Below are 43,244 nucleotides of genomic sequence, written 5' to 3'. Positions count from 1 at the left end.
ATCAGCGAGCGCAACCTGCTCGGCAACGGCCAGTTCCTGCGCCTCAAGCTGGCCGGCTCCATGGAGCGCATGCAGGTGGACCTGTCGTTCACCGAGCCGCGCTTCCTCGATCAGAACATCGCGGCTGGCTTCGATCTCTTCCACAAGGAGATCGATATGACGGACGAGGCGGGCTACGAGACCACGCGCACGGGCGGCACGGTCCGCATGGGCTTCCCGCTCTCGGAAGATCTCTGGATGCAGACGGGCTATACGCTTGAGCATGCGACGTTGGACGTCTCGAACAAGTATAAAGACTCGGTCTCGAACCTCGTCCTCGCGGAAATCGAGAACGGTGGCGATGAGACGCTGACCTCGTCGATCGGCACGTCACTCACCTACGATCGCCGCAATATTCCGAAGAACCCGACCAGCGGCTATTACCTGCAGGTGGCGACCGACATGGCCGGCCTGGGCGGTGACGTGCAGTACGTCCGCGTCAATGCCGAGGGTCGCTATTACTATCCGGTCACCGAGAAGATCACCTTCGTCGGCCGCCTGACTGGCGGGCATATTGAGGGCTGGGGCGGCGACGATATCCGACTGACCGACCTCTATTACCGTGGCGGCGAAACGATCCGTGGCTTCGACCGTGGTGGATTCGGCCCGCGTGATCTTTACACGGATGACGCCGTGGGCGGCACGACCTACTGGGCCGGAACGGCCGAGGTTCGCTTCCCGCTGCCGTTCGTGCCGGACGATCTTGGACTTTCAGGCGCCTTTTTCGCCGACGCCGGCTCGTTGTGGAACGCCAACGATCTTGCGAAGAGCCTCAACGGCATACCGAAAGCGGATGGCGGTATCAATCTCGCCGACGATTCCTCCATCCGGTCGTCAGTCGGCGCCAGCATCATGTGGCAGTCGCCGGTGGGACCGATCCGCATGGACTTCGCGAAGGCGATCTCGAAAGAGTCCTACGACGAGGAGCAGTTCTTCCGCTTCGGCGCTTCGACGAAGTTCTGAGCCGAACGCGCACGCATAAAAAAGCCCGACCGGCGCTCCGGCGGGCTTTTTCTTTCCGGGCCCCATATTTTTCAGGTCCATGTTCCGGCCATTGGGGAAACGGGTCCGACCGTCTGGACCCACGCCCGTTATGGCCTTATGAGAGGGACGCGGCTCAGGCTCGCACGGCGGTTTCCGCCGGAGCCACCGCATTTTGCCCCCCGTGCCACGCTTCGCGCAGCCCGCAGGATCCCGAAAGCCTCATCCCATGAATCATCCCGGGTTCTTCGACATTGCCGGGCCGTTCACGCTGGCGGAAATCGCCGTGGCGACGCAGTCCGAGCTCAAGGAGACCGCTGCGGGCGCGCGCGCGCTCGTCGGCGTGCAGCCGCTGTCCGCGGCCTCGGCGGAGCATCTTTCGTTTTTCGACAACCGCAAGTATCTGCCGCAGTTGCTCGCGACCAAGGCCGGGGGCTGCCTCGTCGCGCCGCAGTTCGCTGACCGCGTTCCGAACGGTACTGTGGCGCTCGTGACCAAGACCCCTTACCGAGCGTTCGCACAGGCGCTGGCGCTGTTCTACCCCGAGGCCATGCGCAGCAAGGCCGCGGCGGGCGGGGCGGAGGAGCGCATCTCGCCTAGCGCCATAATCGAGGACGGTGTCGAGATCGAGCCTGGCGCCGTCGTCGGCCCGGAGGCGCGGATCGGGCGGGGGAGCCGTATCTCGGCGGGCGCCGTCGTCGGCTACCGCGTCGCCATCGGGCGGGACTGCTACATCGGCCCGCTCACTTCCGTCATGCACGCACTCATCGGCGACCGGGTGATCCTGCACGCCGGCGTGCGGATCGGGCAGGACGGGTTCGGCTTCGCGATGGGCCGGCAGGGTCATCTCAAGGTCCCGCAGGTCGGGCGGGTCATCATCCAGGACGACGTGGAAATCGGCGCCAACTCGACCGTCGACCGGGGTGCTCTTAAGGATACGATCATCGGAGAGGGCACCAAAATTGATAATCTCGTCCAGATCGGGCACAACGTGATCATCGGACGGCATTGCGTCATCGTCGGACAGGTGGGCATCTCGGGCTCGACCGAGCTCGGCGATTACGTGGTCATGGGCGGCCAGTCCGGCCTGATCGGCCATATCAAGGTCGGGCACGGCGCGCAGATCGCCGGCGGATCTCACCCGAAGGACGATGTTCCAGCGGGGGCTGTCATGGCCGGCACGCCCGCGCGCCCCTTCAAGGAATGGGCGCGCGAGGTGGCTGCCATCCGGCGGCTGGCAAGCCGCACGAGCCGCGACGACGACAAGGCGAGCGACGCCTGAGATCTCAGATATTGGGCCTGAGGACACGTGCCGTCGGCCAGAATGGAGTGTGATGGGGATGGACGACGCAAAGAATTCGCAGACGACGGCCGACATTGCCAAGATCCTCAAGCTGCTGCCGCACCGTTACCCCTTCCTGCTGATCGACCGCATCTACGACATCAACGGCGACGAGACCTGCGTTGGCATCAAGAACGTGACGATCAACGAGCCGTTCTTCCAGGGCCATTTCCCGCAGTACCCCGTCATGCCCGGCGTGCTGATCATCGAGGGCCTCGCGCAGACGGCGGGCGCGCTCTGCGTGCACAGCCTCGGCGAGGACTACAAGACCGAGCTCGTCTATTTCATGGGCATCGACAAGGCCAAGTTCAGAAAGCCGGTGCTGCCCGGCGATCAGCTCCACTACCACGTGCGCAAGATCCGCAACCGCGGCCGCGTCTGGCGCTTCTACGGGGAAGCCAAGGTGGACGGGCAGACGGTGGCCGAGGCCGAGATCAGCGCCATGCTCGCCAACACCGCAGAGGCTCGGGCATTTGCGGCGACCAAGAATGGCTGAGAACAAGATCCATCCCACCGCCATCGTCGAGGACGGGGCGCAGCTTGGAGACGGCGTCGTCGTGGGGCCGTTCTCGATCGTGGGCGCCGACGTGTCGCTGGGCGACGGCGTCGAGCTCGCGAGCCACGTGGTCGTGACGGGCCGGACGACGGTCGGCGCGCGCACGCGCATCTTCCCGTTCGCCTCCATCGGCCATCAGCCGCAGGACCTCAAGTACAAGGGCGAACCTTCGACGCTCGCGATCGGCACCGACTGCCTCATCCGCGAAGGGGTGACGATCAACCCCGGCACCGAGGGCGGCGGCATGACGACGACGGTCGGCAACGCGTGCGCGTTCCTCGCCAACTCGCACGTCGGGCACGACTGCCGCGTCGGCAACAACGTCATCTTCTCGAACAACGTCATGCTCGCGGGCCATTGCGAGGTCGGCGACTTCGCCATCCTCGGCGGCGGGGCGGCGGTGATCCAGTACGCCCGCGTCGGCGCGCATTCGTTCCTCGGCGGCATGAGCGGACTCGAGCAGGACCTCATCCCCTACGGCATGGCGCTCGGCAACCGCGCCCACCTTTCGGGGCTCAACATCATCGGCCTGCAGCGGCGGAATTTCTCGCGCACCGAGATCCACGACCTTCGGCGCGCCTACCGGCTCTTGTTCGCGCAAGAGGGCACGCTGCTCGAGCGCGTCGCCGACGCCGCCGAGGAGTTCAAGGATCACCCGACGGTGATGGAGATCGTGGCCTTCATCAAGGCCGGCGGCAAGCGCTCCATGTGCACGCCGAAGAACGAGACGGACGCGTAGCCGGCCTGGGCCGGGATCGTCTCGCATCCGATCCGTCCGAAGCATTCATCGGTCTCACGAGAGACCTGGCGTGCGGCTTCGCTTCAAATGGAAACGGACGCGCGCCAGGCGCGCGGGCCTGCCGCGGTCACTGCTGATCGGTGCCGGTGGCGGCGCCTGACGAGAACCGCGTCTTGGTCTGCGCGTGCCCGGAGATACGCGCGAAATAATCCTTGTCGTCACCGATGGTCAGCGTCGGCGAGCAGTTGGGCGTGCAGCTATAGGACTCACGCTCGGAGCCCTTCGATAGGTTCACGGTGCGGACCTCGTCGCGCGTCACGACCACGCGCTGGTCCTGGATGATGTTGCGCTGATCGTCGAGCGCAATGATGTTGGTGACGCCAAACGTCTTGCCCGTCACGACGAGAAGGTTGCCGCCCTGGATCTCCACGTCGGCGATCGACGGGTTGCCGATGATCACGCTCGAGACGGCGCGCGGGAGCCGCAGGAGCTGCGACTGATCGTAGACGACGACGAGATCGGCGGCCTTCGCGCGCCCCGGAACGATCAGCGCCGCGAGCAGAAGCATCGCGCCCGTGACGAGCAGGACGTGGGGGCGAAGATCAAATCGGCGCACGGAAACGGCTTCAGTCGGCACGATCGCCACTCCAATCTTACGATCGCACCATTTGGAGCCGATTGGGTAAACGAACCGCTAACGGGCGCCAGCGCTCATCGCGCGGAGCGGAGAAAACCCAGGCAGCGGCTCGCGGCCTCGAACTCGGCGCGCTTCAGGGCCGCCTCGGCCTCCGCTTCCGCATCGCGGCCCCATTGCTCGCGCTGCCATGTCTCGTCGACGGTGGCGGCCTGCCACGCCTCGTCCGCCGACAGCGCGCCATGCCAGTGGGAGAGGGCGAGCAGCGCCGAGCCGCTGACGGTCGTCAGGACATGCAGCGCGGAGAGGCTCAAGGCGTCGAGGCCGGCGAGCGCGCGCCGCACGGCTTCGATCGCTTCCGGCGGCTGCGCGATCGGCATCAGCCCCGCGCGCAGCACGAACTCAGCGCCCAGCGCGCGCTTGGCCCAGGCGAGAACCGGATTCCACGCTTCCGCCTGGCGGCGGACGAGCGCGTCGGGGCCCTCGGCGCGGTAGCAGAGGAGATCGCTCCCCGCGAAGGCGACGATGTCGTCGGCCACCTCGCCGCGGCGCGCTTCGACGGCGTCGACCGACACATTGGCGAGGCGCGTCAGCGGCATGGTAGCGGGATCGATGCGCTCGCCCTGCGCCTCCCACTCCGCGGCGATGGCGGCGGCGAGGCCGGCGGCCGGGACGATCAGCTCCTGCTTGCCCGGCGTGCGGATGGGGCGGCCATCGAGCACGACCGCAAAGCCGCCGTCCCGCGGCTCGACGGCCGCCGAGGCGTAGAACCGCTTCGGGAGGACGCGCAAAGCGTCCCTCCCCGGCACTTTCGGAGCCGCATCCCTCGCCGCGGGATCGTCCCGGTCGTCGTCGCGGCCGGTCATGACGCGAGCTCTCCAAACATCATCGCCTCGAGCGCGCGCTCGAGCTCGGCGCAATCGGCCGAAACGTGGCGGGCACCGGCCGCCCGCAGCGCATCGGCCGGGTGATAGCCCCAGCTCACGCCGATGGCGCCAGCGCCGGCGCCGCACGCCATCTCGATATCGTAGGTCGTGTCGCCGATCATCACGGTGTCGGCGGGCAAGGCGCCCGTCTCGTCCATGGCCGCGACGACCATCGAGGGGTGCGGCTTCGAGGGATGCGTGTCGGCGGTCTGGACGGTGGCGAAGAAGCGGGCCAGCCCTTCGCGCTCGAGCACGGCCGCGACGCCGCGGCGGGAATTGCCGGTCGCGATGCCGAGCCGCACGTCATCCCGGGCCGCCAACCGCTCGAGCGTCGCGCGCACGCCGTCGTAGAGGGGCTCCGAATGATCCGCACGGCGCCGGCGGGCCGCGAACGCGGCCTTGTACGCTTCCGTCATCCGGGCGACGCGTGCGAGATCGCCGCCGTCCGGCACGAGGCGCTGGACCGCGATCTCCAGCGACAGTCCGACCACGCCAACGACCCGATCGCGTGTCGGCGGCGCCAGCCCTTCGGCACCGAAGGCGTCAGCCATGGCGGCGACGATGCCGTGCTGGCTGTCGACCAGCGTGCCGTCGCAATCGAAGATAATGAGCTTCACCGGCGCGGGCCTCATCCGTCGTCCTTCTCGAAACGGCGCGGATCGAGGCCGAGCAGATCCCACGTCTCCCGCATGTGCGGTGGGAGCGGCGCGGAGACGTCGATTTTCCTGTTGCCCGCGGGATGGGGAATGACGAGGCGGCGCGCATGCAGATGCAGTTTCGGCTCGATGTTCTCGGCCGGCAGGTTCATGCCGCCCTCGTATTTGTTGTCGCCGACGATCGGGTGGCCGATGATTTCCATGTGGGCGCGGAGCTGATGCTGGCGGCCGGTGACCGGCTTCAGCGAGACCCAGGCGGCCTTGTGCGCCACGCGATCCACGACCGCGTAGTGGGTGGTCGCATGCATGGCCTCCTTCTGCTCGCCGGGGCGCGCCTTGCGGACGCGGTCGCCGTCCGGCCCGCTGCCTTTGACGAGCGGCACCTCGACCTTCCCCTGCGGCGGCTTCGGCACGCCCTTGACGAGCGCCCAATAGGTCTTCGCGGCCGAGCGCGTCTGGAAGATGCGCCCAAGCTTCGCCGCCGCGGCCCGATGTTTGGCGACGAGCAGAACGCCGGTGGTGTCCCGGTCGAGGCGATGCACGAGGCGGGGCCGGTCGCCGAAGCGGTCGGCCATGCCGGCCAGCACGCCGTCAATGTGGCGGCGCGTTCCGGTTCCGCCCTGCACGGCGATGCCGAACGGCTTGTTGAGCACGAGCACGTCGTCGTCCTCATAGAGGATCATGCTCTCGATCAGCTCGCGGTCGGCCTTCGCGGCGGAGGGAGCGGCTGCCGCTTTGGCGGCGGGGCTTCCCTCACGCGGCGTGCGGGCTGCTTTCGGCACGCGGATCTGGGCGCCGGGCTCGAGGCGCGCATTGGCCTCGACGCGCTTCGCGTCCACGCGCACCTGGCCCGAGCGCAGAAGCTTCTGCAGGTAGCCGTGCGCGATCTCGGGGAAGTGCACGCGGAACCAGCGGTCGAGGCGCATGCCGGCCTCGCGCTCGGCCACCTCGATCGTCTCGACGCGCTCGCTCACGCGATCACTCATTCGTCTGCCCTTGGAGCCATTCGACGGCTGTACTTGAGGCCCAGCGCCGGCGGGGTCAAGAGCGACGCGGTACCCGGCGTCCCCGATCCCTGGCCGGCGGCGCGGTCGGGACGGGTCCGTTGGAGCGGTCCTTCCTGGAGCGACTAGCTGGAGCCCTGACCCCGCAGGGGACGGCCGACCGCCCATCCGATGGTCCAGCCCACGATCAGGCCGGCCAGATTGACCAGCATGAACGCCAGCTGGTTGACGTTCTCCGCCTGGTCGGAGCTCTCGAACTTGAATTGCAGCGCCGCCCAGTTGGCCACCGGACCGCTCAGGAAATGCATCGCCAGCGCAGCGCCGACGATGGCGAAAATGATGGCAACGAGATAGCGCATCCAGTCCCTCCGGCAGCTCTCCGGCCCTCAATCCCCGCGACCGGCGCGGGCGCGAGGGCGGCGTCTCACCTGACTTCCCAAAACCAGATCTCGCCGGCCCCGGCGTAGTTCGAGTAGTAGCCGAGCCACGAGAACCACTCCATCAGCCACTTCGCCGAGGAGCGGTATCCGTTCCACACGTCGATGTGGTCCCCCGTCGGGCGGCCCGCGTCCGACGTGCGGCGCCAATAGTCCTGGATGTAGATGATGCCGGTTCGCCCGAAGATCTTCGGATAGAACTCGGCGGCGTCGGGGCCGATGAATTTCTCGGTCGGGCCGATGCCGGCGATATGCGCACGCGCGATGCCGTTGGCGAGCTGGCTGGCGTTGATGAAATGCATCTCGTCGCGCGGATGCACCGCGCAATGCGAGATGCCCGAAAGCTGCGACGGCTGAACGCCGGCCCGGCGCAGCGCCACGCCCATGCGGATGGCGCACTGGTTGGAAAAGACGGGGAAGCCGAGGAGGACCTCTTTGCCTTCCAGGTTGGTCAGATTATGGGGCGCGATGCAGGGCGTCGTGACGCTCTCGTTGATCGGATGCCCGCGCCACAGATCTTTGAATTCAATCATGAAACGCTTCCCTACATCGATCTGCCCGTTTGCGCGGCCGATGCTCCGGTCCCCTGCCGGTCAGCGCGCCACGGACTATAGGGGGCGGCATCGAGGTTGGCCAGATAGGGGCCGTCCGGGAGGCGCCTGAGGGACCGGGCCCGACGCGATCATGGCCTACTCCTTGCGCTTTTTGCGCAGGCCGTCCCAGTAGGCGAGGCGCTTGGCCAGCTCGCGCTCGAAGCCGCGCTCAGGCGGGTCGTAGAACTTCGGGCGCCGTTTCATCTCGTCGGGGAAATAGTTCTGGCCCGAGAAGGCGTCCGGCTGGTCATGGTCGTAAAGATAGCCCTCGCCGTAGCCCTCCTCCTCCATGAGCTTCGTCGGCGCGTTCAGGATGACCTTGGGCGGCGACAGCGAGCCGTGCTCCTTGGCGGCGCGCATGGCGGCCTTGTAGGCGACGTAGTTGGCGTTCGATTTCGGCGCCGTGGCGACGTAGATCACGGCCTCGGCCAGCGCCAGCTCGCCCTCGGGGCTGCCGAGGAAGTCGAACGCATCCTTGGCCGCGTTGGCAACGACGAGCGCCTGCGGGTCTGCCAGCCCGATGTCCTCCACGGCCATGCGAACGATCCGGCGCGCCAGGAACAGCCGGTCCTCACCGCCGTCGAGCATGCGGCAGAAATAGTAGAGGGCGGCGTCAGGGTCCGAGCCGCGGACCGCCTTGTGCAGGGCCGAGATCAGGTTGTAGTGCCCTTCGCGGCTCTTGTCGTAGAGCGGTGCGCGGCGCTGGACGAGCTTCACGAGCGCGGCGCGGTCGAGCGACGCGGCGCCGGGCTTCACCGCCGCGAAGACTTCCTCGGCGAGGTTTAGGATCGAGCGGCCGTCCCCGTCGGCCATCCCCTTCAGCGCCTCGCGCGCATCCGCATCGAGCGGCAGTGGCCGCCCCTGCTCCGCCTCGGCGCGCTCCGCGAGATCCTCGAGCGCCGCGTCGTCGAGGCGGTTCAGCGTCAGGACGGAGGCCCGCGACAGCACGGCGGCGTTGATCTCGAACGATGGGTTCTCGGTCGTGGCGCCGACGAGCGTGATCGTGCCGTCCTCCATGTAGGGCAGGAAGCTGTCCTGCTGGGACCGGTTGAAGCGGTGGATCTCGTCGATGAAGAGCAGCGTGCCACGCCCCTGCTCGCGGCGCGCTTTGGCGCGGTCGAACGCCTTCCTCAACTCGGCGACGCCGGAGAAGATGGCCGAGAGCTGCTCGAACTCGAGCTTCGTCTCGCGGGCGAGCAGACGGGCGATCGTGGTCTTGCCGCACCCTGGCGGCCCCCACAGGATCAGGCTCGGCAGGCGACCGCTTTCGAGGAAGCGCGTCAGCGTGCCCTCGGGCCCGACGAGATGCGGCTGGCCTGCGACCTCCGACAGCTTCGTTGGGCGCAAGCGGTCGGCCAGCGGGCGCGGAGCGCCTTTCTCCAGACCGGCGGCTTCAAAAAGGTTGCTCATGGAGCGGATGTTACCCTGGGAGAGAGGGACAGCCTAGGGAACGGTCGAGATCATGACCTAACCGGGCACCTGAAGGTTGAAGACTTTGTCGCCGCGGCGCACGGCCACGAGCCAGGCGCGCTGACGCGCGCCGAGCAGCATGTCGAGATCGTTCACGCTGCCGACCTTCTTCCGGTTGATCTCGACGATGACGTCTCCCGGCTGGAAGCCCAGGCGCGCCGCAGCGGAGGCCCGGCGCACCGACACCACGACGACGCCATCCGCCTCGTCGAGGCCGAACTCGTCGGCAATTCCGGGCAGGATGTTCGAGACACGCGCCCCGTCGAGCGGATGCTGTCCCGCCAGATTGCGGACGTCGTCGCGACCCGGCTCGGGGGCCGCCACCAGCGTCAGCTCCACCGTCTGCGGCTCGCCCTTGCGGATGACGCCGACCTTCACCGTGCTGCCGATGCCGCGCGTGGTGAGGCGATACTGAACGGCGCGCGCATCGCCGACCTCGAACCCATCGACGTTGACGACGACGTCGCCGGCGCGCAATCCCGCGCGCGCCGCCGGTCCCGCGTCGGAGACGCGGGCGACGACGGCGCCGGCGATGCGGTCGAGGCCCAAGGCCTCCGCCGTGTCGCGGGTCACGGATTCGAGGCGCGCGCCGAGCCATGGCCGCTCCACCTTGCGGCCATCGGCGGCGCCCTGGACATAGAGCCTCACGAGGTTCGAGGGAATGGCGAAGCCGATGCCCTGCGAGCCGCCGGACTGGGAGAAGATCATCGTATTGATGCCGACGAGCTTGCCCGACATGTCGACCAGGGCGCCGCCCGAGTTGCCGGGGTTGATGGCGGCGTCGGTCTGGATGAAGACCTGGGAATCCGAGCTGCCGATCTCGCTTCTGGCAAGCGCGGAGACGATGCCGCTCGTCACCGTCTGGCCGACGCCGAACGGGTTGCCGATGGCGAGCACCATGTCGCCGACCTCGAGCGTGTCGGAATCCTCGAGATCGAGCGTCGGGAAGCGTTGATCGCCGTTCTCGATCTTGAGCAGCGCGATGTCGGTCTTGTCGTCCTGGCTCAGCACCTTGGCGTCGAACTCGCGCTTGTCAGAGAGCGCGACGCGGATCTCCGTCTCGCCGCGTCCGCGAATGACGTGCGTGTTGGTCACGACGATGCCGTCCGGGCTCACGATGACGCCCGAGCCAAGCGAGCTTTGAACGCGCTCGGAGGGCTGGCCGAAGGCGTCGCCGAAGAACTGGCGGAAGAACGGATCGTTGGCGAAGGGCGAGGAGAACGTCTGCACGCGGCGCTGCACGTAGACGTTGACGACAGCGGGTGCTGCCTTGCGGACGATCGGGGCGTAGGAATATTGCGCGATCTCGCGCGAGGGCGGCACCTCGCGGCGCACGGGCGGCGGGGCCTCCTGCGGAAAGAGGTTGTCGAGGAACTGCGCACCGGCCTCACGACCGCCGAAGCCGGACATGGCCAGCACGCCGAGCAGGCCCGCCCCGGCGAGAGCGGCTAGTTCCTTGAGCTTGCGCGACATTCTCCGGTTCCTGTCCGAACATCCCAATTCCTCGCGGGGAGGATATAGGATAGGGACAAGGCCGGCGGAAGGCGTCACGAATGCCTATCGCGGCGCGCTCAACCGCCTTTCGCGCTCGTATGCTCAGCGCGCCGACGAGATCGCGGCACGGTACCGCTCGGGAGACCACGGCTCGCCGCGGTCCGCCGACGGCCCTCCGGTGTCGGCATAGCTCCGGCCATAACCTGGGAGCTGCGACCGGTCCGCCAGGGCCATGCGCGGCTGCACGGGCGGGAAGCCCTGAACCTCAGGCGCGCCGTTGCGATAGGGCATCTGTTCGCGCACCGGCGGCTCGCGCATGGCGACAGCGGTGCCGCCGTTCCACGGCTGGCCGGCAGCGAACTGGCGCTCGCGCGCATCGTTGCCGTCGAGCGGCGCGCGGCCCGCGTAACGCACGCGCACTTGCCCCGTCCCGCGCCCGCGCAGCCCCAGCGCGTCGGCGCACGCCTTCGAGAGATCGATCATGCGGTTGCCGACGTAGGGACCGCGGTCGTTGATGCGCACGAGGATGGTGCGGTTGTTGGAGAGGTTGGTGACGTAGGCATAGCTCGGCAGCGGCAGCGTCGGATGAGCCGCCGTCAGCGCGTGCATGTCGAAGACCTCGCCGTTGGCGGTGTGGCGGCCGTGGAAGTCGCTGCCGTACCAGGAGGCGGTGCCGATGCGGTCGTAGCCGGGCTCATCGCGCGGCTCGTACCAGCGCCCGCCGACTTGATACGGTGCGCCGACCTTGTAGACGCCGCCGCCTTTGGGGATGCGCTCGTTCGGGCCGGCGACGCGGCGGCTCGCGGAGACGCCCCATTTCGATTCCGGGAACATGGGCGACGCGACGCCGCGGGAGACGCCGCTCCCCGAACTCGCGCATCCGCCGAGGCTCGCCACAGCGAGGCCGGCGGCCAGGGCTGCCAAGGGGGCTTTGGCGCCCGTGAAACGGACACAGAGGATCGAAAGCCGAGGCGCGCGTGCGCCTTCGCTGCCGGTACGCGACATGAACGCCATCCCATGGGCTCCCTTGGGGAAGCCTCATTCTGCCTAGCTGCTCCGGGTGCCGCTTGTGGCGCGGTCTTTCCCAATGAGCCGGGGCAGCATGGCAGACGGCGATTGCGATCCGGTTAAGTGCTGGAACTGGGGACGTTTTTTTACGTTGCGGTAACCGGTTCTTGAGGCTCCGGCGCGGACTGTGTAGGGTCCAGCGCCTTCGTGCCGGGCCCGCCATCGGGCCGGTGCGTCGGCTCTCGGGAGGGATGGCCGAGTGGTTTAAGGCACCGGTCTTGAAAACCGGCGTGGGCGCGAGTCCACCGTGGGTTCGAATCCCACTCCCTCCGCCATTATATCGCTCACGCGCCGAAGGCGCTCCGCGGGGGCGCGGCTCGCCTTGCTCCTGAGCCCTGCGGGCTTTGACTAGAGCTCTTGTCCGTCTGTCCACATCGATCCCGATGACCTCGCGGAGCCCGCCTCGTTCAATCGACGGGCTCGAAGGCGAAGGGCTTGGCCGCAACGAACGAACCCGAGACCTCGCCGCTGAAGATATTGCGCTGATCCTCGCCCAGATCGAGCCTGCGCACCTCAGCTCCGCTCGAGAAGTCGATCTGCTTGAGATCGACCCAGAACACGTTCGGGGCATAGACCGATTCAAAATAGTAGAGCCGCTCCTTGTGATCCGCCACGATGCGCCAGCGGGTGGTCGAGAGATTCGGCTGGTCGTCGATCGAAATTCCCCAGGGGGCCGAGACGTTGCGGATGACGCTGAAGACGCCTGCGGCCGCCTCGCGCGCATCGTCGGTCTTGGGAATGGCGTTGATCAGAAAGCTCGCCCGGGCGAAGCGGTCCTCGGCCCGGCTGGTGCCGGGCAGAAACACGGTCCCCGGCACCCGGCTCCAGTAGCGCGTGATCGCGAGCTGGTCCTCGAAGCGGGGCTCGTTGGTCATCACCTGATAGTCGCGGCTGTGGTGGATCATCAGCCGTCCCTCGATCCATTCGAGGATCGCGCTGTCGCCGGTCGCGTCCGACAGAGACAGGTGCACGGTGGTCATCCGGCCGGGTTGTCCCGGCACTTCGCCGGTGGCCGCCTGGAGCGGCGTACTTCTGACATGCTCGACCGCTTCCGCCACGGTCGCGAACTGATCGAGGAAATACTGCGCCCAGATCGACAGCGAGATACGCGGCGTTTTCCCGTCGTCCTCGGGATACTGTGCGTTCACCTGCCAGAGTAGATTGGCGACGAGACCCGCCTCGTTCATCCCGTCCACGGTCGAGATATCGTATCCCGAGACGACGAGGCTGCCATGGCGCGCGGTCCATTCCACCGAGCGCGGGCCGGCCGCGCCATGCCGCTTTATACCGCGCGGAAAGACCCACAGATTGCTGGTGATCCGATCCTTCCAGTCGAAGGTCCGGCCCGTCAGATAGCGGCCGTCAAGGCCGAGATAGACCGCACGCGTACAGGCTTCCGCAACATTTCCCGCAAGAAGCATTGTGGTGCAGAACAGACTCGTAAGAAGCCGAGGCTTCATGGCTCATTATCCCCTCAACTCATTACACCAAGATCCGACGCCTCGTTTTGTTCTACGGGGAGAAAAAGCTTACAGCAAGATCAGCATGTGCGAATGGCGCGCCGGCCCGGAAGTGAACACGCTTCGACATTGCGCCGGAGTGAGCCGGAGGGCCGCGAGTGCCAAAGCCCGGCGCTTTGCGCCGGGATCGCTTTTCGTCAGTTATTTTAGGAGGCGTAAAGCGTAGTGTCGTTCTTCGTCTTCGGCCCGCCATTCGCCGCTGATTGCCGCACAAATCGAGCGTCAATCTCCTTGTGCCGAAGTTGACCGGGGAAGCTTCTTCGCCATACAGCCAAACTCGGACCGACACTTAACAAACGGCTTTGTTAATTGGACGCCAGCTATTCAACAATGTCCAAGGTTTTCACCCATAGATACCGGCCGGTAAAACTATTATCCACCTCACCCAAAATCCGCACCTTCGTCGTCGGTGTTACTTCGCGGTTCCGCCAGACGTTCGGTTCGATCTCAACGCGCATTTCTCCAGTACCATCAGCGAAGATAAAGTAGTCGCTTCGAAGGTGGGACAGTATATTGCCGGTTAGCGTCACGTAGCTCCCCAAACGGGCGTTCTCAGTTGCAGCAACAGTGGAGGCTGATCCCTGCGCTGTCGGCCCTCGGAATTGAGCGTTGGCCGGTGTCCAAAGGCAAAATGCCGCTACCAACGACATCACTCCAGCGCTGAAAATCCTCATCGGCAAATCCCTCCGGGAGCAGATATGACAATACCCGTTTAGCTATTCAACTTGCTTGGCGCTGTTGGGACGAGGAGTCAAGACGATCCTTTTTGCATTCAATTGAACGCCTTGGCTTAGGAGACGAGCATGGGCTCTTTGCGATTGCGCTTAGGGAAGAACTTTTCGAGAGCGCGCACCTTCGGCAGATCGTTGATCAAGATGCAGGTGTCGTGGGAATTCTGGGCCAGACAATCCTGGTGATAGTCCTCAGCCGAATAAAAGCTCTTGCCTCGCTCGACCTTCGTTACGATGGCTGTATCGAAGATCAGCGCCTGGGCGGACGCCGGTCAGCGGCGGTTCGCCAACCATGCTTCGATGGCTTCGATGCGGGGCGGCAGGACAACGGCTTCAGGAGCGAAGGCGCGCCAGGCGGCGCGGTGCTTTTCCGAAACGGACGTCAGGACGGGTTTCTGCGCCGTGATCGCGGCTTCGAAGGCGCCGATCAGGCCGCGGTTGCCGGCTTCCAGCTTTCCGAACTTGCTCAAGACCACGAGGTCGCACGCGGCGATCTCGTCCAGCACGGACGTGCCCGCCGTCTCGGCACCATTGGCATCGACGTGGCACGTCTTTCCGGCCGGCGGGATCTCGAGGTAGATCGAATAGGGACGCCCCGAGCCGATGCCCCGCAGAATGCCGGCGCTGCAGACGCGGCCCGGCAATCCATGCGTCTCCTCGACGAGGCCCGCCACGCGGAGGCCGGCCTCCTGCCAACGGGCGATGGCTTCCTCGAACAGGCGCTGCACGTTCGCAGTGCCGGCTCCCTCGACGGACGCAATGGGCGCGTTGCCAGTGGCCATGTCGCTTCTCTTGCGCGCTCAACCCTCATGGCTGCTGCGGCGCTCTCCGGCGCGGATCATCGCATTCCGGCAGGATTGCGCGCAAGGCGCCAGATCGCCCGAAGCAGCGGGGGTGGGGCTCCGCTTCGGGCCATCTCCGAAGCCCGAAGCGGAGCGATCCGGTCACGCAACCTTCTCGCCCATGGGCATGTTGCGGATGCGCTTCCCCGTTGCGGCGAAGATCGCATTCGCAAGCGCAGGCGCGAACGGCGGAACACCGGGCTCGCCGATGCCACCCGTATGCCAGGAGGCATCCTTGGGCTCGACGATGATCGTGTTCACCTTCTTCGGATAGTTGTGCTGCGTCGCGACGCTGAAGTCCGAATAGTTGGACTGCTCCACCGCGCCCTCCTTGAAGGTGATGCCGCTGTAGACGGCGTTCGACATGCCCATCACGGCCGCGCCCTCGATCTGCGAGCGGATGCGCTCGGGGTTGACGTAGAAGCCGCAATCGACGGCCGTCGTCACTTCCGGGACGCGGATCGTGCCGTCCGCGTCGACGGCGACATGCACCACGCTCGCCACATAGCTCGCGAACGCACGGTGCGCGGCGATGCCGAGGCCCTGGCGCTCCGGCAGCTTCTTGCCCCAGCCCGCTTTCTCCGCCGCGACGCGGATGACGTTCTTGAGCCGCTCCGTGTCGATCGGGAACGACTCGTAGGGCTCGCCGTAGTTCCAGAAGTCCTCGGGGATGCCCGACGCCTTGAGGTCGATCTTGCGGTCCGGCCCGATCATCTCGAGCAGAAAATCCTTGGGATCGCGCCCGAGCTTGTGGGCGACCTCGCACACCGCCGACTGCACCGCGAACGCGCGCTGGATGTTGGACACCGAGCGATACCAGCCGATGCGCGTGTGCGCCTTGGCGGGCCCGTTCTCGCAGCGGAAATTGGGCACGTCGAAGGGAACGTCGACGAAGCCCATGCCGTACTCGATCGGGAACTGATAGCCGCTGTCGGGGGCGAACGTCGAAAGGATGGAGGGCGAAACCGTGCGGTGCCGCCAGCCGCTCACCTTGCCCTTGTCGTCGATCGCCATCTCGATCCGCTCGACCGAGGTCGTATGGTAGAACGAGTGGCGGATGTCGTCCTCGCGGCTCCACTGCAGCAGCACCGGATCGCCGCCGAGCTTCTGCGACAGGAGCGCGGCCTCGATCATGAAGTCCCACTTCGACTTTCGGCCGAAACCGCCGCCGAGAAGCGTGACGTGCACCGTTACGTTCTCGAGCGGAAGCTTGAGGGCTTCGGCAATGTCCTTGCGCGCGCCGTAGGGGCTTTGCACGGGGGCCCACACCTCGGCCTTGCCGTCGGCGACGCGCGCCACCGCGACCAGAGGCTCCATCGGCGCCTGCACGAGGTGCTGGCCGCGATAGTCGGCGGAGAACACCTCACGCGCGTTGGCGAAGGCGGCATCCACATCGCCTTCGTTGCGGATCACCTTGCCCGGCCTGGCTGCCGTCTCCGACATCTCCTTGAAGAAGGCTTCGGTGTCGTAGCCGGCGTTCTCGCCGTTGTCCCACTCGATCTCGAGCGCGTCCCGGCCGAGGAAGGCGGCGTAGGTCGTGTCCGCGACGACGGCGATGCCGCCGAGCTGATGGAACTTGCGCGGCACGTCGTAGACGCCCTCGATCTCGACGACGTTGCGGACGCCGGGCGTCTTCAACGCCTTGGACGCATCGTATTTGACGATTCTCGCGCCCAGCACATCGGGGCGCGCCATCGCCGCGTACTTCATGCCCGGCAGCCGCACGTCCGCGCCGTAGATCGCCTTGCCCGTCGTGATGTCGCGCAGATCGGCGATCCTGGTCTCGCCCTTGCGCATCAATGTGAACTGATCGGGTGTCTTGAACAGCAGATCCTCGGCCTTGGGCGTCGGCAACGCCATGGCTGCCTCCGCGAGATCGCCGAAGCCGATCGCCTCACCCGTCTCGTTACCGGAGGCGTCGAGGCGGATCACCTTGTGCGCCTTGGCCCGGCAGAGCCTGGCCTCGATGCCCCACCTGGCTGCCGCCGCCGCTTCCAGCATCTGACGCATGGCTGCACCGCACTGGCGCATCGGCTGGATGAAGTGGCGCATGCTGCGCGAGCCGTCGGTATCCTGGTTGCCGTACCTCGGCTCGTCGCCGGGCGCTTGCACCAAGCTCACGCGCGACCAGTCCGCCTCCATCTCGTCCGCCACCACCATCGGCAGGCTGGTGCGGATGCCCGTGCCCATCTCGGAGCGATGGGTGACGATTCTCACGTCACCGCTCCTGTCGATGGCGATGAAGACATGCGGATCGTTGACCGTCTTGTCCGGCATGGCCTCGGCGCCGGTCGGATAAGGCGTCATGGGCTCGCGTGCGTAGGCCGGGAGCGCCCTGACCGCCAGCACGAGGCCGGAGGCTGCGAGCGCGCCGCCGAGGATTGTGCGCCGGCTCACGTTCTCGATGACAAAGCTCGCGGGCACTGGCTCGCGCGAGGCGCGCGTATGCTCTTCGATGTAATGCAGCATGGCTCAGACTCCTCCCGCCGCAAGGCGCACAGCCGCGTGAATGCGCTGATAGCATCCGCAGCGGCAGATGTTGCCGTCGAGCTCCTCGACGATCTCTTCGTCCGTCGGCGCATTGTTCTTCGCCAGCAGCGAGGCCGCCTGCATGATCTGCCCGGCCTGGCAGAAGCCGCACTGGGGAACGCTGAGCTCGCGCCACGCCTTCTGCACGGCGTGCTCGCCGTCGGGGCTCAGACCCTCGATCGTCGTGACGGACTTGCCCTCCGCCATCTGGACCGTCGTCATGCAGGAGCGGACGGCAACACCGTCCAAATGGATCGTACAGGCGCCGCACACGCCCTGGCCGCATCCGTATTTGGTCCCGGTAAGACCTGCGACGTCACGCAGATACCAGAGCAGCGGCGTGCCTGGATCGCCGTCGAAAGTGCGGCTTTCGCCGTTCACGGTGATGGTTGCCATAAGTCACTCTCCCGATTTTACGGCGGCACCGGACCGCCAACTGCGTCGTGATGTGATGGGGTTTTTCCCTTTCCTTTACGAGACCCTTCCGAAGTCCCGGCTCAGGGCACGAGGCGCGTCAGGGGCCAGACATACGCCTGCCCCATGACGAGAAGACCGACGAGCACCGCAAGCGCAACGGAATGGAAGAACACGAAGCGGAGGATCGAGCCTTCGTGGCCGTACCATCGCGTGGCGGTCGAGGCGACGACGATCGACTGCGCGTCGATCATCTTGCCCATGACGCCGCCGGAGCTGTTCGCTGCTGCCATCAGCACCGGATTTACGCCCAGTTGCTCCGAGGTCACCCGTTGCAAACCTCCGAATAACACATTCGAGGCCGTATCGGATCCCGTCAGGGCGACACCGAGCCAGCCGATCAGCGTGCCAAAGAACGGATAGAGCCAGCCCGTGTTGGCCAATGCGAGGCCGAGCGTGGCGTCCGTGCCAGAATAGCGGGTGACGAAGCCGATCGCCAGCATGCAGGCGATGGTGATCAGCGAATAGCGCACCAGCCAGATCGTGCGTCCGTACATACGCAGGAGGCCCGACGGGCCGTAGCCGAGAAAAAAGCCGGAGACGATGGCTGCGAACAGGATCCCGGTGCCGGTCGCCGAAAGCGGGTTGAAGGTGTAGACGGCCGCCTCGACATGCGGGCTCGCGACGACGGGTGGCATCTTCTGCACCAGCCCGTTCAAGCCCGTAACGGGGATTTTCGCCGCCCAGATGCCGTCGAGGCCCGCGCGCACCTGCGGCGTACCCCACAAGAATACGAAGGCACTAAGCACCAGCCAGGGGGTCCACGCCCGGCGAATGGCCGGGTTTCCTGGCGAGGCCGGTTCGGGCGCCGCAAGCCCGGGGCTTTCGGGCGGGGCACCCGGCATGGCCGTCATCGGCGTGGCGGGGCGCCAGAGGCGCAGGAACACCGCGAGACACGCCATCGACACGATGGCCGCAACGATATCGACGAGCCACGGCCCGTGGAAATTCGAGACGAGGTATTGCGGGACCGCGAACGAGACGCCGGCCACCAGGACCGGCGGCCAGACCTCCAGCATCCTGCGGAAGCCGACAAAGGCCCAGACGAGCCAGAAGGGCACGATCAGGGAGAAGAACGGAAGCTGCCGGCCGATCATGCCGGACAGGTCGTGGAGGTCGAGGCCGGTCACGGCGGCGAGCGCGATCACGGGCGTGCCGAGGGCGCCGAAGGCCACCGGCGCCGTGTTGGCGATCAACGACAGCCCCGAGGCCGCAAGCGGCGAAAAGCCAAGTCCGATCAGCATGGCCGCGGTGACCGCGACGGGCGTGCCAAAGCCGGCGGCGCCCTCGAAAAAGGCGCCGAGACAGAAGGCGATGAACAGGAGCTGCAGGCGGCGGTCGTCGCTGATGGCGCCGATCGAGCGCTGCAGGACCGCAAACTCGCCCGTCTCGCTCGTCAACCGATAGAGAAAAATGACGTTGAGGATGATCCAGCCGATCGGCAGCAGGCCGAACGCGGCGCCGTAAGCCGCCGCCAACCCCACCATGTGCGCCGGCATGCCGTAGGCCAAGACAGCGACGGCCACCGCCGCGACGAGCCCCAGCAACGCCGCGACGTGCGCGCGCACCTCGAAGAGGCCGATGGCGCCGAGCAGGACGACGACGGGGATCGCGGCGACGGCGGTCGAGAGCGCCATATCGCTGAACGGGTCGTAGACTTGCGACCACATGCGTGCCCTGCCCCCGCAACCAACGCCTCGTCCTCGTCACATCAATATACCAGCGGGCGGCGCGTTCTCCGATCCTTTGCGCAACACGCCATGCGCTTCCATCGCGAGCGCGGGCGACCGGGTCGATATGGGCGGCGGGGGGAGCGGAGCGGGCGCCTTGTGTTGGGGCCGAGCACGGTCGAGGACATCGCGCTCGACAGCCAACGCCTCAAATGCTTGATCTCTCACACCGAACGCTGCGATTTTCTTATCGGGTGGTCGGCGGCGCGGGGCCTTGGGCGCGGCGCTTTTCGTCTTGAGATACGCAAGGCCATCTCATAATTTTACGTTTATCGTCAAGATTCCAGCCAAGGGCTCGCCGGCGCGCTTTGCCGGTCGAGCGGAGACAGGATCGCTTGCCAAAGCTGGCCTACATCGCGATCGGCAGCATTGCGACAGCGCTCGCCGTCGTCGGCGCCATTCTGCCCGGCCTGCCGACCACGCCGTTCCTGCTCGTCGCGCTCTGGGCGTTCGCCCGCTCGAGCACGCGGCTGCTCGCGCGGCTCGAGCGGATCCCGCTGCTCAAGGGGGCGCTCGTCGAGGCGCACCGCTTCGAGCAACGGCGCGCGATCCGGCGCGAGGTCAAGGTGTTCGCGCTCGCGATGGCGTGGGGGTCCGTTCTGCTCACGGGCATTGCCTCGAGCTTCTCGAGCCCCGTGCTGCTCAGTGTCGTCGGTGCGGCGGCGCTCGGCGGGACGATCGCAATGTGGTGGTTCCCGACGGACGGCTGATCGGCGGCCGCGATCGCTTCTACTCTGCCGCCGTGCTCAGGGCGGCCGTGATGTCCTCGTCCGGCCGGCCGATGCTGACATAGCGGAAGCCGTGCCGCGCGATCAGCTCGCGCCGGTAGACGTTGCGCAGATCGATGAAGAGGGAATCGTTCATTATGAGACGCAGGCGCGGAAAGTCCAGTGCCCGGAACGCATCCCACTCGGTGACGAGGACCAGCGCGTCGACGCCCTCGGCGATCGAATAGGGGTCGGGGCCGAACGCCACGTCGGAAACGACGGCCTTCGCCGCTTCCATCCCTTCGGGATCGTAGGCCCTGACGCGGGCGCCCGCATCCTGAAGCCCTTGCACGATGGAGATCGCAGGGCTCTCGCGCATATCGTCGGTGTTCGGCTTGAAGGTGAGGCCCAGCAGCGCGACCGTCCGGCCGCGGACGTCGCCTCCCATCGCGCGCACGATCTTGCGGGCCATCGCGCGCTTGCGCTGATCGTTGATGGCGACCGTGGTCTCGATCAGGCGCAACGGGCTTCCGTGGTCCTGCGCGGTCTTGACCAGGGCCAGCGTGTCCTTGGGGAAGCACGAGCCGCCGTAGCCGGGTCCGGCGTGCAGGAACTTGCCGCCGATCCGGTTGTCGAGACCGATGCCATGCGCGACATCCTGCACATTGCTTCCCACGGCCTCGCACAGATCGGCGATCTCGTTGATGAAGGTGATCTTCATGGCGAGGAAGGCGTTGGAGGCATACTTGATCAGCTCGGATGTCCGCCGTGCCGTGAACACGAGCGGCGCCTTGTTGAGATAGAGCGGCCGGTAGACCTCCGTCATGACGGCGCGCGCGCGCTCGTCCTCGATGCCGACGACGATGCGGTCCGGACGCTTGAAGTCCTCGATCGCGGCGCCCTCGCGCAGGAACTCCGGATTGGAGACCACCGCCACGTCCGCCTCGGGATTCGTCTCGCGGATGATGCGCTCGACCTCGTCGCCGGTGCCGACCGGAACGGTCGACTTCGTGACCACGACGGTGAAGCCCTTGACGTTCCGCGCGACGTCGCGCGCCACGGCGTAGACGTAGGAAAGGTCGGCGTGTCCGTCGCCGCGGCGCGACGGGGTGCCCACGGCGATGAAGACCGCCTCCGCCTGGCTCACGGCCGCCGCGAGGTCGGTGGTGAAAAGAAGGCGGCCGGCAGCGGTGTTGTTGGCGACCAGATGGTCGAGGCCCGGCTCGTAGATCGGCATGACACCTTTGTTCAGCGCCTCGATCTTGGCCTCGTCGCTATCGATGCACGTCACCACGTGACCAAAATCGGCGAAGCAGGTTCCCGAGACGAGACCGACGTAGCCGGAGCCCACAACAGCAATGCGCATTTCCGTGCCCTTCCCTCATGCTGCGCGATGCGCAGCCTCCTCGAGGCCGCCGAGGCCCGGGAGCCAGCTATCCGCGACGCGCGCGGCCGACGACAGACCCGAGCAATAGGCAAGGAGAATGATGGCGTCCACAGGACGCTCGGGCGCGTCCCCAGTTTGCCCAAAACAAAAAGGAGCGCTCACGCGCTCCTCGATCGAGGACAAGACGCCCCGCCCCGCGGGCGAGGCCCGGCCTCGGGTTAGAAATTGTGCTTGATCGTGCCGCGGACGGTGAGATCCTCGGTCGGAGGCTCGTTCGCCTCCGGCTGCTTGCTGTCGTTCGCGCCGTAAAGAAGCTCGAGGCCGAAATCCATCTTCGGCAGCACGCCCAGCTTGCCAAGGCCCGGGATACGGACCTCCGTCCCGGCGCTGCGGTCCTCGACCGACGGGGTGGAGAATTCCATGCTCTTGCCAACAGGCATCGCCGGCTGCGCCTCCGCAGGCACGGACGGGGTGGGTGCTACCGGCGCGGCTCCCCCCTGCTCCTGAAAGGCAAGGGCCGACTGGCCGGCAAACGCCAGCACCACCCCTAACCCCACGTACCCCAGCACCTTCATCGCAAACCCCGCAGCGGTCTTCATCTCACTCCTGAAGATGAGACCTAGTCCCTTGCATGACAAGAATCTTCGAGCGTTGTCAGGCATTGAAAAACGTTTCTCATCCGGGGTGTGATCGCGCTGCAATGTGGCCGGCCGGATACAGGGTCCCAACGACCTTCGGGAGAGGCCGACATTCCCCGCCAACGGCTCGATGCTGCCTCATTTCCGCCAAGGGGAGGCGTCCGCACCATCGGCGGGCAGACGTTTTCCGGATCTCTTCCCCCACCGTGCCCCTTTCGGGCCGGGGGCGACCCCGAAGAGACCTCGCCCGCCCTGCCCTTCCGGCGACACCTGAGGCCAACGAAGGAGACGCCTTGCGGGCGGCTCCTTCGGAGGATCCCGGACCAGGGGTCATCAGAATTTGATCATCGCGCCGCCCAGGACGATGTCGAGCGATTCGAAGCTGTAGCTGGCCGTGTCGGAAAGATCGGCGGCCGCCCCGAGCGTTACGTCGCCCTCATGGTGGCGATAGGCGAGGTAGAGATCCATGGCCGCGGCCTCCAGGTGCTGATTGATGCCGAGGCCCCAATAGGAAATATCGGAGCCGACCTGGCGCGTGCGCGTGGCATCGATGCCGGAGAATGTCGCCACGGTGCCCGCGCCCGTGATGCCCGCACCGGTGTTGAACTCCGCGTACTCGCCGTAAACCGTCGTCTTCCCGAGCGAAATCCACTTGCGTTCGATGCCGGCCTGGACCGACCAGAAGTCATCGGTGTCATCGACCGACTGGCCGAAAATGGCGCTGCGGTTCTTGTCGTCGCGCAGGCCATAGGCGCCCGTCACGAACAAGCCCGTGCCGGAATGCATGATCGAGGCCGAAAGCCCAAGGTCGCTACAGTCGACGTCGACGCCGCCGATGCTCGAGCAACCGCGGAGGTTGCTGGCGCTACCCGCTGGAACGCTGCCCAGCGCGGGACTGGGGCGGAGATTGGCGTCGGAGTATTCGGCATACCCGATCGCCGCGGCCAGCTTGAACCCGGCGAACTCGCCCTTGTAACGGAGCGACAGGTCCCAGAAATCGTCCTCGCCCCAGGCTGCCGAAGCGATAAAGCCCGCAATTTCCGCAGTGTCGTAGCGCACGAGATTGCGGCGGTCGCCTTCGCCCGGCACGTTATCGCCGGAGGCGCCGCTTTGGGCCATGAAATCCCGCCATTCGTTGGCTTTGCGGTCGCCGTCGATCACAACGTCAAAGTTACCGTTCCACTTGCTGAGCGACGGACGGGCAAAGTGGTTCGTATTCGCCGTCGTGACTTCTGTGACGCCGTCGCTCGCTTGCGACGTCTGGCCCATGGAGACCTTGCCGTAACGCTCGCTCTCGATGAACCACATGCTGTGACGCAGATCCGGCGTTCCGGGAGACGCCGAAGGAAGGTCGGCGTCGGTCCGGGGCAGCCGGTTGGTGCGGATGCCGAACTCCAGGAGGTAGCCAGCCTTCCAGCCATCCGCGATCTTGGCCGATCCCTTGAAACGGACGCGGGAGCGCGCCGTATCGTTGGTGCCCTGGTAGACGTTCGATTCGAGGCCGTCGTCCCACCACATCACCGCTTCGTTGATGTGGCCCGAGACCTCGAGGCTCACCTTACGGTTGCCCTTGCGGGCGGTCGTCGCCTCGAGCTCGGCGATGCGCTCCTCGAGATCGGCGCAGCAGTCGCCGCCGAGATCGGCCGCCCCAGCCGGGGCGCCCCCCGCCAGCAGGCATCCTGCCGCCGCGAGCCATGACAGCCGTCCCATCATCCTGACACTCCCAGCCATGTCCGACATCCCCTCTGGCTCCGCCCACAGCGGCGCAAGCATCTATCGATTCCCCACTCAGCGGAGCCGGGCAGACGCGGCGTGAAACATGAAAAAGCCGCCTGCCCACCGCCGTGGACGCCAGGAATAAGCCTAAGAAAATTTCCGGGGTAAATATCAAAACCTAATATGACAGATTTGATACGTTTCGGCGTGATTACTGGGCCACGAACGCCGCATTGAACTTGTCCGTCACCGGCGCAATTGCCGGGCGCGTGACGTTTCCGACGCCTCTTCTTGTGAATGTTTTATGACATCATGAAACATCGGCATGAAAGGGCGCCGAGCGGGACGAACGACTGCAAAGTCTCCCGCACCGCTCGTTGCGGAGGGGCCCTCATGTGTGCGAGCTTCGGGGCGCGAGGAGCGGCATGGGCAGAACGAGACATACGGCGGCGGTGGTTGGCGGCGGGCCCGCGGGGCTTGCGGCGGCCCTCGCGCTCGGCCGCGCCGGCGCCGACGTCGTCCTCGCGGCCCCCCCGCATCGGGTCGGCGGAAAGGCCCCCGACACCCGGACGGCCGCCCTGTTCGCCGGCTCGATCGAGCTTCTGAAAAACGTCGGCGCGTGGGATGCGATCGCGCCTCACAGCGCGCCGATCGCGGCGATCCGGATCATCGACGACACCGGCGCGCTCTTGCGGGCGCCCGAGGTCGTTTTCACGGCCTCGGAGGTGGGGCGCGACGCGTTCGGCTGGAACGTGCCGAACGGCGCGCTCGTCTCGGGCCTCACGGCCGCTGCGGCCCAGGCGGAGAGCCGGGTCAGGTTGCACGAGACGGCGGGCATTTCCCGGATCGACATCGGGCGCGACGCTGCGACCCTCACGAGCGCGGAAGGCCAGACGTTCGATGCGCGGCTCGTGGCCGGTGCCGACGGCCGCAACTCGATCTGCCGCGCCGCGGCCGGCATTGCCACACGGACCTGGCGCTACGAGCAGGCGGCCATCGTCGCCTCCTTCCGCCACACGAGGCCGCACCGCAGCGTCTCGACCGAGTTCCATCGCCCGTCCGGCCCGCTCACGACCGTCCCGCTGCCCGGCCTGGCCTCGAGCATAGTGTGGGTCGAGCGGCCGGACGCGGCCCAGCGCCTCGCCGGCCTCGACGACGCCGCGTTCCGCGCCGCGCTCGAAGAGCGGCTGCAGGGACTGCTCGGCACGATCGAGGACGTGGGACCGCGGGCGATCTTTCCGCTGTCCGGGCTCACCGCGGAAGCGTTCGGAGCCAACCGCGTGGCGCTCGTCGGCGAAGCGGGCCATGTCATTCCGCCGATCGGGGCGCAGGGGCTCAATCTCGGATTGCGCGACGCGGCCACGCTTGCCGATTGCGTCGCCAGCGCGCTCGCGGAGGGGGGCGATCCGGGCGGAGCGACAACGCTCGAAACCTACAGCCGGCGGCGGCGCGGCGACGTGACGTCGCGCATCGGCACCGTGGACCTGCTCAACCGCTCGCTCATCTCGGGCCTCTTTCCGGTCCATCTCGCGCGCGGTCTCGGGATCGTGGCCCTGCATGCGCTCGGACCGTTGCGCCGCTTTGCCATTCGCGAGGGCTTGCAGCCCTCGGGCGAGTTGGCGGACCTGCTCCAGCCGGATGGGGCGCAGCGGATGCGCGAGCGCATGCAGGCGGGCGCCTCCCCGCCGCCCGCCGCCTCTTGACGCCTCGGCCGGCAGTTGGCATCCCGGACGCAGACGTGCTTCCATCCGCCAGGAACCCGATGTCCCCTCCCCGCGTCAGCTTCGCCCGCGACCTGCAGTTTCGCCTGGAGTACGCCCTGCTGCGCGCCATCGTCGGACTCGTGCGGCTTTTGCCGCTCGAGACGGCCGCAGCCATCTCTGCCAAGGCGTGGCGCTTACTCGCTCCGCGCATCGACCCGAAGCGGCATGCCCGCGCGCTCGCCAATCTCGCCATCGCCTTCCCGGAGAAGCCGGAGGCCGAGCGGCTCAAGATCTGCATGGCGCACTGGGAGAACCTCGGCCGTGTGATGGCCGAGACGATGCAGATCGACCGGCTGATCGAGGATCCGACACGCATCCGCATCGTGTCCGACAGGCTTTTCAGCCGCTACAAGGACAAGCTCGGGCCGGCGATCGGCGTGTCGCTGCACATGGGCAACTGGGAGCTTTCGATCTGGCCGTTCATCGAGGCGCACGCCAATCCGGCGGCGGTCTACCGCACGGTCAACAACCCCTATATCGATCGGTACCTCCGCTGGCAGCGGCGCAATCTCTATCCGGGCGGATTGTTCGGGCGCGGCAAGGTCGAGGGCGAGCACGGCGACGACCAGAAGACGGCGCGCATCCTCACCGACTTCGTGCGGCGCGGCGGACGGCTCGGCCTCGTCTGCGATCTCTACGACCGCAAGGGGCTTGCGGTGCCGTTCTTCGGTGAGGACGCCAAGACGCAAGCCATCGGCGCCATGATCGCGAGGCGCGTCGGCAGCCGCATCTGGATGTCGTGCTGCAAGCGGGTCGGCACGTCGTCGCGCTTCGAAATCGAGATCAAGGAGCTGCGCGTGCCGCGGACTCACAACATCGGCGAAGACGTGCGCTGGATCATGGTCGAGATGCAGAAGCAGTTCGAAGCCTGGGTGCGGGAAGCGCCCGAGCAATGGATGTGGGGCAACCGTCGCTGGAGCTAGGATCGCTCTCGACGCACGATTGTTCCGCGCATGCCATGGGACTATTGGCGCACCGGGCGCGGAGACTTGGCAGTCTCCATCACAACCCCGTGTCAGCGGCGCGAACCCGGTTGCCGCTTCTACCCGGCCACTTTCTAATGCGCGCCGTGAGATACCGTTCGCGCTCAAAAATCATGCGGCAGGCTTTTGGGGCGCTCTTGGCGGCCGGGATGTTTCTCTATTCCGGCTCCGCGCTTCGTGCCGCGGAGCCCTCCTGCATCGACGACGCCATGCTCGTGTTCGATGCCTCGGGCTCGATGGCGGCAACCGACTTCCCGGACGGGGCTACCTCCCGCATGGACCGCGTGCGTCAGGCGCTGGCCAAAGTGCTGCCGGCCGCCGCCCGCGGACGCCGGCTGGGGCTTCTCGTCTACGGACCCGGGCGCCACTTCGACACCTGCCGCAACATCGACCTGCGTCTCGCACCGACCCCCAATGCCGGCGCGCGCATCATGGAGGAGGTCGACGGCATCCAGCCGCAGGGGCGTACGGCGCTGACTTCCTCCGTGCAACTGGCCGTGGCGCTCCTCAGCCAAGGGCAGAAGCCCGCCGTCGTGGTTGCGCTCACTGACGGGCAGGACACGTGCGGCGGCGATGCGTGCGCGTTCGCGCGCACGCTCAAGGCGGAGAACCCGTCGATCACCGTGCACGTCATCGGCTACCGGTTGCGCCCGATGACGGCGGCCGTGGATCCGCCCTTCGTCGAGCGCTGCCTCGCAGACGAGACCGGCGGCATTTTCGCGACCGCGGAGACGACCGAGCAGCTCTCCGACGCGCTTGCCGAGACGCTGGGTTGTCCTGCGGTGACGCTGCTCGCGCCACGGCCCCGGGCGTTAACCGTTCGGTAACCGTTTCCGGCAAGAGTTCGTTAACGCCTGCCGAGCCGATGCCGATGCCGATCACCGATCTCGACGCCTTCCCGCCGACGATGACCTCGTCGCTCAATGACGCGAACAACGACACCGGTCGTGTCGCGTTCTGCGGCCCCTACGTGCTCTCGGCCATCACCGGCTATCCCATCAGCAAGGTCGAGGCGGCCGTGAACGCCTACCGGAACCTGCCGGCGGACCTGCGCTTCCGCGTCAAGGGCACCTATGCCGACGAGGTCGAAGGGGCGCTTGCCGTCTACGGCTTCGACATGGCGCTCAAGGAGACTTTCATGCACCTCGAGCGCAAGAAGCGCCCGACCGTGTGGTCCTGGATGCAGAAGCCGCGCAACGCCTGGACGCACTACATCCTCGCCATCCACAAGGGCAAGGAAGGGCATTGGATCCTGATCAAGGGCGTCAAGATGTGCGACACGTTCACCGAAGGCAAATGGACGTTCGTCGTCGACGGCCCGCATCGCGGCGCGCGCATCATGGAGGTGTTCGAGGTGCGCCGCGCGCTCGACGTGTGATGCGGAAGCGTCCCGCGGACCCACCGAAGAAGCCCTCAGAAAATGAAAAGGCCCCGAAGCAACGCTCCGGGGCCTTTCGAATCCAACGTTCGGCGCGCGCTTACGCGTTCGCCTCGGCTTCCTTCTGGGCCTCGTGGCGGGCCTTGTCCTCGGCACCCTTGACGGAGGTGTCGCGGTCGACCAGCTCGATGACGGCGCGCGGCGCGCTGTCGCCGTAGCGGAAGCCCGCCTTGAGCACGCGCGAATAGCCGCCGGCGCGGTCCTTGTAGCGGGGGCCGAGCACGTCGAAGAGCTTCTTGACCTGGTCCTCGTCGCGCAGGCGGGCTGCGGCGAGACGGCGGGAATTCAGGTCCCCGCGCTTGGCCAGCGTGATGTACTTGTCGATGACGCGCTTCAGGTCTTTCGCCTTCGGCAACGTGGTGACGATCTGCTCGTGCTTGATAAGCGCGGCCGCCATGTTCGAGAACATGGCCTGGCGGTGCGCGCTCTGGCGGCCGAAACGGCGGCCCAGCTTCTTATGGCGCATAGCTTTCTCTTTCTCTCAGGTTGTTACGGGGAGGTTCTTCGGCCTCACCTCGTTGGTTGGGCAGTGAGGCAGTAGGCAGTGAGTGATGGGATCGTTGTCCCTACTGCCTTACTGCCAACTGCCTCACTGCCTAGTACTGGTCCTCGAAGCGCTTGGCCAGCTCCTCGATGTTGTCCGGCGGCCAGTTCGGCACTTCCATGCCGAGGTGCAGGCCCATGCCGGCCAGGACTTCCTTGATCTCGTTCAGCGACTTGCGCCCGAAGTTCGGCGTGCGCAGCATCTCGGCTTCCGTCTTCTGGATGAGGTCGCCGATGTAGACGATGTTGTCGTTCTTCAGGCAGTTCGCAGAGCGCACCGAAAGCTCGAGCTCGTCCACCTTCTTGAGGAGGGCGGCGTTGAAGGCGAGCTCCGGATGGCGGCTCTCCTCGACGGCCTTCTTCGGCTCCTCGAAGTTGATGAAGACGGCGAGCTGGTCCTGCAGGATGCGTGCGGCGAGCGCCACCGCGTCCTCGGCTTTCACCGAGCCGTCGGTCTCGACCGTCATGGTCAGCTTATCGTAGTCGAGGATCTGGCCCTCGCGGGTGTTCTCGACCTTGTAGGAGACCTTGGTCACCGGCGTGTAGAGGCTGTCGACGGCGATCAGGCCGATCGGCGCGTCCTCGGGGCGGTTGCGCTCGGCGGCGACGTAGCCCTTGCCCATGTCGGCCGTGAACTCCATGCGGATCTGCGCGCCCTGGTCGAGGTGGCAGATCACGTGCTCGGGGTTCAGGATGTCGACCTCGGAGCCGGTCTCGATGTCGCCGGCCTTCACGGGACCGGGGCCTTCCTTCTTCAACACCATGCGCTTCACGCCGTCCGAATGGATGCGGAGCGCGATCTCCTTGATGTTGAGCACGATGTTCGTCACGTCCTCGCGCACGCCCGGGATCGACGAGAACTCGTGCAGCACGCCGTCGATCTGCACCGTCTTGATGGCGGCGCCCTGGAGCGAGGACAGGAGCACGCGGCGGATCGCGTTGCCGAGCGTCATGCCGAAGCCGCGCTCGAGCGGCTCGGCGACGATGGTCGCGACGCGCGAGCGATCACGGCCCGGGGTGATCTCGAGCTTCGACGGCTTGATTAGGTCTTGCCAGTTCTTCTGCAATACGTTCGACACGGGGGGTCCTCGTAGCGGTTAGGGGTGCCGCCTCGCCCAAGCGCGGCACGCTTCCAACAGAGGATGAGCCCGGGACCGGAGACGGGAGCGTGGCGCCGCTTGATCCCGCTCAGGAAAGCCCGGAGCTCGCTTCACTCAGACGCGGCGGCGCTTGCGCGGCCGGCATCCGTTGTGCGGAATGGGGGTCACGTCGCGGATCGAGGTGATCTGGAAGCCGACCGACTGCAGCGCGCGAAGCGCCGACTCGCGGCCCGAGCCGGGGCCGCAGACCTCGACCTCGAGCACCTTCATGCCGTGCTCCATGGCCTTCTTGCCGGCATCCTCGGCCGCCATCTGGGCGGCGAAGGGCGTCGACTTGCGCGAGCCCTTGAAGCCCATGGTGCCCGACGACGACCAGGCGAGCGTGTTGCCCTGGGCATCGGTGATCGTGATCATCGTGTTGTTGAACGAGGCGTTGACGTGCGCAATGCCGGAGGTGATGTTCTTCTTCTCGCGGCGGCGAACCTTGGTACGCCCCTGTGCTTCTTTCGCCATGTGGTCGCAGCTCCTGTTGCCCGATCGGGCCAATTCCCAATGGCCGTCCCGGGGACAGCCGCAGCATGATCTTTCGCGCGCTTAGGCCTTCTTCTTGCCGGCGATCGGCTTCGCAGGCCCCTTGCGGGTGCGCGCGTTGGTGTGGGTGCGCTGGCCGCGGACCGGGAGGCCCTTGCGATGACGCAGGCCGCGGTAGCAGCCGAGATCCATCAAGCGCTTGATATTCATGGCAACTTCGCGCCGAAGGTCACCTTCGACGACGTAGTCGCGGTCGATCGCCTCGCGGATCTGGAGGACTTCGGCGTCCGTCAGCTGGTTGACGCGGCGCTCAGCCGGAATGCCGACCCGCTTGCAGATCTCCTCGGCAAACCTCGGCCCGATGCCATGGATGTACTGCAGCGCGATCAGAACGCGCTTTTGCGTCGGGATATTCACACCAGCTATGCGAGCCACTTCCGTCTCCTGGAGGCTTTTTCATCGACCGCGAGGCGGCCACAACTATCTATTTTTCAACGAAAAAACACGGATTAACCTGATCCCGGGCGAAGGTCGCCGCACGGAGCAGGCTTTCCGTTCCATCGTGCTCGAAAGCGCGGTGTTTTAGCTTGGTCATAAACCTTCGTCAACCTGCGCCTTGATGTCGCGACATCTTTTCCGAACCCTCACGCCGCCAGCACCGCATCGATCTGGCCGCCGACCTCGGCGATCGGGGCCATGCCGTCGACGGTGCTGAGCTTGCCCTGGGCGAAGTAGTAGCCGATCAGGGGCGACGTCTCCTTGTAGTAGGCCATGAGGCGTGTCTTCAGAGCCTCGGCGTTATCGTCCGCGCGCGGCGTGCCGCCGGCCGCGATGGTCTCGCGGGCCCGGTTCTCGATGCGCGCCAGCAGCGCCTCGTCGTCCACCTTGAGCTCGATCACGGCGTCGAGGAGGGTGCCCTTGGTCTCGAGCAACCGGTCGAGCGCGGCTGCCTGCTTCAGCGTGCGCGGGAAGCCGTCGAGGATGAAGCCGCCCGCGCAATCGGGCTCGGCGATCCGGTCCGAAATGATGCCGATTACGATCTCGTCGGAGACGAGGCCGCCGCTCTTCATGACGGCCTCGGCCTTGCGGCCGATCTCGGTGCCGGCTTTGACGGCGGCGCGCAGCATGTCGCCGGTCGAGAGCTGGACAAGGCCGCGCCGCTTGGCGAGCGCCTCGGCCTGCGTGCCCTTGCCGGCGCCGGGAGGTCCCAGAAGAATGAGTTTCATCGACGGCCGCCCCTCGTGTTTGCGCCCCTGAGCTTCGCTTTCTTGATCAAGCCCTCGTACTGGTGGGCAAGGAGATGGCTCTGGATCTGCGCCACGGTGTCCATGGTCACGCTGACGGCGATCAGGAGCGACGTGCCGCCGAAGTAGAACGGTACGCCGGCGTAGGAGGTGAGGATCTCGGGCATGACGCAGACGGCGGCCAGGTAGATGGCACCGACGACCGTGATGCGCGTCAGAACGTAGTCGATGTATTCGGCCGTCTTCTCACCCGGGCGGATGCCCGGCAGGAAACCGCCGTGCTTCCGGAGATTGTCGGCCGTATCCTTGGGATTGAAGACCACGGCGGTGTAGAAGAAGGCAAAAAAGATGATCATTGCGACGTAGATCGCAAGGTGCAGCGGCTGGCCGTTGCCGAGCGCGGCCACCAGCGTCTGCAACCACTCCGGCCCGCCGCCCTGAGCGGAGGAGAACTGCGCGGCGGTGATCGGCAGCAGCAGCAGGGAGGAGGCGAAGATCGGCGGAATGACGCCCGCCGAGTTGAGCTTCAGCGGCAGGTGCGAGGCATCGCCCTGGAACATGCGGTTGCCGACCTGTCGTTTCGGATACTGGATCAGGAGGCGCCGCTGCGCGCGCTCGATGAAAACGATGGCGGCGACGACGCCCAGCATCAGCGCCAGCAGCGCCAGCAGCAGGAAGGTCGAGAGGGCGCCCGTACGGGCCATCTCGAACAGACCGACGAGCGCCGACGGCAAGTTGGCGACGATACCGGCGAAGATGATCAGCGAGATGCCGTTGCCGACGCCGCGTTGCGTGATCTGCTCGCCGAGCCACATGAGGAACATCGTGCCGCCGACGAGCGTAATCACCGTCGTCGCGCGGAAGAACCAGCCGGGGTCGCCCACGACGGAGCCCGCATCCGAGCGCGAGCCCTCGAGGCCGATGGCGATGCCGTAAGCCTGGAAGGCCGCGAGCACGAGCGTCAGGTAGCGCGTGTACTGGTTGATCTGCTTGCGGCCGGACTCGCCCTCCTTCTTCAGCGCCTCGAGCTTCGGCGACATCGAGGTCATGAGCTGAATGATGATGGAGGCCGAGATGTACGGCATGATGTTCAGGGCGAAGATCGCCATACGCTCGACGGCGCCGCCGGCGAACACGTTGAACATGCCGAGAATGCCCGAGGACTGGGACTTGAAGGCCTGAGCGAACGCCGCGGCGTCGACGCCGGGAATCGGAATGAAGGTGCCGAGGCGGTAGATGACGAGCGCGCCCAGCGTGAACCAGAGGCGGTTCTTCAAATCCTGCGCCTTGGCGAAGGCGCCAAGGTTAAGATTCGAAGCGAGCTGCTCGGCAGCGGATACCATTGCGTTCTCTCCCGGCTCCGTTGAGCCCTCTTACCTGGTGTCCGGCAGGCGCCGCGTCGAGCCCCTCTCCGGGGACCACCGGCGCCGCCGAAGCGAAGGCACTCACCCGGAGCGTGCGCGCCCAGCGGGGGGCGCGTCTCCTTACTCCTCTGCCCCGCCCGCCTTCTTCGAGGATCCGGCCTTCTTGGCGGCCGACTTCTTGCGCTTGGCCTCGTCGGCCTCGAGAACTTTCTTCTCGATGAGGCTCACCGAGCCGCCGGCTTTCTCGACGGCAGCCTTGGCGGAGGCGGTTGCGTGATTCACGGTCAGCGCCAGGCTGACCTTGATCTCGCCCGCGCCGAGGAGGCGCAGTCCGTCCTTCGGACGACGCAGGATGCCGGCGTCGACGAGCGCCGTGACGTCGACCGTCTGGCCGGACTTGAGCTTGCCCTCATCGACGGCCCGCTGCAGAGCGCCGACGTTGATCTCGTTCCAGTCCTTGCGGTTCCACTTGTTAAAGCCGCGCTTCGGCAGGCGGCGATGGAGCGGCATCTGGCCGCCCTCGAAGCCGCCGATGGCGACGCCCGTGCGCGCCGTCTGGCCCTTGCCGCCGCGGCCGCCCGTCTTGCCGACGCCGGAGCCGATGCCGCGTCCGATACGCACGCGCGTCTTGCGGGCGCCGGGATTGTCCTTAATGTCGTTGAGCCGCATGGGCCTCAAGCTCCTTGTTCGTCACCTTGCGGAGACGGCGCGTCCGCTGCCGTCTCAAGCCTTCTCGTCGACCACGCGAACGAGATGGGGAACCTTGTTGATCATGCCGCGCACGGCCGGCGTATCCTCGAGAACGCGGCGACGATGCAGCTTGTTGAGACCGAGGCCGATCAGGGTCTTGGTCTGAATTTCCGGCCGGCGATTCGCGCTCGCAAACTGCTCGACCGTGATCGTCTTCTTGGCAGCCATTGCTCTCATACCTTCTCGAAAACGGCGCGCCGGGCTTTACGCCTCGGCAGCGATCTCGGCGGCGGAACCATCGCGCCTGCGGGCGACGATCTCGGACACCTTCTTGTTGCGGCGGGCGGCGACGGAGCGGGGGTTCTCCTGCTCCTTCAGCGCGTCGAACGTGGCGCGCACGACGTTGTAGGGGTTCGTCGAGCCGAGCGACTTGGCGACGACGTCGTGAACGCCCAGCATCTCGAATACGGCGCGCATGGCGCCGCCGGCGATGATGCCCGTACCGGCCGGGGCCGAGCGCAGCACGACGCGGCCCGAGCCGTGACGGCCCTCGCTGTCGTGATGCAATGTGCGGGCGTCGCGTAGCGGCACGCGCAGCAGGTTGCGGCGCGCGCTCTCGGTCGCCTTGCGGATCGCCTCCGGCACCTCGCGGGCCTTGCCGTGGCCGAAGCCGACGCGCCCCTTCAAGTCGCCGACGACGACGAGGGCTGCGAAGCCGAAGCGCTTGCCGCCCTTCACCACCTTGGCGACGCGATTGATATGGACGAGCTTGTCGGAGAACTCGCTGTCGCGCTCTTCCCGCTCCCGCTCGCGTCCGCGTCCTCTTTCAGGTCCACGTGCCACTGTCAAATTCCTTTCATCAGAAGCTGAGGCCGCCCTCGCGGGCAGCATCGGCGAGCGCCTTCACGCGTCCATGGTAGAGATATCCGCCGCGGTCGAAGACGACCGCGTTGACGCCGGCCTTGAGCGCGCGCTCGGCAACCAGCTTGCCGATGGCGGCAGCGGCGGCCTTGTCGGCGCCCGTCTTGAGGGAGCCGCGCAGATCCTTCTCGAGGCTCGAGGCGGACGCGAGCGTCTTGCCATCGGCGTCGTTGATGACCTGGGCATAGATGTGCTTCGAGGACCGATGCACGGAGAGACGCGGACGGCCTCCGGCATTGGCCTTCAGCGTCCGGCGCACGCGTGCACGGCGCCTTTCGAACTGGTTTGATGCGGTGTTGGCCATGGCTTCGGTCCTACTTCTTCTTGCCTTCCTTGCGGTAGACGTATTCGCCCCTGAAGCGCACGCCCTTGCCCTGGTAGGGCTCGGGCTTGCGCGAGGCGCGGATGTCGGCGGCGACCTGGCCGACAAGCTGCTTGTCGATGCCGGAGACCGTCACCAGCTCCTGCTTGGCGCCGCCCACCTTGACCTCGACGCCCGCCGGGATGGTGTGCTCGACGTCGTGGCTGTAGCCCACCGAGAGGGTGAGCTTGTCCTTGCCCTTCATCGACGCCTTGAAGCCGACGCCGTGGATCTCGAGCGTATGGGTGTAGCCGTCGGTCACGCCGGTGATCAGGTTCTGCACCATGGTGCGCGACATGCCCCACATGGAGCGCGCCTTCTTGGTGTCCTCGCGCATCGAGACCTCGATGCCGTCGGCCGTCTTCTCGATCTTGAGCTCCTCGGGCAGCGTGAAGGAGAGCTCACCCTTGGCGCCCTTCATTTTTACGGTCTGGCCGTCGACCGTCGCCGTGACGGCGGCAGGAACGGGGACCGGCTTCTTTCCGATGCGTGACATGAGTGTTGTCCTCGAGATCCCGGCCTCGGCCGGCATCCTTCGCTAGAATACGTTGCAGATGACCTCGCCGCCGACGTTCTCCTCCTTGGCGCGCGAATCCGACATCACGCCCTTGGGCGTGGAGAGGATGGCAACACCGAGGCCGTTGGCGACACTCTTGAGGTCGCGGACGGGCGAGTAAACGCGCCGGCCGGGAGTCGACACGCGGCTGATCTCCTTGATCGCCGGCTGACCGTTGAAATACTTGAGCTCGATCTCGAACTCGGGCTGGCTGCCCTTCTGCTCGATACGCGTGTAGCCGCGGATGTAGCCTTCCTCGACGAGCACGTCCAGCACGCGGGCGCGCATATTGGACGCGGGCGTCACCGTCTTGGGCCGGCGGCGCATCTGCGCGTTGCGGATGCGTGTCAGCATATCGCCGATGGGATCATTCACTGCCATGTGCTTCCACGCCTCCTTACCAGCTCGACTTGACCATGCCCGGGATGAGGCCCTGGGAGGCCAGCTCACGAAGCTGGTTGCGGCACATCTTGAGCTTGCGGTAGTTGCCGCGGGCGCGGCCGGTGATCTCGCAGCGGTTTCGGATGCGCACCGCCGAGCTGTTGCGCGGCATCTCGGCGAGCTTCAGGCGCGCGGCGAAACGCTCCTCGGCGGGGCGCTTGAGGTCGTCGGCAATCGCCTTCAGGCGCTTCCTCTTGGCAGCGTGCTGGGCGACCAGCTTGCGGCGCCGATTGTTCTTCTCGATAGAGCTCGTCTTAGCCATTCATGTCCTCCAAAGGCCTTTCGGGATGCGCCCGAGGTCCTCTAGCTGCGGAAAGGGAAATTGAAGCCGCGAAGCAGCTCGCGCGCTTCGTCGTCGCTCTTGGCCGAGGTGACGACGATGACGTCGAGACCCCAGACCTGATCGACCTTGTCGTAGTCGATCTCGGGAAACACGATGTGCTCCTTGAGACCGCAGGCGTAGTTGCCGCGGCCGTCGAAGCTCTTCGGGTTCAGGCCGCGGAAGTCCTTCACGCGCGGCAGCGCGATGGTGACGAAGCGGTCCAGGAACTCGTACATGCGGTCGCCGCGCAGCGTCACCTTGCAGCCGAGCGTCATGCCCTCGCGCACCTTGAAGGTGGCGATGGACTTGGTCGACTTGGTCATCAGCGGCCGCTGGCCGGCGATGAGCGCGAGATCGGCGGCAGCGTTGTCGACCTTCTTACGGTCGGCCGTCGCTTCGCCCACGCCCATGTTGAGCACGATCTTCTCGATCTTCGGGATCTGCATCGGGTTCGCGTAGGCGAACTTCTCCTTCAGCGCATCCCGCACCACCTTCTCGTAGTGCGTCTTGAGCCGCGGCTTGTAGTCGGCAGGGCGCGGCTTCCACTCGCGCGGAGCGGCATCGGCCTTCTTCGGCGCCTTGGCCTTGGCTTCCTTGCCCGGCTTGCCGGGAGGCGGGCCGCCGGCCTTCGCCTTCTGCGGTTTCTGTTTCTCGGCCATGGCTTAGTTCTTCTCCGGAATGATCTCGCCCGAGCGCTTGGCGAAGCGGACCTTCTTGCCGTCCTCAAGGATGCGGAACCCGACGCGGGTCGGCTTGCCGTCCTTCGGATCCTCGAGCGCGAGGTTCGAAACCTGGATCGCGGCCTCTTTCGAGATGATGCCGCCTTCCTGCGATGCGGTCTGGCGCTGGTGACGGCGCACGACGTTAACGCCGCGGACGAGCGCGCGGTTCTCCTTGGGACGCACCTCGATCACCTCGCCGCGCTTGCCTTTGTCGCGGCCGGTGAGAACGATGACGCTGTCACCCTTCTTGATCTTGAGCGACGCCATTACAGCACCTCCGGCGCGAGCGAGACGATCTTCATGTGGTTCTTGGCGCGCAGCTCGCGGGTGACGGGCCCGAAGATGCGGGTGCCGACCGGCTCGCCCTGGTTGTTGATCAGAACGGCCGCGTTACGGTCGAAGCGGATCAGCGAGCCGTCGGGGCGGCGCACGCCCTTGGCGACGCGCACGATGACGGCCTTCATGACCTGGCCCTTCTTGACGCGGCCCTTCGGGATCGCCTCCTTGACGGACACGACAATGGTGTCGCCGATGGTGGCGTACTTGCGCTTGGAGCCGCCCAGCACCTTGATGCACTGGACGCGGCGCGCACCCGAATTGTCAGCGACGTCGAGATTGGTCTCCATCTGGATCATCGCATCGTCTCTCTTCCTGCCGCTCAGAGCGCGGCTTCAAATCGTGTTTCGTCCCGGTACCGGTTCCGCCCTTGCGGCCTAGCACCACCCAATTCACGCCTTCTCGAGCGCCACCCAGCGTTTCAGCTTCGAGATCGGAGCCGATTCCTGGATCTCCACGCGATCGCCTTCCTTGAAGACGTTGGCCTCGTCGTGGGCGTGATACTTCTTCGTGCGGCGGACCGTCTTCTTCAGAAGCGGATGCGTGTAACGGCGCTCCACCTCGACGACGATGGTCTTGTCGTTCTTGTTCGAAACAACCACACCCTGCAGGACGCGCTTCGGCATCGTTCTCTCTCCTTACGCGCCAGATTTCGATTTCGACGAGGCACCGCCCCGCTTCTGCGTCGCAAGCGTCAGCACGCGCGCGATGTCGCGGCGAACCTGGCGCACGCGCGAGGTGTTCTCAAGCTGACCCGAAGCCTTCTGGAAGCGCAGGTTGAACTGCTCCTTCTTGAGCTTCGCCAGCTGATCGTCGAGCTGATCGAGCGACATGGCCCGCAAATCACCCGCTTTCATCGTCGTCTTCCTTATCCTTCGCGCGCTTTCGGCCTCAGCCGACGCGCGTCACAATACGCGTCTTGATCCCGAGCTTCGCCGCGCCCAGCAGCAGCGCCTCACGCGCGATCTGATCGGGAACGCCGTCCAGCTCGAACATGATACGGCCCGGCTTCACGCGCGAGACCCACAGCTCGATGCCGCCCTTGCCCGAGCCCATGCGGACCTCGGCGGGCTTCTTGGTCACGGGCACGTCGGGGAAGATGCGGATCCAGACGCGGCCGGCGCGCTTCATGTGCCGCGTGATGGCACGGCGCGCGGCCTCGATCTGACGCGCGGTCACGCGCTCGGGCTCGACGGCCTTGAGCCCGTGCGAACCGAAGTTCAGTGACGTTCCGCCCTTCGCCGCGCCGTGGATGCGGCCCTTGAACTGCTTGCGGAACTTCGTCTTCTTGGGTTGCAGCATGGTCGTGCTCCATCAGCCCTGATCAGGCCGTCTCCCCTTCCTTGCCAGCCTCGGCGGCACCGCCACGCGGTCCACCACGGTCGCCGCCCCTCGGGCCGCGACGATCGCGGCGATCGCCGCCGTCCTCGCGGTCGCGGCGCTGGCGCGCGCCCGAGCCGTCACCGGCTCCTTCGGTGGCGCGGCGCTCGGAGGCCATCGGGTCGTGCTCCATGAGCTCGCCCTTGAAAATCCAGACCTTGATGCCGATGACGCCATAGGCGGTCTGGGCGACGCCGTAGCCGAAATCGATGTCGGCGCGCAGCGTGTGCAGCGGCACGCGGCCTTCGCGATACCACTCCGTGCGGGCGATCTCGGCACCGCCGAGACGGCCGGCGACGTTGATGCGGATGCCGACGGCACCGGCACGCAGAGCCGTCTGCACGGCGCGCTTCATGGCGCGGCGGAAGGCGACGCGACGCTCGAGCTGCTGGGCGATGTTCTCGGCGACCAGCGTGGCGTCGGTGTCGGGCTTCCTGACCTCGAGCAGGTTCAGGTGCACCTCGGAGTCCGTGAAGCGCGAGAGCTCGCTCCTCATCTTCTCGATATCGGCGCCCTTCTTGCCGATCAGCACGCCGGGGCGGGCCGTGTGCACCGTCACGCGGCACTTCTTATGCGGGCGCTCGATGACGACCTTCGAGATGCCGGCCGTGCGCTGCATCTTCATGATGTGGGCGCGGATGGCGCGATCCTCGTGCAGCAGCTTGCCGTACTCGGCGCGGCGGGCGAACCAGCGGCTGTCCCAAGTGCGGTTGATGCCGACGCGCAGGCCGACGGGATTGACTTTGTGACCCATTACTCGGCCTCCTTCTCAGCCGCAGCAGCCTTGGCGCCTGCCGGCCCGGCTGCGGCCTTCTTCGCCGCGCCTGCCTTCTTGCCCTTCGCCTTCGGCGCCTCGGCCTCGGCTTCGGTCTCACGCACGACGACCGTGATCTGCGAGAACGGCTTCAGGACGCGGAAGCCGCGGCCGCGGCCACGCGCCGCGAAGCGCTTCATCACCAAGTTCTTGCCGACGTAGGCCTCGGCGACGATCAGGCTGTCGACGTCGAGCTGATGGTTGTTCTCGGCGTTGGCGACAGCGCTCATCACGCACTTGCGGACATCCTGAGCGATGCGCTTCCTCGAGAACTCGAGATCGGCGAGCGCACGGTCGACTTTCTTGCCGCGGATCAGGCCCGCGACGAGGTTCAACTTCTGCGGCGAAACGCGAAGGTTTTTCGCGATCGCGCGGGCCTCCTTGTCGGAGAGGCTCCGTTCCCGGCTCGGCTTGCCCATTATCTCCTACCCACCGCTGCTTTTTTGTCGCCGCCATGACCGTGGAACACGCGTGTCGGCGAGAACTCGCCGAACTTGTGCCCGATCATGTCCTCGGTGACGTTCACCGGAACGTGCTTCTGGCCGTTGTAGACGCCGAACGTCAGGCCCACGAACTGGGGCAGGATCGTCGAGCGACGGCTCCAGATCTTGATGACCTCGTTGCGCCCCGACGACCGCACCTTCTCCGCCTTCTTGAGAAGGTAGCCGTCAACGAACGGGCCTTTCCAAACTGCGCGTGTCACTCTCTCATCTCCTCGATCGTCTGCCCGGCTTCGACCTTACGGCCTACTTGCTCTTCGAGCGGCTCCTGACGATGAACTTGTCGGTCTGCTTGTTCTTGCGGGTCTTGAAACCCTTGGTCGGCTTGCCCCACGGCGTCGCCCAGTGCTTGCCGCCGTTGGTGCGGCCGCCGTTCGGATGGTCGATCGGGTTCATGGTGATCGAGCGAACCGTCGGACGGGTACCCTTCCAACGCGTGCGGCCGGCCTTGCCGGTCACCTCGTTGGTGTGGTCGGGGTTCGACACGGCGCCGACGGAGGCCATGCATTCGGCCCGCACCTTGCGCGTCTCGCCCGAGTTGAGCTTCAGGACGGCCCAGCCCGAATCACGGCCGACGAGTTGCACGAAAGCGCCTGCCGAGCGCGCGATCTGGCCGCCGGCCCCCGGCTTCAGCTCGACGTTGTGCACGATGGTGCCGATCGGCATCGACGACAGCGGCATGGCGTTGCCGGGCTTCACGTCGACCTTCTCGCCCGAGACGACAGAGTCGCCGACCGCGAGGCGCTGCGGCGCCAGGATATAGGCGAGGTGGCCGTCCTCGTACTTGATCAGCGCGATGAAGGCGGTGCGGTTCGGATCGTACTCGAGCCGCTCGACCGTCGCGGCGACGTCGTGCTTGCGGCGGCGGAAGTCGATCTTGCGATACGCCTGCTTGTGGCCGCCGCCGATATGACGCGTCGTGATGCGGCCGTCGTTGTTGCGGCCGCCGGTCTTGCGCTTGCCCTCCGTCAGCATCTTGACGGGCGCACCCTTCCACAGGTGGCTGCGGTCGACCTGCACCAGTTGCCGGAGACCCGGGGATGTCGGACGGTATGTCTTCAATGCCATGACTTTGGTTCCTTAAAGGCCCGTCGTGATGTCGATCGAGTGGCCTTCCTCGAGCGTCACGATGGCCTTTTTCACGTCGCTGAGCTTCGACCGAATGCCGCGGAACGTCCGGCGCTTGCCCTTGCGCACGAGCGTGTTCACGCCCTTGACCTTGACGTTGAAGAGGCTCTCCACCGCGGCCTTGATGTCCGTCTTGTTGGCGCCCGAGGCGACCTTGAAGATCACCTGGTTCGCCTCGGAAACCTGCGTCGCCTTCTCGGTGATGACCGGGGACAGAATGACGTCGTAGGCTTTGAGCTTGTTCATCACTTCGCCTCCGCGGCTTTGGCCTTCACGTCGGCGAAGCGCACATCGAGCGCTTCGACCGCGGCCTTGGTCAGCACGAGCTTCTCGCGGCGCAGGATGTCATAGACATTGATGCCGGCGATCGGCAGCACGTCGATGTGGGGGATGTTGCGCGCCGCACGAGCGAACGCATCGTCGAGCGCCGCGCCGTCGATGATCAGCGCGCTCCTCCAGCCGAGATTGGCGAACTGCTTCTTCAGCCCGCTCGTCTTGCCGTCCTTCGAGGCCGCCGCGTCGATGACGATGATCTCGCCGGCCTTGGCCTTCGCCGAGAGGGCGTGACGCAGGGCGAGCGCGCGGACCTTCTTCGTCAGGTCGATGGCGTGGCTCCTCGGCTTCGGGCCGAACGCCTTGCCGCCGCCGCGCCACTGCGGAACCGACTTGTCGCCGTGACGGGCGCCGCCGGTGCCCTTCTGCTTGTACATCTTCCGGCCGGTGACCGAGACCTCCGAACGGTCCTGGGCATGATGGGTGCCGGCCATGCGCTTCAGCTGCTGCCAGCGCACCATGCGGTGCAGGATGTCGGGCCTGGGCTCGAGCCCGTAAATGGCGTCGGCGAGCTCGATCTCGCCGGCCTTGGCCGCCTCGAGCGTGGTGACGGTTGCTTTCATCACGCCTACTCCTTGCTCGCGGCCGACTTGAACGCGCCGGGCTTCGGCGCATCGGCATGAGGCTTCTTCTTGACGGCATCGCGCACGATCACCCAGCCGCCCTTGGAGCCGGGAACGGCGCCGCGGATCATCAGGAGGCCGCGCTCGACATCGATCTTGGCGACGACGAGGTTCTGCGTGGTGACGCGCTCGTCGCCGAGATGGCCGGCCATCTTCTTGCCCTTGAACACCTTGCCGGGGTCCTGGCGCTGACCGGTCGAGCCGTGCGAGCGGTGCACAACCGAGACACCGTGGGAAGCGCGCAGACCGCCGAAGTTCCAGCGCTTCATGGCGCCCTGGAAACCCTTGCCCTGGCTGGTGCCGGTCACGTCCACGAACTGGCCCGGGACGAAGTGGTCGGCGGTGATCTCCGCGCCCACATCGATCAGGTTCTCGGGGCTGACACGGAACTCGGCGAGCTTGCGCTTCGGCTCGACGTTGGCGACCGCGAAGCCGCCGCGCTCGGACTTGGTCAGGCGCACGGGCTTGCGGGTGCCGGCACCCACCTGAAGCGCGGTGTAGCCGTTCTTGTCGGCGGTGCGCTGCGACAGAACCTGGAGCTTCTCGAGCTTCAGGACCGTCACGGGCACATGCTCACCCGCATCCGTGAAGATGCGGGTCATGCCGACTTTCTGTGCAATCACTCCGGAACGCATTGCTCGCATTCCTTCCTTTTCATTCGCGACCGATCCGGGGCAGGCCCGGCGGCTGCGCATCCTCTAGAGCTTGATTTCCACGTCCACGCCCGCGGCGAGGTCGAGCTTCATCAGCGCGTCGACCGTCTGTGGCGTGGGATCCACGATGTCCAGCATGCGCTTATGCGTGCGCATCTCGAACTGCTCGCGGCTCTTCTTGTCGATGTGCGGCGAGCGGTTCACCGTGAAGCGCTCGATACGGGTCGGCAACGGGATCGGACCCCGAACCTCCGCGCCGGTGCGCTTCGCCGTGTTCACGATCTC

General features: G+C 66.3%; 55 protein-coding genes, 1 tRNA gene and 1 pseudogene. 10 read left to right on the top strand and 47 right to left on the bottom strand.

Annotated elements, in window-relative coordinates; translation table 11 throughout:
* The 4 genes from V7082_RS11685 to lpxA form a co-directional block, all read left to right on the top strand.
* The coding region (locus V7082_RS11685) for a BamA/TamA family outer membrane protein (RefSeq protein WP_334148701.1) at window positions 1-1,002 on the top strand (1,002 nt) is incomplete at its 5' end.
* A 247-nt stretch (window positions 1,003-1,249) separates the two neighbouring features.
* Entirely contained in the window at window positions 1,250-2,302 is a 1,053-nt protein-coding gene (gene lpxD, locus V7082_RS11680) for a UDP-3-O-(3-hydroxymyristoyl)glucosamine N-acyltransferase (protein ID WP_334148699.1), read from the top strand.
* 58 nt (window positions 2,303-2,360) lie between these two features.
* Window positions 2,361-2,858: a 3-hydroxyacyl-ACP dehydratase FabZ gene (gene fabZ / locus V7082_RS11675; RefSeq protein WP_334148697.1), complete on the top strand. Its 498-nt coding sequence runs from the start codon at window positions 2,361-2,363 to the stop codon at window positions 2,856-2,858.
* Complete coding sequence (gene lpxA / locus V7082_RS11670; RefSeq protein ID WP_334148695.1) at window positions 2,851-3,657, top strand: acyl-ACP--UDP-N-acetylglucosamine O-acyltransferase; 807 nt, start codon at window positions 2,851-2,853, stop codon at window positions 3,655-3,657. The genes fabZ and lpxA overlap by 8 nt, the downstream gene beginning before the upstream one ends.
* A 127-nt stretch (window positions 3,658-3,784) precedes the next feature.
* Here lpxA and V7082_RS11665 read toward each other — a convergent pair whose 3' ends face one another.
* From V7082_RS11665 to V7082_RS11625, 9 genes are all read right to left on the bottom strand, one after another.
* Complete coding sequence (locus V7082_RS11665) at window positions 3,785-4,294, bottom strand: pilus assembly protein N-terminal domain-containing protein (RefSeq protein WP_334148693.1); 510 nt, start codon at window positions 4,292-4,294, stop codon at window positions 3,785-3,787.
* Window positions 4,295-4,368: 74 nt separating this feature from the next.
* Window positions 4,369-5,157, bottom strand: a complete 789-nt coding sequence (locus tag V7082_RS11660) for an ATP12 family chaperone protein (protein WP_334148691.1) — start codon at window positions 5,155-5,157, stop codon at window positions 4,369-4,371.
* Window positions 5,154-5,849, bottom strand: a complete 696-nt coding sequence (locus V7082_RS11655) for an HAD-IA family hydrolase (protein WP_334148689.1) — start codon at window positions 5,847-5,849, stop codon at window positions 5,154-5,156. The genes V7082_RS11660 and V7082_RS11655 overlap by 4 nt, the downstream gene beginning before the upstream one ends.
* The gene (locus V7082_RS11650) at window positions 5,846-6,859 is read right to left on the bottom strand and encodes an RluA family pseudouridine synthase (protein ID WP_334148687.1); all 1,014 of its coding nucleotides are present in this window, start codon (window positions 6,857-6,859) and stop codon (window positions 5,846-5,848) included. The genes V7082_RS11655 and V7082_RS11650 overlap by 4 nt, the downstream gene beginning before the upstream one ends.
* Before the next feature lie 143 nt (window positions 6,860-7,002).
* The gene (locus V7082_RS11645) at window positions 7,003-7,236 is read right to left on the bottom strand and encodes a hypothetical protein (protein WP_334148685.1); all 234 of its coding nucleotides are present in this window, start codon (window positions 7,234-7,236) and stop codon (window positions 7,003-7,005) included.
* 65 nt (window positions 7,237-7,301) lie between these two features.
* Window positions 7,302-7,847 carry a type VI secretion system amidase effector protein Tae4 gene (locus V7082_RS11640; RefSeq protein WP_334148683.1) on the bottom strand — a complete coding sequence of 182 codons (546 nt, stop codon included), beginning with the start codon at window positions 7,845-7,847 and terminating at the stop codon, window positions 7,302-7,304.
* A 156-nt stretch (window positions 7,848-8,003) separates the two neighbouring features.
* Window positions 8,004-9,317, bottom strand: a complete 1,314-nt coding sequence (locus tag V7082_RS11635) for a replication-associated recombination protein A (protein ID WP_334148681.1) — start codon at window positions 9,315-9,317, stop codon at window positions 8,004-8,006.
* Between the two features lie 57 nt (window positions 9,318-9,374).
* Window positions 9,375-10,850, bottom strand: coding sequence for a Do family serine endopeptidase (locus V7082_RS11630; RefSeq protein WP_334148679.1), 1,476 nt, complete (start codon window positions 10,848-10,850; stop codon window positions 9,375-9,377).
* Window positions 10,851-10,973: 123 nt separating this feature from the next.
* On the bottom strand, window positions 10,974-11,876 hold the full coding sequence (locus V7082_RS11625; protein WP_334148677.1) for a septal ring lytic transglycosylase RlpA family protein: 903 nt from the start codon (window positions 11,874-11,876) through the stop codon (window positions 10,974-10,976).
* 248 nt (window positions 11,877-12,124) lie between these two features.
* On the opposite strand from V7082_RS11625, the gene V7082_RS11620 reads away from it, so the two are divergent.
* Window positions 12,125-12,214, top strand: a tRNA-Ser gene (locus V7082_RS11620).
* Window positions 12,215-12,346: 132 nt separating this feature from the next.
* On the opposite strand, the gene V7082_RS11615 is transcribed toward V7082_RS11620, so the two are convergent.
* The 7 genes from V7082_RS11615 to V7082_RS11590 form a co-directional block, all read right to left on the bottom strand.
* Window positions 12,347-13,399, bottom strand: a complete 1,053-nt coding sequence (locus tag V7082_RS11615) for a linear amide C-N hydrolase (protein WP_334148675.1) — start codon at window positions 13,397-13,399, stop codon at window positions 12,347-12,349.
* Window positions 13,400-13,779: 380 nt separating this feature from the next.
* Window positions 13,780-14,133 (bottom strand): YgiW/YdeI family stress tolerance OB fold protein, encoded by a 354-nt coding sequence (locus tag V7082_RS11610; protein ID WP_334148674.1) that lies wholly within the window; start codon window positions 14,131-14,133, stop codon window positions 13,780-13,782.
* Between the two features lie 116 nt (window positions 14,134-14,249).
* Window positions 14,250-14,441 carry a peptide-methionine (S)-S-oxide reductase gene (locus tag V7082_RS21560; protein ID WP_442909783.1) on the bottom strand — a complete coding sequence of 64 codons (192 nt, stop codon included), beginning with the start codon at window positions 14,439-14,441 and terminating at the stop codon, window positions 14,250-14,252.
* Window positions 14,442-14,462: 21 nt separating this feature from the next.
* Complete coding sequence (locus tag V7082_RS11605) at window positions 14,463-14,972, bottom strand: DUF2478 domain-containing protein (protein WP_334148672.1); 510 nt, start codon at window positions 14,970-14,972, stop codon at window positions 14,463-14,465.
* Between the two features lie 162 nt (window positions 14,973-15,134).
* Window positions 15,135-17,501 carry a xanthine dehydrogenase family protein molybdopterin-binding subunit gene (locus V7082_RS11600; protein WP_334148670.1) on the bottom strand — a complete coding sequence of 789 codons (2,367 nt, stop codon included), beginning with the start codon at window positions 17,499-17,501 and terminating at the stop codon, window positions 15,135-15,137.
* A 3-nt stretch (window positions 17,502-17,504) separates the two neighbouring features.
* Window positions 17,505-17,957, bottom strand: coding sequence for a (2Fe-2S)-binding protein (locus V7082_RS11595; RefSeq protein ID WP_334148669.1), 453 nt, complete (start codon window positions 17,955-17,957; stop codon window positions 17,505-17,507).
* A gap of 101 nt (window positions 17,958-18,058) precedes the next feature.
* On the bottom strand, window positions 18,059-19,705 hold the full coding sequence (locus V7082_RS11590) for an L-lactate permease (RefSeq protein WP_334148668.1): 1,647 nt from the start codon (window positions 19,703-19,705) through the stop codon (window positions 18,059-18,061).
* 395 nt (window positions 19,706-20,100) lie between these two features.
* Between V7082_RS11590 and V7082_RS11585 the strand changes: the two genes are divergently transcribed.
* A complete protein-coding gene (locus V7082_RS11585) occupies window positions 20,101-20,475 on the top strand; it encodes a YbaN family protein (RefSeq protein ID WP_334148666.1) in 375 nt (124 codons plus the stop codon).
* 19 nt (window positions 20,476-20,494) lie between these two features.
* Here V7082_RS11585 and V7082_RS11580 read toward each other — a convergent pair whose 3' ends face one another.
* From V7082_RS11580 to V7082_RS11565, 4 genes are all read right to left on the bottom strand, one after another.
* Complete coding sequence (locus tag V7082_RS11580; RefSeq protein ID WP_334148664.1) at window positions 20,495-21,838, bottom strand: UDP-glucose dehydrogenase family protein; 1,344 nt, start codon at window positions 21,836-21,838, stop codon at window positions 20,495-20,497.
* A 15-nt stretch (window positions 21,839-21,853) separates the two neighbouring features.
* On the bottom strand, window positions 21,854-22,021 hold the full coding sequence (locus V7082_RS11575) for a hypothetical protein (protein ID WP_334148662.1): 168 nt from the start codon (window positions 22,019-22,021) through the stop codon (window positions 21,854-21,856).
* Between the two features lie 56 nt (window positions 22,022-22,077).
* Window positions 22,078-22,458 (bottom strand): hypothetical protein, encoded by a 381-nt coding sequence (locus V7082_RS11570; RefSeq protein ID WP_334148660.1) that lies wholly within the window; start codon window positions 22,456-22,458, stop codon window positions 22,078-22,080.
* 372 nt (window positions 22,459-22,830) lie between these two features.
* Window positions 22,831-24,228, bottom strand: a complete 1,398-nt coding sequence (locus tag V7082_RS11565; protein ID WP_334148658.1) for a porin — start codon at window positions 24,226-24,228, stop codon at window positions 22,831-22,833.
* 410 nt (window positions 24,229-24,638) lie between these two features.
* On the opposite strand from V7082_RS11565, the gene V7082_RS11560 reads away from it, so the two are divergent.
* The 4 genes from V7082_RS11560 (at window position 24,639) to V7082_RS11545 (ending at window position 28,337) form a co-directional block, all read left to right on the top strand.
* The gene (locus V7082_RS11560; protein ID WP_334148656.1) at window positions 24,639-25,916 is read left to right on the top strand and encodes a UbiH/UbiF family hydroxylase; all 1,278 of its coding nucleotides are present in this window, start codon (window positions 24,639-24,641) and stop codon (window positions 25,914-25,916) included.
* A gap of 59 nt (window positions 25,917-25,975) precedes the next feature.
* Entirely contained in the window at window positions 25,976-26,899 is a 924-nt protein-coding gene (locus V7082_RS11555) for a lysophospholipid acyltransferase family protein (RefSeq protein ID WP_334148654.1), read from the top strand.
* 209 nt (window positions 26,900-27,108) lie between these two features.
* Window positions 27,109-27,786: a vWA domain-containing protein gene (locus V7082_RS11550; protein WP_334148652.1), complete on the top strand. Its 678-nt coding sequence runs from the start codon at window positions 27,109-27,111 to the stop codon at window positions 27,784-27,786.
* 44 nt (window positions 27,787-27,830) lie between these two features.
* Complete coding sequence (locus V7082_RS11545; protein WP_334148650.1) at window positions 27,831-28,337, top strand: hypothetical protein; 507 nt, start codon at window positions 27,831-27,833, stop codon at window positions 28,335-28,337.
* Between the two features lie 100 nt (window positions 28,338-28,437).
* Here the strand turns inward: V7082_RS11545 and rplQ are convergent, their stop codons facing one another.
* From rplQ to rpsJ, 27 genes and pseudogenes are all read right to left on the bottom strand, one after another.
* Window positions 28,438-28,863 (bottom strand): 50S ribosomal protein L17, encoded by a 426-nt coding sequence (rplQ, locus tag V7082_RS11540; RefSeq protein ID WP_334148648.1) that lies wholly within the window; start codon window positions 28,861-28,863, stop codon window positions 28,438-28,440.
* A gap of 130 nt (window positions 28,864-28,993) precedes the next feature.
* Window positions 28,994-30,019: a DNA-directed RNA polymerase subunit alpha gene (locus tag V7082_RS11535; RefSeq protein WP_334148646.1), complete on the bottom strand. Its 1,026-nt coding sequence runs from the start codon at window positions 30,017-30,019 to the stop codon at window positions 28,994-28,996.
* 135 nt (window positions 30,020-30,154) lie between these two features.
* On the bottom strand, window positions 30,155-30,553 hold the full coding sequence (rpsK, locus tag V7082_RS11530; RefSeq protein ID WP_334148644.1) for a 30S ribosomal protein S11: 399 nt from the start codon (window positions 30,551-30,553) through the stop codon (window positions 30,155-30,157).
* Between the two features lie 81 nt (window positions 30,554-30,634).
* Entirely contained in the window at window positions 30,635-31,006 is a 372-nt protein-coding gene (gene rpsM / locus V7082_RS11525; protein ID WP_334148642.1) for a 30S ribosomal protein S13, read from the bottom strand.
* A 209-nt stretch (window positions 31,007-31,215) separates the two neighbouring features.
* The gene (locus tag V7082_RS11520) at window positions 31,216-31,797 is read right to left on the bottom strand and encodes an adenylate kinase (protein WP_334148640.1); all 582 of its coding nucleotides are present in this window, start codon (window positions 31,795-31,797) and stop codon (window positions 31,216-31,218) included.
* Window positions 31,794-33,158 carry a preprotein translocase subunit SecY gene (gene secY, locus V7082_RS11515; protein ID WP_334148638.1) on the bottom strand — a complete coding sequence of 455 codons (1,365 nt, stop codon included), beginning with the start codon at window positions 33,156-33,158 and terminating at the stop codon, window positions 31,794-31,796. Before secY ends, V7082_RS11520 begins: the two co-directional genes overlap by 4 nt.
* A 141-nt stretch (window positions 33,159-33,299) precedes the next feature.
* A complete protein-coding gene (rplO, locus tag V7082_RS11510; RefSeq protein WP_334148637.1) occupies window positions 33,300-33,848 on the bottom strand; it encodes a 50S ribosomal protein L15 in 549 nt (182 codons plus the stop codon).
* A gap of 54 nt (window positions 33,849-33,902) precedes the next feature.
* Window positions 33,903-34,097: a 50S ribosomal protein L30 gene (rpmD, locus tag V7082_RS11505; protein WP_334148636.1), complete on the bottom strand. Its 195-nt coding sequence runs from the start codon at window positions 34,095-34,097 to the stop codon at window positions 33,903-33,905.
* Between the two features lie 36 nt (window positions 34,098-34,133).
* Window positions 34,134-34,712 carry a 30S ribosomal protein S5 gene (gene rpsE, locus V7082_RS11500; RefSeq protein WP_334148635.1) on the bottom strand — a complete coding sequence of 193 codons (579 nt, stop codon included), beginning with the start codon at window positions 34,710-34,712 and terminating at the stop codon, window positions 34,134-34,136.
* Window positions 34,713-34,728: 16 nt separating this feature from the next.
* Window positions 34,729-35,094: a 50S ribosomal protein L18 gene (rplR, locus tag V7082_RS11495; RefSeq protein WP_334148634.1), complete on the bottom strand. Its 366-nt coding sequence runs from the start codon at window positions 35,092-35,094 to the stop codon at window positions 34,729-34,731.
* A gap of 10 nt (window positions 35,095-35,104) precedes the next feature.
* Window positions 35,105-35,647, bottom strand: a complete 543-nt coding sequence (rplF, locus tag V7082_RS11490) for a 50S ribosomal protein L6 (RefSeq protein WP_334148632.1) — start codon at window positions 35,645-35,647, stop codon at window positions 35,105-35,107.
* Between the two features lie 42 nt (window positions 35,648-35,689).
* Window positions 35,690-36,088, bottom strand: coding sequence for a 30S ribosomal protein S8 (gene rpsH / locus V7082_RS11485; protein ID WP_334148631.1), 399 nt, complete (start codon window positions 36,086-36,088; stop codon window positions 35,690-35,692).
* Between the two features lie 16 nt (window positions 36,089-36,104).
* On the bottom strand, window positions 36,105-36,410 hold the full coding sequence (gene rpsN, locus V7082_RS11480; RefSeq protein ID WP_334148628.1) for a 30S ribosomal protein S14: 306 nt from the start codon (window positions 36,408-36,410) through the stop codon (window positions 36,105-36,107).
* Between the two features lie 41 nt (window positions 36,411-36,451).
* A complete protein-coding gene (gene rplE / locus V7082_RS11475) occupies window positions 36,452-37,129 on the bottom strand; it encodes a 50S ribosomal protein L5 (protein ID WP_334148626.1) in 678 nt (225 codons plus the stop codon).
* A gap of 3 nt (window positions 37,130-37,132) precedes the next feature.
* Window positions 37,133-37,459, bottom strand: a complete 327-nt coding sequence (rplX, locus tag V7082_RS11470; RefSeq protein ID WP_334148624.1) for a 50S ribosomal protein L24 — start codon at window positions 37,457-37,459, stop codon at window positions 37,133-37,135.
* Window positions 37,459-37,827, bottom strand: a complete 369-nt coding sequence (gene rplN, locus V7082_RS11465; RefSeq protein ID WP_020087359.1) for a 50S ribosomal protein L14 — start codon at window positions 37,825-37,827, stop codon at window positions 37,459-37,461. Before rplN ends, rplX begins: the two co-directional genes overlap by 1 nt.
* Window positions 37,828-37,920: 93 nt before the next feature.
* The gene (rpsQ, locus tag V7082_RS11460; protein WP_334148621.1) at window positions 37,921-38,154 is read right to left on the bottom strand and encodes a 30S ribosomal protein S17; all 234 of its coding nucleotides are present in this window, start codon (window positions 38,152-38,154) and stop codon (window positions 37,921-37,923) included.
* 12 nt (window positions 38,155-38,166) lie between these two features.
* Window positions 38,167-38,385: a 50S ribosomal protein L29 gene (gene rpmC / locus V7082_RS11455; protein WP_334148619.1), complete on the bottom strand. Its 219-nt coding sequence runs from the start codon at window positions 38,383-38,385 to the stop codon at window positions 38,167-38,169.
* A gap of 34 nt (window positions 38,386-38,419) precedes the next feature.
* Window positions 38,420-38,830: a 50S ribosomal protein L16 gene (rplP, locus tag V7082_RS11450; RefSeq protein ID WP_334148617.1), complete on the bottom strand. Its 411-nt coding sequence runs from the start codon at window positions 38,828-38,830 to the stop codon at window positions 38,420-38,422.
* Between the two features lie 22 nt (window positions 38,831-38,852).
* Window positions 38,853-39,662 (bottom strand): 30S ribosomal protein S3, encoded by an 810-nt coding sequence (gene rpsC, locus V7082_RS11445; RefSeq protein ID WP_334148615.1) that lies wholly within the window; start codon window positions 39,660-39,662, stop codon window positions 38,853-38,855.
* Window positions 39,663-39,763: 101 nt separating this feature from the next.
* Window positions 39,764-40,141, bottom strand: a pseudogene (rplV, locus tag V7082_RS11440) (50S ribosomal protein L22); the annotation flags it as partial.
* A complete protein-coding gene (rpsS, locus tag V7082_RS11435) occupies window positions 40,141-40,425 on the bottom strand; it encodes a 30S ribosomal protein S19 (RefSeq protein WP_334148613.1) in 285 nt (94 codons plus the stop codon). The gene rpsS and the pseudogene rplV, both read right to left, overlap by 1 nt.
* Before the next feature lie 43 nt (window positions 40,426-40,468).
* Complete coding sequence (gene rplB / locus V7082_RS11430) at window positions 40,469-41,290, bottom strand: 50S ribosomal protein L2 (protein WP_334148611.1); 822 nt, start codon at window positions 41,288-41,290, stop codon at window positions 40,469-40,471.
* A 12-nt stretch (window positions 41,291-41,302) separates the two neighbouring features.
* Window positions 41,303-41,596, bottom strand: coding sequence for a 50S ribosomal protein L23 (locus V7082_RS11425; protein ID WP_334148609.1), 294 nt, complete (start codon window positions 41,594-41,596; stop codon window positions 41,303-41,305).
* Entirely contained in the window at window positions 41,596-42,246 is a 651-nt protein-coding gene (gene rplD / locus V7082_RS11420; protein WP_334148607.1) for a 50S ribosomal protein L4, read from the bottom strand. The genes V7082_RS11425 and rplD overlap by 1 nt, the downstream gene beginning before the upstream one ends.
* Window positions 42,247-42,251: 5 nt before the next feature.
* Window positions 42,252-42,941, bottom strand: a complete 690-nt coding sequence (gene rplC / locus V7082_RS11415; RefSeq protein WP_334148605.1) for a 50S ribosomal protein L3 — start codon at window positions 42,939-42,941, stop codon at window positions 42,252-42,254.
* Between the two features lie 63 nt (window positions 42,942-43,004).
* The coding region (rpsJ, locus tag V7082_RS11410) for a 30S ribosomal protein S10 (protein WP_334148603.1) at window positions 43,005-43,244 on the bottom strand (240 nt) is incomplete at its 5' end.

Source organism: Hyphomicrobium sp. (assembly GCF_036833075.1).
Taxonomy (GTDB): Bacteria; Pseudomonadota; Alphaproteobacteria; order Rhizobiales; family Hyphomicrobiaceae; genus Hyphomicrobium_C.
Note: the sequence above shows the minus strand (reverse complement) of the source record. Positions and strands in the feature narration are given on the sequence as shown.

Coding starts and splice junctions, on each gene's coding strand:
- V7082_RS11645 (WP_334148685.1), bottom strand. CDS start 7,236: ATGCGCTATCTCGTTGCCATCATTTTCGCCATCGTCGGCGCTGCGCTG.
- V7082_RS11650 (WP_334148687.1), bottom strand. CDS start 6,859: ATGAGTGATCGCGTGAGCGAGCGCGTCGAGACGATCGAGGTGGCCGAG.
- V7082_RS11595 (WP_334148669.1), bottom strand. CDS start 17,957: ATGGCAACCATCACCGTGAACGGCGAAAGCCGCACTTTCGACGGCGAT.
- rplF (WP_334148632.1), bottom strand. CDS start 35,647: ATGTCACGCATCGGAAAGAAGCCGGTCCCCGTTCCTGCCGCCGTCACG.
- V7082_RS11560 (WP_334148656.1), top strand. CDS start 24,639: ATGGGCAGAACGAGACATACGGCGGCGGTGGTTGGCGGCGGGCCCGCG.
- rpsK (WP_334148644.1), bottom strand. CDS start 30,553: ATGGCGAAAGAAGCACAGGGGCGTACCAAGGTTCGCCGCCGCGAGAAG.
- lpxD (WP_334148699.1), top strand. CDS start 1,250: ATGAATCATCCCGGGTTCTTCGACATTGCCGGGCCGTTCACGCTGGCG.
- rpsQ (WP_334148621.1), bottom strand. CDS start 38,154: ATGCCGAAGCGCGTCCTGCAGGGTGTGGTTGTTTCGAACAAGAACGAC.
- rplN (WP_020087359.1), bottom strand. CDS start 37,827: ATGATCCAGATGGAGACCAATCTCGACGTCGCTGACAATTCGGGTGCG.
- rpmD (WP_334148636.1), bottom strand. CDS start 34,097: ATGGCTGCCAAGAAGACGATCACGGTCGAGCAGTTTGCGAGCGCGAAT.
- V7082_RS11580 (WP_334148664.1), bottom strand. CDS start 21,838: ATGCGCATTGCTGTTGTGGGCTCCGGCTACGTCGGTCTCGTCTCGGGA.
- rpmC (WP_334148619.1), bottom strand. CDS start 38,385: ATGAAAGCGGGTGATTTGCGGGCCATGTCGCTCGATCAGCTCGACGAT.
- V7082_RS11630 (WP_334148679.1), bottom strand. CDS start 10,850: ATGTCGCGCAAGCTCAAGGAACTAGCCGCTCTCGCCGGGGCGGGCCTG.
- rplD (WP_334148607.1), bottom strand. CDS start 42,246: ATGAAAGCAACCGTCACCACGCTCGAGGCGGCCAAGGCCGGCGAGATC.
- V7082_RS11615 (WP_334148675.1), bottom strand. CDS start 13,399: ATGAAGCCTCGGCTTCTTACGAGTCTGTTCTGCACCACAATGCTTCTT.
- V7082_RS11600 (WP_334148670.1), bottom strand. CDS start 17,501: ATGCTGCATTACATCGAAGAGCATACGCGCGCCTCGCGCGAGCCAGTG.
- V7082_RS11625 (WP_334148677.1), bottom strand. CDS start 11,876: ATGTCGCGTACCGGCAGCGAAGGCGCACGCGCGCCTCGGCTTTCGATC.
- V7082_RS11550 (WP_334148652.1), top strand. CDS start 27,109: ATGTTTCTCTATTCCGGCTCCGCGCTTCGTGCCGCGGAGCCCTCCTGC.
- lpxA (WP_334148695.1), top strand. CDS start 2,851: ATGGCTGAGAACAAGATCCATCCCACCGCCATCGTCGAGGACGGGGCG.
- secY (WP_334148638.1), bottom strand. CDS start 33,158: ATGGTATCCGCTGCCGAGCAGCTCGCTTCGAATCTTAACCTTGGCGCC.
- V7082_RS11640 (WP_334148683.1), bottom strand. CDS start 7,847: ATGATTGAATTCAAAGATCTGTGGCGCGGGCATCCGATCAACGAGAGC.
- V7082_RS11570 (WP_334148660.1), bottom strand. CDS start 22,458: ATGAAGACCGCTGCGGGGTTTGCGATGAAGGTGCTGGGGTACGTGGGG.
- rplP (WP_334148617.1), bottom strand. CDS start 38,830: ATGCTGCAACCCAAGAAGACGAAGTTCCGCAAGCAGTTCAAGGGCCGC.
- V7082_RS11590 (WP_334148668.1), bottom strand. CDS start 19,705: ATGTGGTCGCAAGTCTACGACCCGTTCAGCGATATGGCGCTCTCGACC.
- V7082_RS11425 (WP_334148609.1), bottom strand. CDS start 41,596: ATGAACAAGCTCAAAGCCTACGACGTCATTCTGTCCCCGGTCATCACC.
- rpsN (WP_334148628.1), bottom strand. CDS start 36,410: ATGGCTAAGACGAGCTCTATCGAGAAGAACAATCGGCGCCGCAAGCTG.
- rplE (WP_334148626.1), bottom strand. CDS start 37,129: ATGGCCGAGAAACAGAAACCGCAGAAGGCGAAGGCCGGCGGCCCGCCT.
- V7082_RS11520 (WP_334148640.1), bottom strand. CDS start 31,797: ATGAAACTCATTCTTCTGGGACCTCCCGGCGCCGGCAAGGGCACGCAG.
- V7082_RS11655 (WP_334148689.1), bottom strand. CDS start 5,849: ATGAGGCCCGCGCCGGTGAAGCTCATTATCTTCGATTGCGACGGCACG.
- V7082_RS11660 (WP_334148691.1), bottom strand. CDS start 5,157: ATGACCGGCCGCGACGACGACCGGGACGATCCCGCGGCGAGGGATGCG.
- rplR (WP_334148634.1), bottom strand. CDS start 35,094: ATGGCCAACACCGCATCAAACCAGTTCGAAAGGCGCCGTGCACGCGTG.
- rplX (WP_334148624.1), bottom strand. CDS start 37,459: ATGGCGTCGCTCAAGATCAAGAAGGGTGACAGCGTCATCGTTCTCACC.
- V7082_RS11565 (WP_334148658.1), bottom strand. CDS start 24,228: ATGGCTGGGAGTGTCAGGATGATGGGACGGCTGTCATGGCTCGCGGCG.
- V7082_RS11555 (WP_334148654.1), top strand. CDS start 25,976: ATGTCCCCTCCCCGCGTCAGCTTCGCCCGCGACCTGCAGTTTCGCCTG.
- V7082_RS11605 (WP_334148672.1), bottom strand. CDS start 14,972: ATGGCCACTGGCAACGCGCCCATTGCGTCCGTCGAGGGAGCCGGCACT.
- rpsH (WP_334148631.1), bottom strand. CDS start 36,088: ATGGCAGTGAATGATCCCATCGGCGATATGCTGACACGCATCCGCAAC.
- rpsC (WP_334148615.1), bottom strand. CDS start 39,662: ATGGGTCACAAAGTCAATCCCGTCGGCCTGCGCGTCGGCATCAACCGC.
- fabZ (WP_334148697.1), top strand. CDS start 2,361: ATGGACGACGCAAAGAATTCGCAGACGACGGCCGACATTGCCAAGATC.
- V7082_RS11635 (WP_334148681.1), bottom strand. CDS start 9,317: ATGAGCAACCTTTTTGAAGCCGCCGGTCTGGAGAAAGGCGCTCCGCGC.
- rplB (WP_334148611.1), bottom strand. CDS start 41,290: ATGGCATTGAAGACATACCGTCCGACATCCCCGGGTCTCCGGCAACTG.
- rplC (WP_334148605.1), bottom strand. CDS start 42,941: ATGCGTTCCGGAGTGATTGCACAGAAAGTCGGCATGACCCGCATCTTC.
- rplQ (WP_334148648.1), bottom strand. CDS start 28,863: ATGCGCCATAAGAAGCTGGGCCGCCGTTTCGGCCGCCAGAGCGCGCAC.
- V7082_RS11610 (WP_334148674.1), bottom strand. CDS start 14,133: ATGAGGATTTTCAGCGCTGGAGTGATGTCGTTGGTAGCGGCATTTTGC.
- rplO (WP_334148637.1), bottom strand. CDS start 33,848: ATGCGGCTCAACGACATTAAGGACAATCCCGGCGCCCGCAAGACGCGC.
- V7082_RS11545 (WP_334148650.1), top strand. CDS start 27,831: ATGCCGATCACCGATCTCGACGCCTTCCCGCCGACGATGACCTCGTCG.